Origin of the sequence: Anabaena sp. FACHB-83 (assembly GCF_014697485.1) — a bacterium.
Taxonomy (GTDB): domain Bacteria; phylum Cyanobacteriota; class Cyanobacteriia; order Cyanobacteriales; family Nostocaceae; genus Nostoc_B.
In genome coordinates, this window is record NZ_JACJRY010000045.1 from 1 (window position 1) to 48,193 (window position 48,193).

At 40.9% G+C, this 48,193-nt stretch carries 49 protein-coding genes; 29 read left to right on the plus strand and 20 right to left on the minus strand.

Features of this window, described 5'->3' with window-relative positions:
- Positions 1 to 516: 516 nt before the first annotated feature.
- Positions 517 to 717 (plus strand): hypothetical protein, encoded by a 201-nt coding sequence (locus H6G79_RS29670; RefSeq protein ID WP_190595087.1) that lies wholly within the window; start codon positions 517 to 519, stop codon positions 715 to 717.
- Positions 718 to 917: 200 nt separating this feature from the next.
- Here H6G79_RS29670 and H6G79_RS29675 read toward each other — a convergent pair whose 3' ends face one another.
- Positions 918 to 1,589: a GntR family transcriptional regulator gene (locus tag H6G79_RS29675; RefSeq protein WP_190595088.1), complete on the minus strand. Its 672-nt coding sequence runs from the start codon at positions 1,587 to 1,589 to the stop codon at positions 918 to 920.
- An 85-nt stretch (positions 1,590 to 1,674) separates the two neighbouring features.
- Between H6G79_RS29675 and H6G79_RS29680 the strand changes: the two genes are divergently transcribed.
- Positions 1,675 to 3,282, plus strand: a complete 1,608-nt coding sequence (locus tag H6G79_RS29680; protein WP_190595089.1) for a 2-isopropylmalate synthase — start codon at positions 1,675 to 1,677, stop codon at positions 3,280 to 3,282.
- Positions 3,283 to 3,372: 90 nt separating this feature from the next.
- Here the strand turns inward: H6G79_RS29680 and cobM are convergent, their stop codons facing one another.
- From cobM to H6G79_RS29700, 4 genes are all read right to left on the minus strand, one after another.
- Positions 3,373 to 4,149, minus strand: a complete 777-nt coding sequence (cobM, locus tag H6G79_RS29685; protein WP_190595090.1) for a precorrin-4 C(11)-methyltransferase — start codon at positions 4,147 to 4,149, stop codon at positions 3,373 to 3,375.
- Between the two features lie 314 nt (positions 4,150 to 4,463).
- Positions 4,464 to 5,345, minus strand: coding sequence for a prolipoprotein diacylglyceryl transferase (gene lgt, locus H6G79_RS29690; protein ID WP_190595091.1), 882 nt, complete (start codon positions 5,343 to 5,345; stop codon positions 4,464 to 4,466).
- A 268-nt stretch (positions 5,346 to 5,613) separates the two neighbouring features.
- Entirely contained in the window at positions 5,614 to 8,202 is a 2,589-nt protein-coding gene (locus tag H6G79_RS29695) for a COR domain-containing protein (protein ID WP_190595092.1), read from the minus strand.
- The gene (locus H6G79_RS29700; protein ID WP_190595093.1) at positions 8,195 to 8,368 is read right to left on the minus strand and encodes a hypothetical protein; all 174 of its coding nucleotides are present in this window, start codon (positions 8,366 to 8,368) and stop codon (positions 8,195 to 8,197) included. Before H6G79_RS29700 ends, H6G79_RS29695 begins: the two co-directional genes overlap by 8 nt.
- A gap of 319 nt (positions 8,369 to 8,687) precedes the next feature.
- Here H6G79_RS29700 and H6G79_RS29705 point away from each other — a divergent pair, with 319 nt between their 5' ends.
- The 3 genes from H6G79_RS29705 (at position 8,688) to H6G79_RS29715 (ending at position 12,940) form a co-directional block, all read left to right on the plus strand.
- Positions 8,688 to 9,155, plus strand: a complete 468-nt coding sequence (locus tag H6G79_RS29705) for a DUF2808 domain-containing protein (RefSeq protein ID WP_190595094.1) — start codon at positions 8,688 to 8,690, stop codon at positions 9,153 to 9,155.
- 696 nt (positions 9,156 to 9,851) lie between these two features.
- The gene (gene glgP, locus H6G79_RS29710) at positions 9,852 to 12,065 is read left to right on the plus strand and encodes an alpha-glucan family phosphorylase (protein WP_190595095.1); all 2,214 of its coding nucleotides are present in this window, start codon (positions 9,852 to 9,854) and stop codon (positions 12,063 to 12,065) included.
- Positions 12,066 to 12,148: 83 nt separating this feature from the next.
- Positions 12,149 to 12,940 carry a Tab2/Atab2 family RNA-binding protein gene (locus tag H6G79_RS29715; protein ID WP_190595096.1) on the plus strand — a complete coding sequence of 264 codons (792 nt, stop codon included), beginning with the start codon at positions 12,149 to 12,151 and terminating at the stop codon, positions 12,938 to 12,940.
- A gap of 90 nt (positions 12,941 to 13,030) precedes the next feature.
- On the opposite strand, the gene H6G79_RS29720 is transcribed toward H6G79_RS29715, so the two are convergent.
- A complete protein-coding gene (locus H6G79_RS29720; protein WP_190595097.1) occupies positions 13,031 to 13,312 on the minus strand; it encodes a DUF2470 domain-containing protein in 282 nt (93 codons plus the stop codon).
- A gap of 193 nt (positions 13,313 to 13,505) precedes the next feature.
- Between H6G79_RS29720 and H6G79_RS29725 the strand changes: the two genes are divergently transcribed.
- Positions 13,506 to 14,264, plus strand: coding sequence for a metallophosphoesterase family protein (locus H6G79_RS29725; RefSeq protein WP_190595098.1), 759 nt, complete (start codon positions 13,506 to 13,508; stop codon positions 14,262 to 14,264).
- Positions 14,265 to 14,296: 32 nt separating this feature from the next.
- On the opposite strand, the gene H6G79_RS29730 is transcribed toward H6G79_RS29725, so the two are convergent.
- Positions 14,297 to 15,148, minus strand: a complete 852-nt coding sequence (locus tag H6G79_RS29730; protein ID WP_190595099.1) for a M48 family metallopeptidase — start codon at positions 15,146 to 15,148, stop codon at positions 14,297 to 14,299.
- 513 nt (positions 15,149 to 15,661) lie between these two features.
- Between H6G79_RS29730 and H6G79_RS29735 the strand changes: the two genes are divergently transcribed.
- The gene (locus H6G79_RS29735) at positions 15,662 to 16,195 is read left to right on the plus strand and encodes a DUF4330 domain-containing protein (RefSeq protein WP_190594538.1); all 534 of its coding nucleotides are present in this window, start codon (positions 15,662 to 15,664) and stop codon (positions 16,193 to 16,195) included.
- Positions 16,196 to 16,332: 137 nt separating this feature from the next.
- Here the strand turns inward: H6G79_RS29735 and H6G79_RS29740 are convergent, their stop codons facing one another.
- Positions 16,333 to 17,238 carry an alpha/beta fold hydrolase gene (locus H6G79_RS29740; RefSeq protein ID WP_190594539.1) on the minus strand — a complete coding sequence of 302 codons (906 nt, stop codon included), beginning with the start codon at positions 17,236 to 17,238 and terminating at the stop codon, positions 16,333 to 16,335.
- Positions 17,239 to 17,801: 563 nt separating this feature from the next.
- Between H6G79_RS29740 and H6G79_RS29745 the strand changes: the two genes are divergently transcribed.
- Together H6G79_RS29745 and H6G79_RS29750 are read left to right on the plus strand one after the other, a co-directional pair.
- On the plus strand, positions 17,802 to 18,377 hold the full coding sequence (locus H6G79_RS29745) for a hypothetical protein (protein ID WP_396019821.1): 576 nt from the start codon (positions 17,802 to 17,804) through the stop codon (positions 18,375 to 18,377).
- A 235-nt stretch (positions 18,378 to 18,612) separates the two neighbouring features.
- Positions 18,613 to 19,404: a hypothetical protein gene (locus H6G79_RS29750; protein ID WP_190594541.1), complete on the plus strand. Its 792-nt coding sequence runs from the start codon at positions 18,613 to 18,615 to the stop codon at positions 19,402 to 19,404.
- A 147-nt stretch (positions 19,405 to 19,551) separates the two neighbouring features.
- Here H6G79_RS29750 and ftsE read toward each other — a convergent pair whose 3' ends face one another.
- Both ftsE and H6G79_RS29760 read right to left on the minus strand, forming a co-directional pair.
- Positions 19,552 to 20,289 carry a cell division ATP-binding protein FtsE gene (gene ftsE, locus H6G79_RS29755; protein ID WP_190594542.1) on the minus strand — a complete coding sequence of 246 codons (738 nt, stop codon included), beginning with the start codon at positions 20,287 to 20,289 and terminating at the stop codon, positions 19,552 to 19,554.
- A 231-nt stretch (positions 20,290 to 20,520) separates the two neighbouring features.
- Positions 20,521 to 21,273, minus strand: a complete 753-nt coding sequence (locus H6G79_RS29760) for a WecB/TagA/CpsF family glycosyltransferase (protein ID WP_190594543.1) — start codon at positions 21,271 to 21,273, stop codon at positions 20,521 to 20,523.
- Positions 21,274 to 21,814: 541 nt separating this feature from the next.
- Between H6G79_RS29760 and H6G79_RS29765 the strand changes: the two genes are divergently transcribed.
- The 5 genes from H6G79_RS29765 (at position 21,815) to fba (ending at position 26,775) form a co-directional block, all read left to right on the plus strand.
- Entirely contained in the window at positions 21,815 to 22,531 is a 717-nt protein-coding gene (locus H6G79_RS29765; protein ID WP_190594544.1) for a response regulator transcription factor, read from the plus strand.
- Between the two features lie 187 nt (positions 22,532 to 22,718).
- Positions 22,719 to 24,389 (plus strand): SpoIIE family protein phosphatase, encoded by a 1,671-nt coding sequence (locus H6G79_RS29770; protein ID WP_190594545.1) that lies wholly within the window; start codon positions 22,719 to 22,721, stop codon positions 24,387 to 24,389.
- A gap of 3 nt (positions 24,390 to 24,392) precedes the next feature.
- Complete coding sequence (locus H6G79_RS29775; protein WP_062295158.1) at positions 24,393 to 24,818, plus strand: anti-sigma regulatory factor; 426 nt, start codon at positions 24,393 to 24,395, stop codon at positions 24,816 to 24,818.
- A 60-nt stretch (positions 24,819 to 24,878) separates the two neighbouring features.
- Positions 24,879 to 25,061 (plus strand): hypothetical protein, encoded by a 183-nt coding sequence (locus H6G79_RS29780; protein ID WP_190594546.1) that lies wholly within the window; start codon positions 24,879 to 24,881, stop codon positions 25,059 to 25,061.
- 634 nt (positions 25,062 to 25,695) lie between these two features.
- Entirely contained in the window at positions 25,696 to 26,775 is a 1,080-nt protein-coding gene (fba, locus tag H6G79_RS29785; protein ID WP_190594547.1) for a class II fructose-bisphosphate aldolase, read from the plus strand.
- A gap of 468 nt (positions 26,776 to 27,243) precedes the next feature.
- Here fba and H6G79_RS29790 read toward each other — a convergent pair whose 3' ends face one another.
- Positions 27,244 to 27,522 carry a hypothetical protein gene (locus H6G79_RS29790; RefSeq protein WP_190594548.1) on the minus strand — a complete coding sequence of 93 codons (279 nt, stop codon included), beginning with the start codon at positions 27,520 to 27,522 and terminating at the stop codon, positions 27,244 to 27,246.
- A 1-nt stretch (position 27,523) separates the two neighbouring features.
- Here H6G79_RS29790 and H6G79_RS29795 point away from each other — a divergent pair, with 1 nt between their 5' ends.
- Positions 27,524 to 27,679 (plus strand): hypothetical protein, encoded by a 156-nt coding sequence (locus tag H6G79_RS29795; RefSeq protein WP_190594549.1) that lies wholly within the window; start codon positions 27,524 to 27,526, stop codon positions 27,677 to 27,679.
- 244 nt (positions 27,680 to 27,923) lie between these two features.
- On the opposite strand, the gene H6G79_RS29800 is transcribed toward H6G79_RS29795, so the two are convergent.
- The 3 genes from H6G79_RS29800 to H6G79_RS29810 all read right to left on the minus strand — a co-directional run bounded on the left by H6G79_RS29800 (position 27,924) and on the right by H6G79_RS29810 (position 29,596).
- A complete protein-coding gene (locus H6G79_RS29800) occupies positions 27,924 to 28,319 on the minus strand; it encodes a hypothetical protein (protein WP_190594550.1) in 396 nt (131 codons plus the stop codon).
- Between the two features lie 666 nt (positions 28,320 to 28,985).
- The gene (locus H6G79_RS29805; protein WP_242048616.1) at positions 28,986 to 29,336 is read right to left on the minus strand and encodes a type II toxin-antitoxin system VapC family toxin; all 351 of its coding nucleotides are present in this window, start codon (positions 29,334 to 29,336) and stop codon (positions 28,986 to 28,988) included.
- A gap of 20 nt (positions 29,337 to 29,356) precedes the next feature.
- Complete coding sequence (locus H6G79_RS29810; protein ID WP_190594551.1) at positions 29,357 to 29,596, minus strand: hypothetical protein; 240 nt, start codon at positions 29,594 to 29,596, stop codon at positions 29,357 to 29,359.
- Between the two features lie 359 nt (positions 29,597 to 29,955).
- Here H6G79_RS29810 and H6G79_RS29815 point away from each other — a divergent pair, with 359 nt between their 5' ends.
- The 8 genes from H6G79_RS29815 to H6G79_RS29850 all read left to right on the plus strand — a co-directional run bounded on the left by H6G79_RS29815 (position 29,956) and on the right by H6G79_RS29850 (position 36,123).
- Positions 29,956 to 30,354 (plus strand): hypothetical protein, encoded by a 399-nt coding sequence (locus H6G79_RS29815; protein WP_190594552.1) that lies wholly within the window; start codon positions 29,956 to 29,958, stop codon positions 30,352 to 30,354.
- 277 nt (positions 30,355 to 30,631) lie between these two features.
- On the plus strand, positions 30,632 to 33,031 hold the full coding sequence (locus H6G79_RS29820; RefSeq protein WP_191049384.1) for a tetratricopeptide repeat protein: 2,400 nt from the start codon (positions 30,632 to 30,634) through the stop codon (positions 33,029 to 33,031).
- A gap of 241 nt (positions 33,032 to 33,272) precedes the next feature.
- Positions 33,273 to 33,548 carry a hypothetical protein gene (locus tag H6G79_RS29825; RefSeq protein WP_190594554.1) on the plus strand — a complete coding sequence of 92 codons (276 nt, stop codon included), beginning with the start codon at positions 33,273 to 33,275 and terminating at the stop codon, positions 33,546 to 33,548.
- Complete coding sequence (locus H6G79_RS29830) at positions 33,548 to 33,982, plus strand: PIN domain-containing protein (protein WP_190594555.1); 435 nt, start codon at positions 33,548 to 33,550, stop codon at positions 33,980 to 33,982. The genes H6G79_RS29825 and H6G79_RS29830 overlap by 1 nt, the downstream gene beginning before the upstream one ends.
- A 123-nt stretch (positions 33,983 to 34,105) precedes the next feature.
- Positions 34,106 to 34,279 (plus strand): type II toxin-antitoxin system Phd/YefM family antitoxin, encoded by a 174-nt coding sequence (locus tag H6G79_RS29835; RefSeq protein WP_190594556.1) that lies wholly within the window; start codon positions 34,106 to 34,108, stop codon positions 34,277 to 34,279.
- A gap of 246 nt (positions 34,280 to 34,525) precedes the next feature.
- A complete protein-coding gene (locus H6G79_RS29840; RefSeq protein WP_242048618.1) occupies positions 34,526 to 34,909 on the plus strand; it encodes a DUF433 domain-containing protein in 384 nt (127 codons plus the stop codon).
- Positions 34,906 to 35,265, plus strand: a complete 360-nt coding sequence (locus H6G79_RS29845; protein WP_190594557.1) for a DUF5615 family PIN-like protein — start codon at positions 34,906 to 34,908, stop codon at positions 35,263 to 35,265. The genes H6G79_RS29840 and H6G79_RS29845 overlap by 4 nt, the downstream gene beginning before the upstream one ends.
- A 375-nt stretch (positions 35,266 to 35,640) precedes the next feature.
- On the plus strand, positions 35,641 to 36,123 hold the full coding sequence (locus H6G79_RS29850) for a hypothetical protein (RefSeq protein WP_190594558.1): 483 nt from the start codon (positions 35,641 to 35,643) through the stop codon (positions 36,121 to 36,123).
- Between the two features lie 21 nt (positions 36,124 to 36,144).
- On the opposite strand, the gene H6G79_RS37520 is transcribed toward H6G79_RS29850, so the two are convergent.
- On the minus strand, positions 36,145 to 36,267 hold the full coding sequence (locus H6G79_RS37520) for a hypothetical protein (RefSeq protein ID WP_277877377.1): 123 nt from the start codon (positions 36,265 to 36,267) through the stop codon (positions 36,145 to 36,147).
- Here H6G79_RS37520 and H6G79_RS29855 point away from each other — a divergent pair.
- The 5 genes from H6G79_RS29855 (at position 36,266) to H6G79_RS29875 (ending at position 40,794) form a co-directional block, all read left to right on the plus strand.
- Positions 36,266 to 36,466 (plus strand): hypothetical protein, encoded by a 201-nt coding sequence (locus H6G79_RS29855; RefSeq protein ID WP_190594559.1) that lies wholly within the window; start codon positions 36,266 to 36,268, stop codon positions 36,464 to 36,466. The two genes, H6G79_RS37520 and H6G79_RS29855, sit on opposite strands and share 2 nt — an antisense overlap.
- The gene (locus tag H6G79_RS29860) at positions 36,463 to 36,732 is read left to right on the plus strand and encodes a type II toxin-antitoxin system RelE/ParE family toxin (RefSeq protein ID WP_190594560.1); all 270 of its coding nucleotides are present in this window, start codon (positions 36,463 to 36,465) and stop codon (positions 36,730 to 36,732) included. The genes H6G79_RS29855 and H6G79_RS29860 overlap by 4 nt, the downstream gene beginning before the upstream one ends.
- Before the next feature lie 324 nt (positions 36,733 to 37,056).
- Positions 37,057 to 39,552, plus strand: a complete 2,496-nt coding sequence (gene ptsP, locus H6G79_RS29865) for a phosphoenolpyruvate--protein phosphotransferase (protein ID WP_190594561.1) — start codon at positions 37,057 to 37,059, stop codon at positions 39,550 to 39,552.
- A gap of 141 nt (positions 39,553 to 39,693) precedes the next feature.
- Positions 39,694 to 40,092, plus strand: coding sequence for a hypothetical protein (locus H6G79_RS29870; RefSeq protein WP_190594562.1), 399 nt, complete (start codon positions 39,694 to 39,696; stop codon positions 40,090 to 40,092).
- 33 nt (positions 40,093 to 40,125) lie between these two features.
- Positions 40,126 to 40,794 carry a polysaccharide deacetylase family protein gene (locus H6G79_RS29875; RefSeq protein ID WP_190594563.1) on the plus strand — a complete coding sequence of 223 codons (669 nt, stop codon included), beginning with the start codon at positions 40,126 to 40,128 and terminating at the stop codon, positions 40,792 to 40,794.
- 420 nt (positions 40,795 to 41,214) lie between these two features.
- Here H6G79_RS29875 and H6G79_RS29880 read toward each other — a convergent pair whose 3' ends face one another.
- The 4 genes from H6G79_RS29880 to H6G79_RS29895 form a co-directional block, all read right to left on the minus strand.
- Positions 41,215 to 41,556, minus strand: a complete 342-nt coding sequence (locus H6G79_RS29880; protein ID WP_062298591.1) for a helix-turn-helix transcriptional regulator — start codon at positions 41,554 to 41,556, stop codon at positions 41,215 to 41,217.
- A gap of 171 nt (positions 41,557 to 41,727) precedes the next feature.
- Positions 41,728 to 42,171: a hypothetical protein gene (locus H6G79_RS29885; RefSeq protein WP_190594564.1), complete on the minus strand. Its 444-nt coding sequence runs from the start codon at positions 42,169 to 42,171 to the stop codon at positions 41,728 to 41,730.
- Between the two features lie 438 nt (positions 42,172 to 42,609).
- Positions 42,610 to 43,851: a murein transglycosylase A gene (locus H6G79_RS29890; RefSeq protein ID WP_190594565.1), complete on the minus strand. Its 1,242-nt coding sequence runs from the start codon at positions 43,849 to 43,851 to the stop codon at positions 42,610 to 42,612.
- A 214-nt stretch (positions 43,852 to 44,065) separates the two neighbouring features.
- The gene (locus H6G79_RS29895) at positions 44,066 to 45,403 is read right to left on the minus strand and encodes a proton extrusion protein PcxA (RefSeq protein WP_190594566.1); all 1,338 of its coding nucleotides are present in this window, start codon (positions 45,401 to 45,403) and stop codon (positions 44,066 to 44,068) included.
- Between the two features lie 79 nt (positions 45,404 to 45,482).
- On the opposite strand from H6G79_RS29895, the gene H6G79_RS29900 reads away from it, so the two are divergent.
- A complete protein-coding gene (locus H6G79_RS29900) occupies positions 45,483 to 47,789 on the plus strand; it encodes a recombinase family protein (protein WP_190594567.1) in 2,307 nt (768 codons plus the stop codon).
- 136 nt (positions 47,790 to 47,925) lie between these two features.
- On the opposite strand, the gene H6G79_RS29905 is transcribed toward H6G79_RS29900, so the two are convergent.
- The coding region (locus tag H6G79_RS29905; protein ID WP_191049385.1) for a zinc ribbon domain-containing protein at positions 47,926 to 48,193 on the minus strand (268 nt) is incomplete at its 5' end.

Sequence of the window (48,193 nt, forward strand, 5' to 3'; positions counted from 1 at the left end):
TTTTTTGAAGATGTGCTGCAACTATTTTTTCTCGAAGATCGACAGAGTATGACTTCATTTAGAGGTATTTATATTTTAATTTATTGTACCTCATAACAGACGCAAGTGCTGTATAGTTCTTGCTTTATCTATTCTTCTACTGCTACAAATACCACACCTTCATAGATTTGTGCGATATTCAGCAGAGTCATTTTCCCAATATGCGATCGCATTCGCAATGAATGTAAAAAAACATTCCTGTTTCTCAGAAGAGGGATAATATGACCTGTCACCTTTTCTTATTTTTTTGTTATTTATATATTAACTTTGCAATATTTGTTAACCAATTATATTAATAATACTTTGTTCGTTAATTTAGAGCAGTATTGCTATTAGTTAGTTATCAGTATTAACTCTCAGACATTATTGATTAATAGTTTTGATAAAGAATTGTATTGTTGAACAAGCATATACTTATTGATATTCCTATACTGGATATTAATTTCCACACTGTGCGATTTGCACTAGGGGGTTCCAATGGTTCATACTTTTGAGGTGTTGGTTGATATTAAGGAATATGCTGATCAAGCCAACAGTACCTATCAATGCGGAACGTCAAGATACGAGATTATTGCTGAGTCCAAAGAAAAGGCGGATGGTATGGCAAGAGTTCAGGCCAGAAGTGAACATCCAAAAGGCACTGAATATGATGTTAGAGTAACCAGACTCTTGAGATAAATGACAGTCTGGATTCCACCATCAATTGATTAATTGTTCTTGTTTGCTAGTAATAATAAATAACCATTGGTTGTGCAGTTTTCCAAAAATAACATCAATGTTTTGTGCAGATATTTGTTGCCATCAGGAAAGTTACAATAAATTCATATCTGCACCATTACGGGAATATTGCATAACTTTGCTAAGAGACACTATCACTTTCAAGATTTTTGCAACAAATACATAACTAACTGTTCACCTGCGGTATCGATATGGCGTTTTAGTAATCGCACGGCAGTTTTTGGATCTCGTTGTTTGCAAGCATCTAAAAGTTGATAGTGTTCTTTTTGGGAATGTTCTTGATAGTCCATTTGTGCCATCTGCATACGCACATAGCGATCGCAATTTATATGCAGATTTTTGATCATTGCCAATAGTCGCGGACGTTCTGCGCTGGTGTAAAGTGCGGCGTGGAATTCCCAGTTAAGTTGCGCTAACAAACCTGCATCGGTGGTTTGATCAGTCGTTTCGAGAATTAACGCAGCTTTTTCTAAATCTGCTGCACTGAATTTTGGTATCGCTAACTGTATGGCTTGGACTTCCAACGCACTGCGAATCTCACAAATTTCTTGCGCTTCGGCTGCTGTGAGTACCGATACCATCGCACCACGATTCAGATGCAGAGTTACCAAACCTTCTGCTTCTAATTGACGCAAGGCTTCCCGCACAGGAATGCGACTCACACCAAATTGTGTGGCGATTTCATCTTGTCGGAGAGATTGTCCTTCTTGAAAAATGCCGCGCAAAATAGCTTCCCGCAAAGCATCGGCAATTAAATCGGGGGTGCTGCGTTGTTGTTGCAGCACATTGGCAGCTAAATCATGTAAGTTCATATTTTATATTGTATACAATTTAGAAAAGATTGTATACAATATCCAAAGTTATAAATAATTCCCTTAACCAAACGGGAGACTAGTTATGAGCATTGCATCTCAAGCAACAGACCGAGTTATCATCTTTGACACCACCTTGCGGGATGGCGAACAATCCCCTGGTGCAACCCTAAATGCAGAAGAGAAATTAGCGATCGCTCATCAACTAGCTCTTTTGGGAGTAGATGTCATAGAAGCGGGTTTTGCTGTCTCTAGTCCGGGAGATTTTCAAGCCGTCAAAACCATTGCAGAACAAGTCGGGAAAGCAGACGGGCCAATTATTTGCAGTTTAGCCAGAGCCACCCGCAAAGATATTAAAGCCGCCGCCGCAGCTTTAAAACCTGCTGCCCATCCGCGCATTCACACTATGATTTCGACATCTGATATTCATCTGCAATATCAGTTGAAAAAGTCCCGTAATGAAGTGTTGGCGATCGCTCAAGAAATGGTGGCTTATGCCAAATCCTTTGTTGATGATGTTGAGTTTTCGCCAATGGATGCTAGTCGGACAGAACCGGAGTTTTTGTATCAGGTGTTAGAAACTGCGATCGCATCTGGCGCAACCACAATCAATATTCCTGATACCGTTGGTTACTGCACCCCCAAAGAAATCGGAATTTTGATTCAAGGCATTCGGGAGAATGTGCCGAATATTGACAGAGTAACTCTGTCCATCCACACTCAAAATGATTTGGGTTTAGCAACTGCCAATGCTTTAGCCGCCATAGAACATGGTGTGCGTCAAGTAGAATGCACGATTAACGGCATTGGCGAACGTGCTGGAAATGCCGCGTTAGAAGAAATTGTGATGGCCTTGCAAGTGCGGAAACACTACTTCAATCCCTACTTTGGCCGTTCTGTAAATTCTGATGTACCCCTCACCAACATTAAAACCCAAGAGATTTATAAAACTTCTACCTTAGTTTCGCAGTTAACCGGAATGCTGATTCAACCAAATAAAGCGATCGTGGGTGCAAATGCTTTCGCCCATGAATCAGGCATTCATCAAGATGGCATTATCAAGCATCGCCAAACCTACGAAATTATGGAAGCTGCATCCATTGGCTTACCAGAAAATCGCATAGTTTTAGGCAAACACTCAGGACGAAATGCTTTCCGTACAAGGTTGAAAGAATTGGGATTTGAACTGAGTGAAGCCGACTTAAACAAAGCCTTTAACCGTTTTAAAGAAGTTGCAGACAAGAAAAAAGAAATCTCTGATTGGGATATAGAAGCACTTGTGCGGGATGAAACCCAAAATCAAGTAGAAAGCGGTTTTCAACTCGAACACGTCCAAGTAATTTGCGGTGACTGCACTTGTCCAACCGCAACCATTACAGTTGTCACACCCGATGGCAAAATCCTGACAGATGCGAGTGTCGGCACAGGGCCAGTAGATGCTGTTTATCAAGCAATAAACCATTTAATACAGATTCCCAATCAATTAATTGAGTTTTCTGTACAGTCAGTCACAGGCGGAATTGATGCCTTGGGAACAGTCACAATCCGCTTGGCATATCAAGATAGAATCTTTTCCGGGCAAGCATCCGACACCGATATTGTCGTAGCCGCAGCTTACGCCCATCTCAATGCGTTAAATCGCCTTTATCATTATTTGCAAACTCAAAAAATTCTTGCTCAGGTAAGCGAGTAGAACTGTTGGGGAATAGTGTTTAGGTAATATGGGGGCTTCGCCATGACACTATTCTCAACAGGAAATCTCTGTGGATAATTCCTGACCAAGTTAAGCACGAAATAAATGATTATATTCAGGATTGTACAAGTGCGATCGCCCATCTGTTGCTTTAAGTGCGGGACTAATTACATAAAGTGTGGTGCGAATCAGATTTTCTGTTTTGGTGCATTCCGCCATTTTGTTCAGGGGAACCACGCGAATTTTTTCATCAGGCCAACCTAGCCGAAAGCAAATCGCCACAGGTGTATCGCTGGGGTAATGTTCGAGTAATTTGGCTTGGGCATTTTCGACGTGACGCGCACTTAAATATAGGCATAAACTAGCTTGATGGGCGGCGAGGCTGGTTAACTCTTCTGTGCTTGGGACTTCAGTACGTCCACTAATGCGCGTCAAGATGATAGTTTGAACTAAACCGGGGACTGTTAACTCTACCTTGAGTTTGGCGGCGGCGGCTTGAAAGGCGCTAATTCCTGGGACGACTTCAAAGGGGATATCCGCCTCAGCCAGCATTTGCATTTGTTCGTGAATAGCACTGTAAAGACTGGGGTCGCCAGAGTGGAGACGGACAAGAGATTTTTGCTGCGATCGCACCCGTTCCACCATCAGCGATACAATTTCTTCCAAAGTCTTATCCGCAGTCGGAATAATTTCCGCATCTGGGCGGCACAGATTTAATATTTGTTCGGGAACTAAAGCATCAGCAAATAAAATTACATCTGCCCTAGAAAGGAGTTTTTGCGCTTTAACCGTTAATAAATCTGGGTCTCCCGGCCCTGCCCCCACAATGTAAACTGCTGGTTTGATTAAATTTAGTTGAGTTTCCATACAAAAAACTTCAATTACTTTTCCGTATTTACCCGTAATAAAAATCTTTTTTCAAAAATTTCTTGGCATTTTCTCAGTATCCTTCCGGATTAACCCTCTAACGATAGAAGAATGGAATGGTAGATGCACCCTGGTTAAGCCCTAGAGTCAAATCTGGGGCATTTTTTATTTTTGGTCATTAGCCATTGGCATTGCCTAAATGCGTGATGAATTTTCTCACGCAGAGACGCAGAGAGGATGAGGATTTTTAAATTGAGTCATCTTCTAATCCCCCTTGTCTCCCTTGTCTCCTTCGTCCCCCTTCAGGCCTTCTCCTAATCACTTGACGCAACCACATCCGGTAACGGGCGTTTCCGAAAATATAGCCAAGCTAAACCTGCTAAACCTGCGATGATACCCGTTAAGCTGACAATTTGGGCAATTCTCAGATTTCCTAGCAATAAACTATCTGTGCGTAAACCTTCAATCCAAAAGCGACCAGTGCTGTAGGCTGTTAAGTAAACCATAATTAACGTGCCTAGTTTCAGCTTTAGCTTGCCAGAGACACTGCGGAAAAATAAATTTAACAGCAAGGCAAACACCATTAAATCCCACAGTGATTCATACAAAAAAGTGGGATGGAAGTATTCAAAACTTTGATAATCTAAAGGACGACCAAGACAGAGGTTTTTAGCTGGATCAAATCTGCATGGAATGTAAAGTTTCCAAGGTAGATTAGTAGGACGACCAAAAGCTTCAGAATTAAAGAAATTACCCCATCTTCCAATTGCTTGTCCTAAAACTAGGGAAGGTGCAACCAAGTCTGCTAATTGCCAAAAAGAAACCCGCTTGAGTTTGGCAAAAATTAAAGCTGCTATCGTCCCACCGATAATTGCACCGTGAATAGCAATACCACCTTCCCAAATAGCGATGATTTTTTCGGGATGCTTGGCATATTCCGCCCATTCAAACAAAACATAATATAGTCGTGCGGCGGGAATTGCCCCCAACACCAGCCAAATTGACAAATCACTCAGCAATTCTGGATTCACATTACGGCGTTTTGCCAAGTACTGAGAAAGGCTGACACCAACTAACACCGCCGTAGCAATCAACAAGCCATACCAACGGATAGTTAATGGGCCGATTTTCACCAAAATCGGGCCTGGAGAAGTAAATTGAAATGCCAACGGCAAAGAAGAGATATCCAGTACCATGCAAAACTACCTAGAGAATTACAGTGTTTAGCTTGAGCAGCTGACAACCCTATCACTGGTAGGGCAGTTATGTCTATAAACCATTAGAGCAGGTTTTGTTTGTAGAGACTCACACTCAACGGATATCTATCTAGTTCAATTCCGTAGGGTGTGTTACGGCTACGTCAAGATTTGAGCGTTGGAAATATGAGAAATTAGCCGTAACGCACCGGATTTGATGGTGTGTTGTGCGTTGCTTCAACACACCCTACTAGCCTAGCCATTCATTTTAAGATATAAACGCCTGTTTAATTTTCTTGCAAATTTCGACTAACGCTTTATTCTGTTCTGATGTACTCAAGCTATCTAAAGGCTGTTTTGGTTCGTGGGCTGCGAGATATTTGGGAATTTCCGTTTCTTCGTAGGAACTATAACTTATAGGTATCCACAGAATCTTGACTCCTTCTTTTTCAGCAGCTTCTAAAAAATAAGGTAACTCAATATCAGCAATAAAATCTGAAGCTAAAAAGTTGGGACTAACTAACAATACTGCCACTTTTGCGGCTGCTAACGCATAGTCAATTTCTTTACGCCATTCTGCCCCTGCTTGAATTTTGTTATCATCCCATACCACCAATGCTTGATGATGAATTATAGGCTTTAAGTGCGTATTGAGTTTTTCAAGCCACTCCATATCTTTGCGGCTATAACTAATAAAAACTTGATTTCTAAGCATAAATTGTTTAGGCGGAAAAACATCATCAATAAGTCCTTGAATATTTACCATACCAAAACCTTCTTGACATTGTATTTCATATTGTTTTGCTTTTTGAAATTTATCCAATATTGTTAAATCATAAGCATAAGGTTTTTGGCTATCCTTACATTTCTTGCAATTACAAGGAACAAGGATTCCATACTGTAGATGTTTGTAGCAACTATGAATTTTTTCTAGTTCATGTTTAACTATTGCTAACAATTCTTTTTTATGATTGCCTGATACACGGATTTTAATTTCACGTTGATGATAGTGTTCAATTACTTCAGCACGAGTGTTATCTTTATTGAGAATAACACCTGTTTTCCAAACAAGTTTTTGCTGTTCAATTAAATTATGTGTTTCAACAATAAAGCGGCTTAACATACCCTTGGGCATAAACTCATAACTGTAGCGCAAGATAAGGTTATTAGAGTCATCCCAATCATATTCAGGTTGATTGGCGGAAAGTAACTGAGGAGCAATATAATTACCAAGAGAACTAGGAATTTCGTAGCAGAGTTTAAAATTCATCATTAACCGCAATAATTCTGGACGCATATCGGCATATTTATTCTCATGCCAAATATTTTTCAAATCATTCCGGTTAAATTGTCCTAAATTTTCAATAACCTGTGGATTATCTAAAACTTTATATACTGCATCGGTTCCCCAAGTGGGTTTAAGAATTACAGTTTTTCTAAGCAAGTCATCTTCTTGAAAGTGCAGACATACTCCTAAATCATGTAAATAACCACTAAGTTGAAGTTTATCTTCTTTATTTGTAAATCCATGCTTTTGGCAAATATTGAGATATTCTTCTAAATTTATATATTCACGGTTATCACTTTCTAAAGCTTTGCGGACTTCAACCCAAGTTTTAGGCAGTTCAGTGCCAACATGAGGGAGATTACTAATATAATGTTTAATCTTATTGAGAATTTCTGGTAAACCACGATTTGTAGCAAAATTTGTAGCTAGTGTTCCTTTAAAACTTTTAAAATTAGCTCTTAAATCTCGTTCGTTGATTTCTCGTTTACGTTCTTGCTTTTCATTTTTGATAACTAGGACAGGACTTTCGCCGCCTAGTAACTCTACTACGTTCAGCCAGTAATAAAAATCAGTATCTTCCTTACGAATATCAGCAACTAAGGCATATAGTGAACGTTTAGTGAGAAAGAATTGATGAGTCGCATGGTAAATTTCTTGTCCGCCAAAATCCCATATATTAATCTGGAAATCTCTACCATTGTCTAGTGGGAATTTCCATTGAACTATATCAATACCTTCTGTAGATTCTTCATCTTGATTTAATTGATAGTTAGCATCTTGAATTTTTTTGGCGAGTGTAGTTTTCCCTGCTCCACCTTCTCCTACTATGAGTAATTTAGCTTCGTAGAGGCGATCGCTTTTTTCCTCTAACTGTTGCCGTAGAAAGTTCAGAATTGTGCTTGAACCCTTCTGAAGTATTTCTGGCGGAGGTGATTCAAGGGGATTGTCGCGGAGGTAGAGTTGTAGATTGGGCAGTTGTCCAATTTCTGGAGGTAGACTACTCAGTTGATTACTATCGAGGTAAAGCAATTGCAGACTGATGAGTTGTCCAATTTCTGGAGGTAGACTGCTCAGTTGATTAAAGGAGAGTTTTAGGGTTTTCAGATTAGTGAGTTGTCCAATTTCTGGAGGTAGACTGCTCAGTTGATTACTATCGAGGTAGAGCGATTGCAGGTTGATGAGTTGTCCAATTTCTGGAGGCAAACTACTCAAGTGATTAAAGGGAAGGTTAAGTGTTTTCAGATTACTGAGTTGTGCAATTTCCGGAGGCAGACTGCTCAGTCTATTGAAGGATAGATTGAGTATTTTGAGATTAGTGAGTAGTTCAATTTCTGGTGCTAGACTGCTCAGTTGATTATTGTGGAGGTTGAGCAATCGCAGATTGGTGAGTTGTCTGATTTCTGGAGGCAGACTGCTTATTTGATTGTTATGGAGGTTGAATGATTGTAGGTTGTCAAGTTTCCCAATTTCCGGGGGTAAAGTTGTTAAACCTTTGCCAGCAAGATTTAATTCTGTCGCCTGATCTCTGGCAGCTTGTTCAATGATTTGCAGTAGTTCTTCGTTAGTCATAGCAAAAGGACGATCGCACCAGGAAAATCAACTTAAATAATAATTTAGCGCGTATAAACCCATCTCTGAACACGGATGCTGGAGGAGAAAGTGCGATCGCCTTAGCTAACTCATTAATGAAATACCGCCAAAAACCTAGCATCGCAGTATTTTCATTCAACTTCATTACTAGTTCACATATAAATAAAAATAGGTTTTTTCATCCGCTAATAGTATTATTTGAAATTGTTTTTTCTCTTACCTTCTTTTGTGATTATTTAATTGACAGTTCAAACCTCAGAATGATAACGATAATATCTCCTCAGTGAGAAGCAAATTTTTTTAAATATTTTTAATCTAAAAACTAATTAGACAAGATTACTTTTCTGTCGATAGAAACTTTAGGCAAGTCTAATTAAATATCTCGTAAATCCATAAAATACTTAATTTGCGATTAAGTATAGATTTTCTGTTGGCTATTCTATTCAATCATTTGGAGGTTGGTTATGAAAAAATGGATTTTATTATCTGGCTTGAGTGTTGCGATCGCAGCTACTTGTCTCCCGGCGCAAGCCCAAAGACAAGATATGTCTTACAATAGCAATGCTCCGCGAATTAGCAGTACAAGCGGTTACGATAGTACTCACACAATTACTGTGTATACAGGTATGCAGCCTTTATCTTACCTGATAGTTAGACCTTCTGATGCTCTCAAAGTTAGTAACGATATTGACGTTACTGATCAATCTGGTCGGCGCGTTGAGGCTAACATTTCTAGACAAGATGAAAGAATCATTAGAATTGATTTCTCTCAACCAGTGCCTCCTGGAACTAATCTCAATATTGCTTTTAGGAATATAGATTTTGCCAATGCCTTTCCGAATCGAAGCTTTGTTTACTACGATATTTCTGGTGGGCATATCGGTTTATCAAGAGAAGTTCCCTATGGTTTAGCCCAAGTTCAGGTATATTAATTTTTGGGTTAAAAGATAATTAAAAAAGTAGAAATATTGCACAATAATTTTTCTACTTTTCTTATCTCTCAAGCTAGATATAGATAGCACAATACGGTTCAGATAAGAAAACTAAATTACAATAAAACCAACAAATGAAAAAATGATTTTGGAGAGGGTTTGAGGGACACAACCGTCACCCAATGGGGGGCTTTGGGGATTCTCCCCCAAATCTTACTCATGTTTAATAATTTATTTATTAGGACTTACGCAAAAAAACGAAAAAATAAGGTTTTAGAACAGGGTGCAGGGGTATGAGGGTGTAAGGGTGTAAGTATTCAAAACCCTTACACCGCATACCCTTTCACCCATACACCCAATCCCCACAAACAATTTTGGTGCGTAAGTCCTGTTTATCTCTCTTTAGCTTTTCTTAAACATTACAAATTGATAGTAAATAAAACTTAATAATACGGAAATTATTGTAAACAAAAGTGATGCAAATTGATGGGCAGAAAGTATTAAATCCAGAGATAATACTAAAAACGTAATAGCAAGAAGAATCATTAATTTTGATAGAGCATAGATGAGAAAAGCTGCTGCGGCTTCAGGGGAGGATTCACGAATGAAGACTCCGGCGGAATCAACCTGAAGGTAATTTTGTGGCAGCAAATGATAGATGAAATCGCAAAAAGTTAACAGAGAGTTTAGACTTGTATGGCTAACAGCAGTGCAATAACCGCATCGGTACGTTTAAGCGAAAAGATGCCTTTCCCCCTCAAACGTTTAGCAGATTTAGCTTATAACTATTGGTGGAGTTGGAGTAGCGATCGCATATCCTTATTTCAAAGCATTGATCCCCAAGAATGGGAACTTTGTGGGCATAATCCAGTGGCAATTTTAGAGTCAGCTAGTTACGAACGTCTGACTCATTTGGCAGAAGATCCCCTTTACCTGAAGCAGATTTCTGCCTTAGTCCGCGAATTTGACCAGTACATGGCACAGAAAGATACTTGGGTGAATCGAGTTGCACCGCAAGTGTCGGCTGAACATCCCATTGCTTATTTTTGTGCCGAATTTGGTATCCATGAATCTCTGCCTGTTTACTCTGGTGGCTTGGGTATTTTAGCCGGGGATCATCTAAAATCATCATCCGATTTAGGTGTGCCGATGGTGGGTGTGGGTTTACTGTATCGCCAAGGGTACTTTCGCCAACGCTTAAACCGCCACGGTTGGCAAGAAGATTACTATTTGGATAATCCCTTCGACAAAATGCCCCTAGAGTTAATTAAAAACGAGCAAGGGGAACCACTCACCATCCAGATAGAAATTCGCCAACGCCAAGTAAAAGTACAAATTTGGCGAGTGCAAGTCGGGCGTGTAACTCTATATTTACTAGATAGCGATCGCCCAGACAACGATCCCATTGACCGTTGGTTAACAGGACACTTGTATGGCGGTAACTTAGAAACCCGCATCGCCCAAGAAGTCGTCTTAGGTATTGGTGGAGTCAGGGCTTTAACCGCCTTGGGAATCAAACCCTCCGTACATCACCTCAACGAAGGACACGCCGCCTTTTGTACCCTAGAAATTGCCCGTCAAGAAATTGAACGAACCGGGAAATCCTTCTACGATATTGAAGCCAGCGTCAAGAAAAGTTGTGTCTTTACCACCCACACACCGGTTCCCGCCGGTCATGATGTCTTCTCCCCCGACTTAATTGACTCTTATTTTGCCCAGTACTGGCCGCAATTAGGGCTATCCCGCGAACAATTTTTAGCCTTGGGTGCAAGACGACTGGGTGATCCTTGGGAACCCTTTGGGATGACAGTTTTAGCATTGCGGATGTGTCGTGCTTGCAACGGCGTAAGTGAATTACACGGCAAAGTCTCCCGCAAAATGTGGACTGTTCTCTACCCACAACATAGCGAAGATACAGTTCCAATTGGTTACATTACCAACGGTGTTCATGCACCCACCTGGACTGCACCTTTACTCGCAGACTTATATGACCAATATTTAGGTAAAGATTGGAAAACTCGCGCCATCGATCCCCAAATGTGGGCGAAAGTTGACGACATTCCCAACGAAGAACTCTGGGCAAGACATCAGATTCTTAAAGAAAGACTAATTGCCTACACTCGTTATAAAGTCAAAAAGTCACGGGAACAGCGCGGTGAAGATTATCAAAGCATTCAAGCCGTGAATAGTTTACTTGACCCGAATATATTAACCATTGGTTTTGCGCGACGCTTTAGCCCTTATAAACGTGGTGATTTGATTTTACGCGATGCCGAACGGGCTGTGAAGATTTTTGGCAATGCCCAACATCCAGTTCAGATTATCTTTGCTGGCAAAGCACACCCAGCCGATGAAGAAGGTAAACGCATTATTCAACGTTTGATGGAGTGGTGTCGTAATTCCGGCATTATTCACCGTGTTGCCTTTATTGAAGATTACGACATTTACACCGGACAAAAACTCGTCCAAGGCGTTGATGTTTGGTTAAATAACCCCCGTCGTCCTCTAGAAGCATCAGGGACAAGTGGACAGAAAGTCTGCTTTAATGGCGGGTTAAATTGTAGCGTCCTTGATGGTTGGTGGTGTGAAGGCTACCAAGCCGACGCAAATGGCAAAGGAATTAACGGTTGGGCTATTGGTGAAGATGCTCACACAAGCGACCAAGAATTGCAAGACCGCATCGATTCCCAGTCACTGTATCAGCTTTTAGAATCTGAGATTGTTCCCCTATACTACGACCAAGATGCTCAAGGTATCCCTCATCGCTGGATACAGATGATGAAAGCATCCATTAAGACCAATGCACCACTGTTTAATACAGATAGAATGATTGCTGACTACGTTTCTCAGGTGTATGTCCCAGAAATTGCAGCCCGTGTTGAACCAATTTTGGCCAAGGTTCTGTTTTAAAGTCTTAAAAGAATTGTAATTTTCCTGGTTCAATAGAGGGGTGGGTTATCCACCCCTTTTTTTATGAAAAAATGTTTTAAATCATGAAAATTTGGCAAGCTGATTTTTATCGGAGTTCGCAACAAGATATATCTGGACAAATTTTATGGGAATTGTTGATTTGTGATGCAAATCGCAGTTTTGAGTATACAGCTACTTGTTTGCAGTCAGAAGCAAATTCCCATTGGCTGACTACTCAAATTCAACAAGCCGCAGGTGCAAAGTTACCAGATGTGATTCAAGTTTTCCGTCCCCAGTCGTTGAGTTTAATCGAAACAGCCGGACGCAATTTAGGTATTGCAGTAGAAGCAACCCGCCGGACTTTAGCATTAAAACAGTGGTTAAAAGACAAACATTCTGATTTTAGTTTAGAAAAACCCGCACCCTTACCATTACCGGAAAATCTCTGGGGTGAACAGTGGCGCTTTGCAAATTTAGCGGCTGGGGATTTAGAAATAGAATTTAGCGATCGCCCCATTCCGATTTTATCTATGCCAGAATTTCTTAAACCCATAAATCTGGGTTTAGCTTCCACAGTAACCGTTCCTGGTGTAGTCATTTATGGTGGCAGACAATCTATGCGTTTAGCACGTTGGTTAGCCACAACACATCCTGTAGCCTTAAACTACATCCCCGGTGCGCCCGATGGTTTAATTTTAGAAGCGGGTTTAGTTGATAGATGGGTATTAGCCACCTTTGAAGATGCAGAAGTCACCGCCGCCGCTAAAACTTATGAACAACGTAAACAACAAAGCCAGGGATTACACTTTTTATTAATTCAACCCGATGATTCTGGTATGACTTACAGTGGTTTTTGGTTATTACAAACCGAGTAGGAACTTATTTTTATGCTTCAAACAATAAAAGCTACCCCCTCTCCCTTGTCTCCCTTATCTCCCTTCTAAATAACTGAAAACTCTAACCCCTCACCCCTTCACCCGCGCCTGCTTAATCATCGCAATCAAAGTTTGATGAGCATCTTCCGCATCCGCTAAAATATGGTCAAATTGGATACGCACTGGAATGGATTCTTCATTGACTTGCGTGGTTAAATCCATTCCCTGTGAATCAATTGCTAACATTTGGGCTGATGTAGCTTCAGTAATATTACCAAAAACTTTGGCATATAAAAGTACAGCATCAGCATGATCTTCATTCATGTGATTACAGATGCGTGTGCTGATTTCAGGAGAAAATTGTTCAGACATTGGGCAAACTAAAATTAGAATTACAGCCTAAATTTTAAGTTAGGGTGTGTAAGCAAATTGATAATTTTTGGTGCAGATAAAACTTTAAATAAAATTTAAATTTACGCAAGTAATATTTATCTTTATTTACGGAATAACCTGCGGTTATAGTGTAGCAAAAATATTAAACTAATTTCATTTCAGCTAAATGCAGATGAGTAGAACAAGGAAACGTCGCATAGTTATTGGGGATGTGCATGGTCATTATGAAGGCTTGATGACTTTGTTAGAGGCGATCGCACCCACATCAGAAGATCAAGTTTATTTTCTCGGTGACTTAATTGATCGTGGCCCCCACAGCTACAATGTTGTGAATTTTGTCCGGCAGAACAATTATCCCTGTCTGTTGGGTAATCACGAGCAGATGCTATTGAATATTCTCACCCAAACAAATATTCCCGCCCCAGCTATGCAAGCTTGGTTGTATAGCGGTGGACAAGCCACTCTCAGCAGTTACCAAGCATCCACTATTCCCCAAGAGCATTTAGAGTGGTTTCAATCCCTACCCACTTATTTAGATTTGGGCGATATTTGGTTAACTCATGCCGGATTAGACCCAAATCTGCCTCTCGCCGAACAAACTGCCGAGCAGTTCTGCTGGATTAGAGATGAATTTCACAGCATAGAAAAGCCTTATTTTCCTGATAAGCTCATTATAGTTGGGCATACTATAACTTTTACTTTACCAAACGTTCCTCCGGGTAAACTAGCCGAAGGTAGAGGATGGCTAGATATCGATACTGGAGCTTATCATCCTCGTAGTGGTTGGTTAACTGGATTTGATGTTACCAATCATTTAATTTATCAAGTAAATGTATTTCAAAATACCCAGCGTATCTTACCGCTAGAAGATGGCGTGGTAACAGTGGAACCTTCCCAAATCAAAGCTCGCCGCCAGCCGCAGCGAGCATAGGTTTTGGTTGTAAATTCGGCACAGTGAAAAAACTAAAGTAATGGTCGAATTCTAGCTCGATAAGCAGCGTTATCTAAACCGTCACGCCCACTACTGGGTTGAGAATTAATTGCACGTTTAAGATTATTGATGCGATCGCTAGTAGCAGGGTGCGTACTCAAGAAAGTTGGACCAGAACCACTTTTGAGTAGCTTTTGCATAAAGGAAACCATACCAGATTGAGCATAACCGGCTCTTGTTAGAGTTCTTAAACCTCTTTTATCGGCATCAAACTCATCTTGACGACTGCGAGGACGGTTAAGGGCTAAGTCTACACCAATAGCCACAGCTTGATTACGGTCTAAACCGGCTACTGTAGCTAAACCACTCGCCACAGCCCTTTGCTGCATTTGTTTAACCAAGTGTTTCCCCCCAATGTGACCAATTTCATGAGCTATCACACTAGCTAGTTCCGCTTCATTTTCTGCGGTTTTGAGTAAACCTGTGTTGAGATAAACAAAACCCCCAGTAGTAGCAAAAGCATTCACAGCATTATCTTCTACCACCTGAAAGGTAAAAGGAAGACTGGGGCGATCGCTATTGGCGGCTAATCTTTGACCAATTTCCTGCACATAACGATTCACTTCTGCATTGCGATACAGACGAACTTCACCAAGTAATTCATCATTCATCTGTTTGCCAAGCTCTACTTCTTGGCGAGAGGATATATTAGAAAGCTGAAGTATTTGCGCTCCTTGGAACAACAGTGGTAATAAATCTACAGCCCGTCCAGGTAAAGGTGTACTCAAACACAAACTGAGGGCGACTACCACCGACATTATTGGATATAACCAACTACGCCGCCAGCGACGATAATTTGCTGTAAAACCTTTCCAAGCCATCATAAGCATTTCTGATAATAATTTCGAGACAAGCAACAATCACAAGACAAAATACAAGACGGAGTTACTGCGCTTGAAGTTGCATTTTAATCTTATGACTACGGATGCGATCGCCCAAATTATCTCTAGAAGGATTTATCTACACCCTTACACCCCTATACCCGCATTTCTCACAAGCTTCAGGCGTTTGATGGGGCAGAGGGGCAGAGGTGCGGAGGGGCAGGGGAGAGAGTACCTTCATTCTCCCCTGCTCCCCTGCTCCCCTGCACAGGCTTTGAAAGGTGTGGTGAGAAATGCAGGCTATACCCCTTCACCCTCACCCAAACCTTGATTTTTTTAAGTCCTAATGTAAAGGATGTGCCGACTTCACGCCGATTTTTTCAACTCGTGATACACTGTCGCCAGACTCAAAGACCTAGCCATCTTTCAGTCATACCTCTGTCGGGAAATTGTCATGTTCCTGATTAACTTTGTTGCTACAATCAAATACTTTGTTTGTATTTAGGAAAAGTTTTTATGGCTATTTTTGATTCCAAAGGTCGCTTGTTCGGTAAAGTCAATATTCTTGATGTAGGCGCTGCACTTGTAATTCTGCTAGTTATAGTTGGTATCTTCTTTTTTCCAGGAACCTCTGGTTCTGTGGCTCAAGTTGGTTCAAAAACCGTACCCATTGAGGTAGATTTAGCCGTGCGGGGTTTGAATGTCCGCGACCCAGAACGCTTATTTGAAAGTGGATTTAAGAAAGGCGGTAAAACAAACGTCATTATCCGTAATCAGCCTTACGGTCAAATTGGGATTAAATCTATTGAAGTACTAGAGAGAACAATCACCGCTACCCAACCAGATGGTTCAGTTAAGGAAGTCAAAGATCCTCGAAAGAACAATTACAGTACAGATATGCTGTTAACTTTGGAAGGTAAGGCGCAAGTCACGGAAAATGGCCCAGTTTTAGGTAACAGCAAAGTCAAAATTGGTATGCCTTTTGAATTAGAAGGTTATAACTACAACTTCAATGCCACTGTAATTGATGTCCGCGTAGAGAATAAGTAATTGAAGTGTGAAATTATTTCCAGTGCTGAGTGCTTTACACTGAGCGGAGTCGAAGTGTGAGTGGTTAGTAGTGAAACGCATCTCCACATTATTAGCGCCACAGGCGCTATCCTAACTCAGCACTCAGCACTTTCAACTCAGCACTCTTCACTGACTAAAGGCAAAAACTGGCGAATTAATCCAATAGTGACGGCGGGTAGTTCCAACTGGGGTGTTAATCCCACATCTTCTAGTTGTTGAAACACGCGAATTGCTTGGGGGTTTTTCTCTGCTAAACGACGACCAATTTCGGGGCCAGTAAATTGGGATTTCTCCCCCCAAATAATCGCAGTCGGAGTGGTCAGCTTTTCAATGTCAAGGGATAAATCAAAACACAAATCACCACGCACAAAAGAAAGTGCAGCATATTCCGCGTTGGGCTGTTGAGCAGATTGAAGATAAGCCTGGACAATTTCTTGATAAACTCGATTAGCTTGGGCAAATTGTCTTTGCTCTAAAAAACTGCGAATGCCTGCTTCGGTCGCAATACCAGTACTGTAAAGCAAGCGGTCAATTATGGGTACGCTGACTAACTGAGCAAAAAAACTGCGGGAGTAGTCTCCGCCAAAATCAGATAGTCCGGCTGGTGTGGTGAGAATTAAAGATTTGAATAATTCAGGATGAGCGATCGCAACTCGAATTGTCAACGCCGCAGTCAAAGAAGAAGCAATCACCGTGACTGCTTCTGTACAAGTTTGCTGCAAAAATTCCCGAATCGTCGTTAAATAATCGTCAATTTGGTAATTTCGCGCTGGATGTTCTGATTTACCCCATCCAATCAAATCTGGTGCCAGAATGCGATATTCACTAGCAAAAGCTGGGTAAACCTTCGACCACTCATAAGCCGAAGATCCACCACCAAAACCATGTAGGAATACTAAAGTTTCCTTTGTCGGTTCAGCGATCGCACTCCCTTGCCAAAACGACCCTACGCTAGTGTAATATACTATTCTCCCTAAAGAAGTTGTAATTGAGCGTTGTTCAAATCCCTGTGGTTGAAACATATATATGCCGTTCATTTAGTATGTGTTCAAGTTGCAAATTCTCTGGTTGAGAATGTCATGAGTAATTTGTATTCACATAAGACCAATGACCAAAAACCTATTTTACGTATACTTCGGCAAAGTAGATGTGTGTTAGCTGAGTAATTGCTGGTAGCAATCGTTTCACACCAAACACGCCGTACTTTTAGGGAATTTCCCGGAGTTTATTCATTGCTATTTTTAGCAAACCCGCAATTTTTCCACCTCTAGCCTCCGCTAGATTAAGGGGATGTAAAATCACTGGCTTACGTGTGAAGATTCAGTGATTTTTTTGTCTCTGATTCGCAGGGTATTTGCCTGTAAATACTGTTATACAAGGCTTTTGTGAAGTAGCCTGTATTACTTTGGTGATATAAAAGACATTGGTTTTTTATGGTAATCTATCAGAAAACTCACGTAAAGTTTTGAGCTTCCAGAATAGTTGAAATACCTAAGATTAGCAACGATTCTGGATTTAAGAAAAACACCTTTAGATATAATTACTTATCTAAATCGTTCTCTAGGTAATGGTAAGGCGGGGCGTTGTGGTAAAGCAGGCTACTCTTCAATCGGATAAAGCACCAGCGTTGGCAGATTTTAAAGACGTATTAGAAAACTGTGACGTGCATATAGCTTCTGCTTGGCGGGGACAGTTGGCAGAAACTTTAGAAACAGCCAAAGTGGGTGTTCCTATTTGTGTATGTTTAAATTTAGAAGATTTAAAGTGTTTTGAATCGGTCGAAACACAATATGAACGCTGGGGTGTCGTTTTCCGTAATTCAATTGCCATACAACCTTCTAACCCTGCATTTCCGAGCCATTCTGGCCTCATAGTATTAATGGGTTCGCCAAAAGGCGGGTTTCTGGAAGCGAGTTTTGTACAGCCAGTCAATTATGTTAGTGCCTATGTGACTAGTTCGCAAAGGCTGGTTATGTCTGCTTATGATAGCGATCGCCAACTGCTCAGTCAAACCGTACTTCCTGGCGCGAATCTTGCTAACTCTGATTCAGCAGTACCCCCCAACATTTTATTATCTGTAACAGGCAGAAATATTCACTCTGTTACCTTCTGTGCCTTTGACGGTCAATTCACCATTGACGACTTTCGTTTTTGTATGTAAGACCATTCCCAAACCTGGATTTCTCACAAGAGAGAAAGCCAGGTGCTGGGGAGTGTGGGAGGATGGTGAAGAAATCTTTCCCCCCACACTTCCCTCTCTCCCCACACTCCCCACCAATACGGGGAGAAATTCGGGACAAAGACTATCCAGAATGAGTAATATTAGCTTCAACATGCACCTAATCCCTGGTAAAAGATATATTAGAAAATCTCGTCAACACAATTAGGTAAATACTGTGGCAAAGGCTTCGTTTTCTTTGCAGCAACTAATTAACCAGATACCCAACTGGTCACTTCCAGCTTTGTCGCCAGGAAGTTCCAAGCAGCAAAATTTCAAGCCTTTTTCCGGTTCTGGAGGTGTTCTCGGCTTCCTAACAATAGTCGTAGCAATGCTGTTATGGAACTGGAAACTGCTATTAGCTTTGATAGTTGGTGTGGGAGTAATGTTAATCACCTACTCAAACCAACAATGGAACTGGCAACAACGTTGGGTAGAAATTCAAAAAATCCTCAACGGGCCAAATCGTCGGTTAGTTTTAGCTGTTGCTATTGGTGGTCTGGCAACTATTAGCACTTATATGGCTGCTGCTATCTGGGTTGACTCTCATAGCCCTTGGTTAGCAACTGGCACAATTTTGCAAGGTTTGGGAACTTTATTAACTTTAGTTTTGTTACTTTGGCAAATTTTCAGCCGTTATCGCCATCAAGACCAAGATGTATTTGAGCAATTGTTACTCAATTTAACAGAAGCAGATCCCTTAAAGCGGTTGCTGGCTATACGTCGAATTACCAAATTTATCACCCGCCAGCCAGTGAATGAGTCGTTACAGCAAGAAGTTAGCCAATGTTTGCAACTGCTTTTGACTAAAGAAGAAGAAGTCATCATTCGAGAGGCAGCTTTTGAGAGTTTACAAATCTTAGACAAACTCTCAAATCTCCCATCTAGCAAAGCCACTCCTTTGAAACCAGTCAAGTTAAAAGTCAAAACTCAAAAATCTCAAGACAAAGTGCTGAGTGCTGAGTACTGAGTAACTTCTTAGGAAAAATATCTCTTTGTTTGGAAGGGGGATAAGGGAGACAAGGGGGACAAGGAAGACAAGGGAGATAGTGGCTTTGTTGAGTAAACAAATTGGATAATTTCTTTTTTGGAATTTTCTGTGACTCTTGATTGTTAACTATTTCCGAGATAATCTACCGTTACGGACTTGGACTACAGGATGATTGCAGCGCCGTACAAGTTGTTCGTCGTGGGTAGTCACAATTACTGTAGCCCCAAAAGAATTTAACTTTTGCAAAATTTGGATGACTTGCCAAGAATTATCGGGGTCGAGGTTTCCTGTGGGTTCATCAGCTAAAATTAATGGCGGTGTTCCCACAATGGCGCGTGCAACACTTACCCGTTGTTGTTCGCCTCCCGAAAGTTGATCAGGAAAACAGTTAGCTTTGGAAAGTAAACCCACTAACTTTAACGTTGGTTCTAAACGTCTTTGAATTTCTTTGCGAGTGAAACCTTGTGCTTGCAGTACAAAGGTTACATTCTCGGCTACTGTTCTTTGGGGAATCAGTTTGTAATCTTGAAAAACAATGCCAATGCGTCGCCGCAACAGTGATAAGCGATCGCCCCGCAAATCTGTTACATTGCAATCATTGACAATCACCTCTCCCTGAGTAGCCGATTCTTCGCCATACAAAAGCTTTAACAGTGTTGATTTACCAGAACCGCTAGGGCCTGTAATAAACAAAAATTCTTTCTGTTTCACCTCTAAACTCACATCCAACAACCCGTGACAGCCATTGTTGTATGTTTTTGTTACAGAGCGTAACTGCACAATGGGAGCATTACTACTACTTTGTGGGGAAGATGTACTATCCTTTGCAGGAATATGCTGATCAGTTTTAACAACGGTTCTCATTGGCAGAATATATACACTTGCTTAGAACTAAAAGCTCGAAAAACTTCAATTTAAGATTCTCTTAAAAAAAGGATTCCCAGGATATCCCTAAGAATCTCAAGTTCAAAAGCAAAAATTAAATTTTTTGGAAATTTCAGTAATCACCGCAAGTCATATATTAGTAAGTCAGGAGTGGTGGATGTTTATTGTCGCCCTACTCCCTACTCCCAATTCCCTACTCCCTACTCTTCTCTAGAAGGCGCTTTTGGCTGTCAAGCGGTAAACAAATGCTTTCACGGCAAATTCTGGCAAAGCTAACATCCGTCGCCAACGCCAAGGTTCTTTATATAAGCGATACAGCCATTCCAAATTATTATTGCCTAACCAAGCAGGAGCGCGGGTTTTGCTTCCTGACCAAATATCAAAACTACCGCCAACACCAATCCAAATTGCTTGGGGACATAAATGACGATTTTGGGCAATCCATAATTCTTGACGTGGTACTCCCAACCCAACCAAAATAACTTGAGGCTGTAATTGAGTTAGTGTTTGGTGTAATATCTCTTCTTCTTCGGGAGAATGATAGCCAGAATGAGTCCCGACTATGTTTAAATCTGGGGCTTGCTGCTTCCAGAAATCTGCGGCTTTGGTTGCTATTCCTGGTGCGCCGCCGTAAAAAAAGACTTTTGTACCTTTTTGCTTTTGTCCTAGTTCTCGCAGTAATGTTTCTGCTAGTTCAATTCCTGGACAACGTTGAACCTTTTGCCAAAATAGCCACTGCAAATACAAAACCACACCAGCACCATCAGGTATCACCAACTCAGCATCGTGAATTACCTTGGCTAGTGCGCTGTCTCGTTCTGCTTGCATGGTCATTTCTGCATTCAGCGTCACTACATGAGTACCTCTGCTGTGTTGCAGGCATTCTAGCAACCAGCCTGGATAGTTACTCATAACATGAACTGGTATTCCCAGCACCGAAAATACTTTAGGCGGTTTAGACATAGCCTATTCTAATTAGCCTCACATCACACCAGATTGTCTCGAACGATAGTTTATCAAATATTTTAATCAATCGCCTGGGCAATTTTAGGCAACTAGTAGTGAGAAAGTTACAGGGTTAAAAGTCTTTCAGGGCTTGATGTGGGCGGATATTTACGCAAGCAGGTTGTAATGTATACCAAAATTTTTTATGATTAAAATTTCTAATGAATATAAATGTATTAATTTGTCATATTTCATAACGAACCATCATTGGAATGCAATTGTTAGGAGCGATCGCATTTTCGTCATCGTAATCAGTGGTTGACAAAGATGAATCTGTCGTAAATCAGCCAGTATACTCATAAAAAAGGAGGTTAGCTTTTCTCTAACCAAAAATTTAAGTTTGCTTACCAGTGAAAATATCCAACACAATAAAACTAATAACTTACTAGGCAAAAATTCTATATTTATTTTTTATCAGTGTATTTCCATCACAATCCACTAATATTTTTGCATCAACTCGGTTTCACAGTTTAGTTAGTTTAACGGGCAGAAGTTGACAATGAGTAAAATCCGTATTGTTTTGATCGAAGATCATGACCTTACCCGTGTTGGTATTCGCACAGCACTACAGCAAAGAGATGAAATTGAAGTGCTAGGTGAAGCTGGCAATGCGGCGGAAGGCTTAAAGCTGTTAAGAATCTTACAGCCAGATATTGCGATCGTCGATATTGGTTTACCTGATAAAGATGGAATTGCACTGACCAGAGAAATTAAAGCAATTGCTACAGGCGAAGATGCTACCAAGGTGTTAATCTTAACCCTTCGAGATAATAAAGAAGCCGTTTTGGCTGCTTTTGCAGCTGGGGCTGACTCTTACTGTATGAAAGATATCAAATTTGATAATTTGCTAGAAGCCGTTAGAGTTACGTACAATGGCAACGCCTGGATTGATCCAGCGATCGCCAGAATTGTGTTACAACAGGCACAAGAGAATTCTCCTAAACAGGAAACTGTTGCCCAAGAAAATAAAAATATCCCCCAAAATCAAGACTTTGGGGAAAGTGAGGAAATAATTGACCCCTATACCCTGACAGAACGCGAGTTAGAAGTGTTACAGTTAATTGTCGAAGGTTGTAGCAATGCTGTTATAGCTGAACGACTTTATATTACAGTTGGGACTGTAAAAACGCATGTCCGTAATATTCTGAATAAGCTATGCGCTGATGACCGTACCCAAGCAGCAGTTAGAGCTTTACGTTCTGGGTTGGTTGGCTAAGGTAATTCCAGGGTTGAACAACCTTGGCATAAATTGAGGAAGAAGCTAACTTTGAGTCAATTTCTCAGTTCAAAGCAGGTAACTTCTATGATGAGAGCGATAGCTTTTTGATTTGTTTGCAGGTGGTCACTGGGTGGGATAAAAATTGTATTGTCTCGCCACACAAGTATCGGAAATAAAGTCAAATATGACTGAGACAGAGGTAGAAAAACTCAAGCTCATGATTGTCGATGATGAGCTAGATAATTTGGATTTACTCTACCGCACTTTTAGGCGAGATTTTCAAGTATTTAAAGCCAATCATGCCCTAAGTGCGCTGGACATATTGGAAAAAGAAGGTGAGATGGCCGTGATCATCTCAGATCAAAGAATGCCAGAAATGAATGGCACGGAATTTCTCAGTCGCACAGTAGAAAGGTTTCCTGATACCATTAGGATTCTTTTAACTGGCTTTACTGATGTGGAAGATTTGGTCGATGCTATCAACTCCGGTCAAGTATTCAAATATATCACAAAGCCTTGGAATCCTGAACGGCTCAAGTTACTAGTTGAACAAGCTACTGAGACATATCGTTTAGTCAAACAACGCACTCAAGAGTTGCGTCGGGCGCTACGCCGAGAATCTTTGTTTAATGAGGTGACAACAGCAATTCGAGAATCTCTCGATTATGGCAATATGTTGCAGAAAATTGTTGCCACCATCGGACAAACCTTTGATGCTACTTGTTGTTTGCTGATTCCGGTAGAAGGCGATCGCTTAACCAATGATAAATTTTCTTATCAAGATGCCAATTCTTCTATATTAAATTTTGCCTTTGACCATAGTTTGTTTGAGAAGGTTGTCGAAACTCGTCATTATCAACTCAATCAAGAAACCTTTGATGGCAACCCTTGTAACTATCTGGTAGTTCCTCTTACCTATCAGCAGCAACTATTAGCCGTACTTGCACTGTATCAGGTAGGACGTGATGAGCTTTGGCCAGATGAAGATATTAAATTGATTACAGGTGTCGCCGACCAAGCCGCTTTAGCTCTTTTTCAGGCGAAACTTTATCAACGCCTACAAGAAAAACAAGAGCAAATTCACGCTGAATTGGAAGTAGCACGCCAAATTCAACATAATTTGCTCCGCCAAAGCTTACCTGATATCAAAGAGGCAAAACTACAAGCCTGCTGCTATCCAGCGCGAGAAGTAGGAGGCGATTTTTTTGAAGTATTTGTCCACCCCAAAGGCGATTTATGGTTAGCAGTAGGTGATGTTTCCGGGAAAGGTGTACCTGCGGCTTTATTCATGGCTAGTGCCATTTCTGTACTGCGGCGCGAATTATCTCAAGAAACACCAGCCGAACCTCATATCATCGTCCAAAATCTCAATCATGCTTTGTGCAATGACTTAATTAGTAACAATTGTTTTATTACTCTCGTATTAGCTTGTTATACACCTAGTACAAAAGAACTAGTATATGCTAATGCTGGACATATCTACCCTCTACTATGGTCTCGCCAAACTGACTCAACCCAGCAGCCCAACTATCTTAAAGTACGTGGCATTCCTTTAGGGATCTTACCTACTTGGAAAGCACTCTCAGGAAGAGTAAATCTTTCCACTGGAGATACTTTATTGTTAGCTAGTGATGGGATTACTGAAGCATCAGTATCCAGTGAGTTACTAAAATGCGAACAAACAGATGCTAATCTTTCGCCAAGTAGCCACTCTATGCTGAACCAAGAAGGTCTTTGGCAACTTCTCCAAACAGAGCCACAACCACTTTCTCTGAACCATTTACTAGCTCGTATCCAAGCAAATAACCAAGTTCAAGAAGACGATCAAACTATACTTTCACTAGAGGTTTTATAAGTAATGAAAAGTGAGCTTCATGTACCAAGTGATTTGAATTATTTAAATATCGTCGAAAGCTGGTTGCTGGGATGCTTGAAAGTCAAGCTAGGAGATTCTGTAGATTGGTCTCGGCAGTCCAGTCGTTTACGATTGGCTTTGGTAGAAGCCTACTCTAATGTGGTGCGTCATGCCCACAAAGAGCAGCCAAATTTACCAGTACTACTGCGTTTAGAACTCAAAGACCGAGACATTTCCCTAGAAATATGGGACTATGGCGAAGGCTACGATATGTCTACTTACCTAGCACCTAATCCTGTAGATAAACAAGAAGGGGGTTATGGGTGGCTAATTATGAATCGGTTAATGGATAAGGTAGAGTACCAATTACAAGTTAATGGCGCTAATTGCTTGAAATTAGAAGCTACAATTCCTGAATTGGTGAAATAACCCAGGAGTCCTTGATGAATTTGGTTTTATAAATAAAATTATGTAGTCAGGGAGTAAGCAATGGTGATTAGTCTCCCCTCACAAACCTACGGTGTACACACAAGTCCAAGTAAAGTAATAAGAGCAGGAGTTGTGGCAGGGCTGTTTCCTTCCCTAAAAGTCTCTAATTTACAAGCGTATCAAGCAAAAAAATCAGGTGATTCAACAATTTTATTTACTCATGAGCCTGGCGATCGCACTTAAATTTACTGGTTAAAGCAGTAATTTGTCGATTACCAACTCCCTAAAATTTTTGGATGATACTCTTGACAAAATCCTGATCAAAGCGAATGAAACAGCCCTGGGAGTTGTGGGGAGTAAAAGAGGGTGAAAAATCCAATCAGAATACACGCGAAAGCAGTTGAGGGAAAAGCATTGTTACACTTCCCCGACTGCTTAAACCTCGCTTCGCTCGTTTCAGCAAAAAGTCGGGGGATTCTCTAAGAAGGCTACATAAACCAAGCCTGCGTAAGCAGGCTAAATCTAAATATTGCATAAAAACACACTTCAACAAATTTTAGTGACCGCCTACGCAGAATATTTTAAAACCTGCGTAGGCGGGTTTAGTTTGTGTAGCCCCAGACTTCAGTCTGAGGGCTATGCTGATGCGCCTTTTGGAATCACCAACTACTAAATCTCTTAAATGTAACGTAGCATACTTGACAGTCGCCTAAGTCAAGCATGAGGCATCTTGGTGAGAGATGACGTAAACTTTTTCAACATAAACACCCGACTCTAGTTATAATTTCCTATAAGTTGAAAAAACTCTTAAGAATTAGCGTAACTAATACGCTGCTCTCACACCGACTAGCTGACAACCACATTAGGAGGACTATCTATGGCGCTTGTACCATTGCGGCTGCTCTTGGATCACGCAGCTGAGAACGGTTACGGCATCCCAGCTTTTAACGTTAACAATTTGGAGCAGATTCAGGCAATCCTGAAGGCTGCTGCCGAGACAGATAGCCCCGTAATTTTGCAAGCTTCCCGTGGCGCTCGTAACTATGCAGGTGAAAACTTCCTGCGCCACCTGATTTTGGCTGCTGTAGAGACCTATCCTCACATTCCCATTGTCATGCACCAAGATCATGGTAATGCTCCTTCTACCTGCTACTCAGCTATCAAGAACAACTTCACTAGCGTGATGATGGACGGTTCTTTAGAAGCTGATGCTAAAACCCCTGCCAGCTTCGAGTACAACGTTAGTGTTACCCGCGAAGTTGTGAATGTAGCTCATGCTTTGGGCGTAAGTGTAGAAGGTGAACTCGGTTGCTTGGGTTCTTTGGAAACCGGCGCGGGTGAAGCTGAAGATGGACATGGTTTTGAAGGTACTCTTGACCATTCTCAACTGCTAACTGACCCCGATGAAGCTGTTAGCTTTGTAGAAGCAACCCAAGTAGATGCTTTGGCTGTAGCTATTGGTACTAGCCACGGTGCTTACAAGTTTACCCGCAAACCAACTGGCGAAATTTTGGCTATCAGCCGCATTGAAGAAATTCACCGTCGTCTACCTAACACCCACTTGGTAATGCACGGTTCTTCTTCTGTACCTGAAGATTTAATCGCTTTGATTAATGAGTACGGTGGTGCTATTCCTGAAACCTACGGCGTACCTGTAGAAGAAATTCAAAAAGGTATCAAGAGTGGTGTTCGTAAGGTGAACATCGACACCGACAACCGTTTGGCTATCACCGCAGCTGTGCGCGAAGCTTTATCAAAAAATCCCAAGGAATTTGACCCCCGTCACTTCCTCAAGCCTTCTATTACATATATGCAGAAGGTTTGTGCTGAACGCTATCAGCAATTTGGTACTGCTGGTAACGCAAGCAAGATTAAACAAGTTTCTCTGGAAGAGTTTGCTGCTAAGTATGCTAAAGGTGAATTAAACGCTGTCACCAAGGCTGCTGCTAAAGTTTAATTTAGCTAAAGAATTATAGGGGACACTTTTGTGTTTCCTTAAACTGAGGGTTTTAATATTAAAAATAAACCGGGAAACATAACAGTTTCTCGGTTTTTTGTTGAAATGAGAACAGGTGATAGGGGACAGGTGACAGGTGACAGTACGTAGTAGTGGCGTGGCAAGGCTACAATAGGGCATAAAAATAACTCTTGTGGTGTGGGTATCCTGCCCGCACCGGACGGGCTAGAAGCCCATCCCACAAGAAATTTATCATGCAACATTTAAGGCTTGCCACGCCACTACACATACTCAGTAACCAGAGGTCATGACTGCACTCAACCTGAAAAAGCTGCATTACTGCTGATGCCGTCTTGGCTATCATTAAACCAGAAAAGCTACCGTTAATTGGCTTGCATCCCCATTGGCTACCTTAAAGATGAGTGCTGAGTTAAAAAGACGTTGCAATGCAACGTCTTTAAATTTAAATTACTGTATCGAGATTTGACGAGTTAAAATGCTCATCACTTCATCGGGATTACCTGTTGGTTGCAGTGGACTCCAATCTCCCACACTGGCGTAACCGATAACTTGCAAATAGTGAATTGTACTAGTCACAGCTTTGGGTGAACCGATTAGCAAATGTTTAATTGGTTCCCGGAAAGGAAATGGTTGTTGGGGAATTTGCTTGGGTGTGGGGAAGTGAAAGTTTTGTTTTAAGAACAGGGCGATTTGAGATTGGGCGAAGTTGAGTAATTGTGCCATCATTGTGTTGAAACTCCTGTATTTGAGTTTTATAAAAGCGATCGCTCTCTTCTTGCCAGAACCAGACGATCGCTTTTATCCTGTATTGAGTTTAGATAATGGCGATCGTTTTGTTCTTTGGAGAATTGAGCGATCGCCTTTATCATGTCTTTTATACTAAAGTATAAATTTATACTTGTCAACTACTAATGCAAAAATTTTTGTTAGTAATTTTAGGTTTTTAACAGAGATAAATTATGTTGACTAGGCGTGATATTTGTCATATCAATTAACAGAATTATTGGCGAGTTTGTGCTTGAATAAAAGTTATATCCCCGACTTCTTAAAGAAATCGGGGATATTTTTGTGAACAGAAATTTTGGCTGGGTTATTACTTACGTTTAAAACAATCTATAGTCGGAAATTTAGGCGTTTTCAGTTGTAGTGTTAGAAGTTTCTTGTGTGCTGGCTTTTAAGCGACTGACAGAACTCCTGCGAACACGTTCACTTTTGCGAACACCGCCAGCCATTTCGTATTCAACACTGTCTTTACCGTATTTAAAAGCAACGCCAATCAGCATTCTATCATTTAATTCACCTAAACTTTTTTCCAATTGTTCCATTTCAAGTTTAGTTGAATCTATGACAACAAGAGCCGTATTATAAGCATTAAGTTTAGCGCGATATTGCTCAATTAATTGAATCATATTTTGTAGATTGCGATTATCGCCAAAATCCATATTTGGGTCAATCGCCTTAAGTCCAGATACTCTCAACTCAGCTTTTTCGACAATGCGAGATGTGCGTCTTTTTTGAGACATAATTATTTGCTTAATAAATTTTGCTAAAGCTAGTTTGTCTTAATTGCACTAAATTTTGCGTCAGTATATTTGACAAAATCTGGTTGTGTTTAGATTTTGTGCATCAGTAATATCTCTGCTAAAAATAAGTGCGGGAGTAGAGAGAATAAAAGCTAGAAATATATATTTTGTTTAGATGTCAAGGACTGGATTTATTGTCCTAACGACGGAATCTTTTGTCCTAACGACGGAATCTTTTGTCCTAACGACAGAACCTTTTGTCCTAACGACGGAATCTTTTGTCCTAACGACAGAACCTTTTGTCCTAACGACAGCAACTTTAAATATTAGTTGGTAAAACAACTTAACGCGCGGGTGCATCCCAGTTTTTAGTTTTCACATAGAGGATAATTGTCATTGCGTACTCCTTCGGAGAAACAAGCTACGCGTAGCGTCTCGCTCCAGAGGAACGACGTAGGCGTAAGACTTCCCGCAGGGTAGCAATCTCATGCACTCGTTCAAAATAGTAAGATTTTGCGATTGCTTTGTTCCTCGCAATAACACATAAAAAAGTGGGATGCTCCCTTAACGCGCAGCTTTCCCAAAGAATTATTCAACTAAATGAACCCAAGGCAAAACAGAATGAACTTTGTTAAATAAACGTTTATCACCTGTGTAGAAATTTGCCTAAAATCTTTGGGCTAACGCCAAATAATGAGCATCATAAGTAGCTGGAAGGTTGAGTTGTTGTGCGATTTCCCACGCTTGTTGATGAAGTTGCTGATCACTGTAAAATTGAATAGATAAATTTAAAACATTATTGAGACATTCTTGAGCTTCTGTCTGCAATAATTGTTTTGCCAGTTGCATTCTATGAAATACATTTGTGACTTCGTAGCATAAAAGAGTTGGAGCAATAATCTGAGCTTGGTTCTGCTCCCAATTATCCCACAAAGCTAAATAAGGGGATGTTTTTGAGGTATAAGTAACTAATTTAATTAAAAAATTAGCATCTACACAAATAAATATTGTATTCATAGTTATTTTTGACTGAGTAACTAATCTGCTAACAATTGTTGGTCTCGTTCTTCTCGCATTTGATAAATTATTTGGTCAATATCTGGCTCAAAGGGTTGACCATTATATCTTTGTTGGATAGCTTGAGCATTAGTTAAAATTTTGGTACGTAAATCTTGCCAATTAGATTTATGCGCTAACTTTTGCTTCAATAGTTCTTGTTCTTCAACAGATAAAGCTTTGATGGCATTAACTAAAGATTCAACAAGCTGAATGTTCATAGATTTAAAATCTTGATTACCATTTTTTGCTAATAGATAATTAAAATATAGCCGAATTTTTGTTGGGTTACGCTTTGTTTTATCAAACCTATCAAGCTAAGATAGGGTTTAATATCATGTCCGGTTAATTAGTTATGATTCCCACAGTCATTGCACCCCACCCCCTAACCCCTCCCCGTTCACGGGGAGGGGAGACAAAACATAGTTTTGGCGGGGTGGGGTTCTTCGGTTTTTATAAGTAATCAAGCGGACATGATATAATTTGTCTGAATCTAAATTATTTCAGTTAAATTGCGTAATTTAACTCTAAAACTGTGTATTTCTAAATAAATTAAGATGCACCTAAATTAAAGTAGCACATGGAACCTTTGACTACTGCGGCGATCGCTCTTGGCTCTGTAGTCGCCACCAAAGCCTTAGAAAGAACAGGCGAAATGGTTGGCGAAACCCTGTGGAATAAAACTGGTGAGTTGCTTGTCAAGCTGAGAAAACACTCACCGAATGTTGTAGCGGCGATTGAAAAAGCACCAACCACACCGTTAGATTATGGCAATGCTGTAATTGAAATAGAAGCTGCGGCGAAGGCTGATCCTGAAGTGGCGCAAGCTGTACAAGAAGTGGTGACAGCAGCACAAGCGGAGACGAATCCCAAGTTTGTAGACATCATGACAGCACCTAATTTAACAAAATTGGCAGACAAAATTGGTCAAGTTGTGATGTCAGGTGGGACAGGTAATATTGGAACAATGTCTTTTTAATCTCATTTAATATAGGACTTACGCAAAAACCCTCTCGAATCCTCTTAACTTCGTGTCCTTTGCGCCCTTTGTGGTTTGTTTTTTCATGATTCTGCGTAATTCCTGTAATATTCTAAATTATTTCCCCAACCCGCCCAGAAATAAATTTCCGGGCTAATAGCGCAAGTCTACTCAAGTAGACTGAAACCTTTCTTCCTAGTCTTCTTCAGAAGACTTTAGCTATTAGCCTTAGAATTAATTCTGAGGCGGGTGTGACAACCGATGCACTTAACCATATATGCCTGAAGACTTTAAAAAGTTAAGCGATAAAATTGGTCAGGTTATTTTTCCTGGTGGGAAAGGAGTCATTAAAAATTTAGTTATAGAAGGACAAAAACAATTAACTCCCACAAAACATATACCACGCAGTTCTGTTCACTTTGTCGGGCGAGAAACAGAACTGACACAAGCACATGAAGACTTGCAGTGTGGTAAATATGTCGCAATCTCAGGGATGGGAGGTGTAGGTAAAACAGAACTTGCTACCCAATACGCGAGACAATATCAAGATGATTATGGCGGGATAATTTGGTTTAATGACAGAGCCAGTAATCTCGCGGCGGAAGTATTAAGTTTTTTTGTTCAGCTTGGTTTGGAGATACCCCAAGAACAAAGCGGAAGACTGTTAACCCTACAAGAACAAGTTGCTTGGTGTTGGTTGCAATATCCCCAAACTGACTTACCTATATTAATCGTCTTTGATGATGTCACCAGCTTAGACAACCTGGGCGGAGTTGTCCCCAGCGATAACCGCTTTCGGGTTTTGGTGACAACTCGCCTGCGAAATTTAGATCCTAACTTTATTCAAGAAATTCCCTTAGATGTTCTCTCGCCAGAGAAAGCATTAGAACTGTTAAAAAAATTGTTGAGGAAAGACAAGCGAGTAGACAACCAACAACAAGCCGCCAACGCAATATGTGAATTTTTAGAATATTTACCTTTGGGGATAGAGTTAGTCGGTGCTTATTTAGCACAAGACCCAGATTTACATCTATATATAATGTGGGAGCGACTGCAACAACGCAAGTTAGCCGAAGCAGCATTACAAGACAGGGAAACTCTCAACTCAACACAACTGGGAGTGAAAGCCGCCTTTGCTTTAACTTGGGAAGAACTCGAACCACTAACGCAACAACTAGGCAGGTTTTTGAGTTTATTTGCGCCCCAGTCTATTTTATGGGATTTGGTAGTGTGGGTGGCGACTGGTGGAGATGATGAAGATGAGCCTCCTGCAAGTGATGATGTAAACACTAGTCAAATTACCCCCCTTAATCCCCCCTTGGAAAGGGGGGAAACTAGAGAGTCTAATTCTCTCCCTGTAGAAACGGAGGAAAGTTCCCTCCCCTTTACAAGGGGAGGGTTAGGGTGGGGTAATTCAACTGAAATCAACGAAGCCAAAAAACAACTCTACAAACGTCACTTGCTGCAACAGGTAGAAAACAGCGAAGGATATTATAAAATTCATGCCTTAGTGCGGTGGTTTTTACAAGAACAGTTAGCAAATGCTGGCGAGATGAAGCCAATTTTAGAAACCACTTTTGCCACTGCGATGATAACCAAAGCTCAAAGCCTTCCCTACTCAGCAACGTCTAAAGATATCGAACGTGTTAAAGATGTTATTCCCCACATTGAAGATTTGGGAGAACGGATAATTGCAGAAGTAAACCAAGCAAAAGAACAACAGATAAATTCCCCCGCATCAGTACCTAATGATGTATTAATTTGGGTATTTGTGGGAGTAGCAAGATTTTATGCAGGACAAGGACTATATCAATTAGCAGAAAATTGCTATAAGAAATGCGTCAACGTTTGCCAAGCTTTATTTACAGGCGATCATCCCGATGTCGCCACTAGCTTGAACAATTTAGCCTTACTTTACTTTAGCCAAGGCAGGTATGGTGAAGCCGAACCTTTGTACATTGATGCCTTGGCGATGAGACAGCGCCTATTTGTTGATGATCATCCCAATGTCGCTACAAGCTTGAACAATTTAGCTGGACTTTACTTTAGCCAAGGCAGGTATGGTGAAGCCGAACCTTTGTACATTGATGCCTTGGCGATTAGACAGCGCCTATTTGTTGATGATCATCCCGATGTCGCTTCTAGCTTGAACAATTTAGCCTTACTTTACTTTAGCCAAGGCAGGTATGGTGAAGCCGAACCTTTGTACATTGATGCCTTAGCGATGAGACAGCGCCTATTTGTTGATGATCATCCCAATGTCGCTACAAGCTTGAACAATTTAGCTGGACTTTACTTTAGCCAAGGCAGGTATGGTGAAGCCGAACCTTTGTACATTGATGCCTTGGCGATGAGACAGCGCCTATTTGTTGATGATCATCCCAATGTCGCTACAAGCTTGAACAATTTAGCTGGACTTTACCGTAGCCAAAGCAGGTATAGTGAAGCCGAACCTTTGTACATTGATGCCTTGGCAATGTTTCAACGGGTGTTAGGGGATAATCATCCCAATACAGTGACAGTGAGAGAAAATTTGGCAATTCTGCAACGCCAGTTAACTCCCGTTCCTATTTGGCAAGGTTGGTTAAGTAGGTTTTTCCAATTATTATTAGTTATATTAATTTTACCGTTTTATTTATTGTGGCAACTGGCTAAAAAATTAATTCGTAATTCATAATTCGTAATTATGCGAGAGGTTCAGATCCCCCCTAGCCCCCCTTAAAAAGGGGGGAATTTTTCTTCAAGTCCCCCTTTTTAAGGGGGATTTAGGGGGATCTTCAATGTTCAAACTGTACTAACTGAACCGTATTGGTTTATGAAGCGATCGCTCTCATCAATCATCAAGATACGATGGTTTTGCGGTAGGCGAATCGTAATGCTAACCTAGTTCATATCATGACAAAATCAGAACAATATTTATGAACCTTCCACCCCAATTACAAGAAAAGATTGAAAAATGGGCAAGCAGTCAGGGAATATCAACTGAGCAATTTATTTTGCAAGCCATTACAGAAAAAATTGCAACTCTCAGCCAGCAAAAACTAGCAGAAGATACTCAACCCAACCCCAACCAAGCAAACCTCTATCGCAAAGATGGAATCTTAGTTGTAGACGCAGAATTACCAGCCAACTTTGATATCAATACTTTTATAGATGAATTGAGAGAAGAACGCATTCAAGAACAAATAGTTTAATGAAAGTTTTGTTTGATACTTCAGCCTTAGTTCCTGCAATAATTGTCAATCATCCACAACATTCGGTTTGTTTTCCCAAGATTCAATCTGCAAAGTCTGGGGAAATTCAAGGGTTTATTTCAACACACAGTTTAGCTGAAACATATTCTGTTATCACACGCTTACCTGTTCAGCCACGTATCAGTCCTCAACAAGCTCAAAGCATAGTTGTAGATATACTACAGTATTTAGAAGGAGTTCCACTAGTTGTTCAAGATTATCAAAATGCGATCGCTCAAATGTCAACTTTAAACCTTCCTGGTGGCGCTATTTTCGATGCTTTAATTGCTCAAGCTGCATTAAAAGCCCAAGTAGATATTTTACTAACATTAAATCCAAATCATTTTACTCGTTTGGGAAGTGCGATCGCTTCAATTGTACAAGTCCCTACGTAGCAAAAAATGGTTTTGCGCTTGGCGATCGCTCTCATCAACAATCAAGATACGATGGTTTTGCGGTAGGCGATCGCTATTTGTAGATAGAATAAAATAAAGTAATTATCAGTCAAAAACATCATCATGTCTTCGCTTCCCGTCAACGAAGCTCAAAAGCAGTTACAACAGCTAATCGACCAAGTTGCAGAACAAGGTAAACCTGTAATTATTCAAGGCGATCGCGGTAATGCTATTCTACTGTCAGAAAAAGATTGGTCTGCAATTCAAGAGACTCTCTACTTGCTATCTGCAAAATAATAATCCTGTCATTGCGTTCGCGTAGCGTCTCGCAGAGAGGAGGCACGACGTAGGCGTAAGACTTCCCGCAGGGTAGCAATCGCATGGACTCGTTCTTAGTGAGGGATTTTGCGATTGCTTCACTCCACTTCGTTGCGCTCGCAATGACGTATTAGTTTCATCAAAAATCAAGATACGATGGTTTTGCGGTAGGCGATCGCTGTTTGTAGATAGAATAAAATAAAGGTATATGTTGGTTGGAATTAAATGGAACCCAACATCATCAAGGCTACCATTTCTTTAATCACTCGTAAACAAATGCAACTAGAAGATTATTTTGAATTTCTAAATCCAGATGACATCCGAATTAAAGGACATCGCATTGGCATTGATCATGTAATTCAATATTACCTGCAAGGATATTCGTCAGAGGAGATTCTAGAAGAATTGCCTTCTCTTAATTTGGAAAAAATTTACGCGACGCTTACCTATTACCTGCAAAATCGTACAGAAATAGATGCTTATATGTTGCGGTTATCTAAGTGGCAAGAACAACGCTATCAAGAATCTTTAGCTAATCCTTCTCCTTTAATGCAACGTTTAAAAGCATTTAAAGCACAACGTGAACAGGAGTTACTCAACCGCGCGTGAAGATACGTTTTCTTTTAGATGAAAATTTGCCACCTAAGCTAAAGACTGCCGTTTTGCGCTTTGATCCAACAATAGATATTTTACGTGTAGGCGAGGCCAATGCACCACCATTAGGTACACTTGATCCAGATATATTAAAGTATCTAGAATTATCCGAAAGGTTATTAATTACAGACAATCGTAAAAGTATGCCTGGACATTTAGAAAAACACTGGAGTGATGGAGGGCATATTTGGGGGCTAGTTTGGTTACGTTCTAGTGGTAATCTTAGTAGCTGGGCAGAGACAATTTATATCATCTGGCAAGTGACAGAAGCAGAAGAGTGGATTGATAAACTAGACTGGATTCCCATCTAAAAAATTAATTTTCTATGGACGAGGCGGCGTTGATAATAGTTCAAATCTCCGACTTCTTTAAGAAATCGGTGTTTTAGTTGTAGACGCAGAATTACCAGCCAACTTTGATATTAATGCCTGTATAAATGAATTGAGAGAAGAACGTTTTACTCGTTTGGTAAGTGCGATCGCTTCAATTGTAAAAGTTCCTACGTAGAGAGAGGTTCAGATGTGTAGGTTGGGTGGAATGAAATGAAACCCAACATAATCAAAATTTTGTTGGGTTACGCTGTCGCTTCACCCAACCTACCATTTCTTTTGAAGTGACAATTGAAGATTTGATAAAAGTGGTGGAAGAATAAGTGAAGAAAAACCTGTATTTTAGCTAATTTATGTATGGCATCGTTTAATTTAAGTGTTGCTCTAAAATTCTTAAAAATTTATGCCACAGTCGGACTGATTAGTAGTTTGATAATACATATATTGTCTTTGTTGCTCTCAGTCATTGATTTAAACTCCTTTGGAGTTGTACTAAGTTGCTTACAGTTAGGAATAATATTGCTGTCACTTTTCATTTGGTATATCAACCGTCAGATGAAATATGGTAATTCTGACAGAGACACATATCTTGAACAAAGGGAAAGCGATAGCACTTGGAAAATCACTTCATCACAATGTCCTAAATGGATGAAATTCATTGTCCAGGCTAGTAATATATATACATTGCTCTTTTGGTGGTTAGGTTTTATTTTAGTAGCCATTCACCAAATGCCTTTTGAGACATGGGCAGTACGCTGTTTTTCCGCAATATTAATGTTGATGTATCTAAGATGTTTAGCTTTAGTCATCGCTTGCTATCGAAGATACCAGATTTTGTAAGGCTAAGAATCAGACTGTAGTTTATATAACTACTATTTTCAGTGCGATCGCAACTAGATATTCTAAATCTATTGGTAAACTAGAGAAAGACCATAATAATGGTGTAAATATCAGCGATAAAAAGCAAGTAATGAGGTATATCATGCAACCGACAAAAACTAGACAAGCATTACTCAAAGCTATTTATGAAGAATTAGAACAAGCTTATGACGACACTTTAGAAGATGTTTTAGAGTTACTAAAAATTCGTAAAAATGAAGATGAAGAGGATATTCAAGATATTTATGCTGCGAAAAATGATACTACTATCTCTTGGGAGCAATATAAGCAAGAGAGTGCATGATTTATCAAATAGAAATTACAACCAGGGCAGCTAAACAATTAAAAAAGCTACCTGAAGATATTAAAGTTAAAATTGAAGAAAAAATTCAAGAGTTATCCAACAATCCTCGTCCTAATGGCGTGGTTAAGTTAGAGGGTGAAGAAGATACCTATCGTGTTCGCGTGGGTAAGTATCGTATATTATACGAGATTAAAGATGATTTATTAATAGTTAAAGTCGTTAAAATTAGTCATCGTAAAGATGTTTATCACCGCAAAAAGAGCTAATTAAATTTAATCTTAGCCATGCTATTGATACTTTAGTTTGTTTCTGAATATAAACAGGGCTTACGCAAAAGTATAAAAAAATGAACCGCAAAGGACGCATAGACACGAAGTGGCTTCCCGAAGGGTAGGACACGAAGTTATAAGAGTTTGAGAGAGTTATTGCGTAAGTTTTAATCAACTCTGCTCGCATCCCTCCTCCAGATACAACGCCTCATTCTAAAGATTTCTGGACAATTGTAATGAGAATGAAATATTGATGTTATTTTGGACTGCAACGAGTAGCTTGCTCAATCTCAGACTCTCAACAAGGTTGATGGTGTTGCAGTGGTCGGAATAGTTATCGTTTCTCATAGTAAACAATTGGCTCTGGGTGTGCAGGAACTCGCTGCACAAATGGTTCAGGGCAAAGTTGCGATTGCGGTGGCGGCTGGTATTGATGATGCAGAAAATCCACTTGGTACGGATGCGCTGAAGATTTATGAGGCGATCGCATCTGTATTTAGCGATGATGGTGTATTAGTATTGATGGATCTTGGTAGTGCGGTCATGAATGCAGAAATGGCTGTGGAGTTTTTGCCAGAAGCCCATCAAGAAAAAGTATACCTCTGTGAAGCACCATTGGTAGAAGGTGCGATCGCCGCTACCGTTGCAGCCGCTATAGGTAAAAATATCCAGCAGGTAATAGCAGAAGCCAGAGGAGCATTAAACGCCAAAGCCACACAATTAGGCATTACTAATACAACAATTGCTGACAGTATTAATACACAACCAATAACGAGTGCAACTTATCCAAATCGAGAAATTCGGCTGACTGTTAATAATCGTTTAGGCTTACACGCGCGTCCGGCGGCGCAGTTTGTCGCCACAGCCGCAAAATTTCAATCTCGCATTCATGTGCAGAATTTAACCAGAAATACTGCCGTTGTTCGGGGTGACAGTATTAACCAAGTGACAACTTTGGGAGTGCGTCAAGGACATGAAGTATTAATTACTGCGACTGGTATTGATGCAGATGCAGCACTCGCCGCATTACAAACTTTATTTGCAAATAACTTTGGTGAAGATGATAAGGCTGTAGTATTGCCGCCAGCAGTCCAGCCGGAAACAACAGCAGCAACTCATGGCGAACTTTCAGGAATTGCGGCTTCTCCCGGAGTTGCGATCGCACCTGTAATTCATTATCAACCTGCTCCGGTGACAGTAACACAATACCACGTCAACGACCCAGAAGCAGAATTACAGCGTTTACAAGCCGCTATTCACACCGCGCAACAAGAAATTCAGACAATTTTTTCCCAAGCAACTTTGCAAATCGGTGACACGGAAGCTGCCATTTTTGATGCTCATTTACTATTTTTAGAAGACCCTGTGTTGTTGGAAACTGTACAGCAACGCATCATGGAACATCACCTCAATGCCGAAGCAGCTTGGCAAGCCGCAGTGGATGAAGTTGCAACTTCCTACCGTACTTTAGATGATGCGTATTTAAAAGAACGTGTCGAAGATGTGGTGGATGTGGGACAAAGAGTGCTGCGACTGTTAGCCGGAAGTGCTGCTAGTAGTTTGTATCTGTCTGAACCAGCAATTTTACTAGCCACAGATTTGACACCTTCCGATACAGCCGGGTTAGACCCCAGTAAAGTACTCGGTATTTGTACTGTGTCAGGAAGTGCTACATCCCACAGCGCGATCATTGCGCGGACATTGGGGATTCCCGCCGTTTTGGGTGTCAATCCTGAAGTGTTGCGGCTGCAAGATGGTACTTTGATGGCGTTGGATGGTGAAAGCGGTAAAGCTTGGGTAGAACCAGAAGCAGATATTCTCGGTGCATTGGAGGCTAAACGAGAAGCTTGGCAAACTGCTAAACAAGAAGCACTCGCCAAGGCGCATCAACCAGCAATTACCCGTGATGGCAAACAAATCAATATCCTCGCCAATATTGGCGGTATTGCAGATGTCCAAGCGGCTGTGGCTGGTGGTGCGGAAGGTGTGGGACTGTTGCGGACAGAGTTTTTGTATTTAGGGAGAAACACCGCACCCACAGAAGAAGAACAACTAGCAGTGTATCAGGCGATCGCTCAAGTTTTAGATAACCGTCCGCTAATTATCCGCACCCTCGATGTTGGTGGTGACAAGCCATTACCTTATTTGCGATTCAACTTTTCTGAAGCTAACCCCTTCTTAGGCTGGCGGGGGATTCGTTTTTGTTTAGATCATCCAGATTTATTTAAAACTCAGTTAAGAGCCATTTTACGCGCCAGTGCGGAACACAAAATTAAGGTGATGTTCCCGATGATTGCTAGTGTCACAGAAGTACGAGCAGCTAAGGCAATCTTAGGGGAAGTACAGGCACAATTGCGGCAAGCTGGTATTTCTTTTGATAAAAATCTCCCAGTGGGTGTCATGATTGAAGTCCCGGCGGCTGTCGCCATCGCTGATAACTTAGCGGCGGAAGTTAACTTTTTCAGTATTGGGACAAATGATTTAAGTCAGTATGTCATGGCAGGCGATCGCACTAACCCCAGAGTAGCGTATTTAGCCGATGCCTTACACCCTGCTGTATTGCGAATGATTCAACGAACTGTTAAAGCAGCCCACGCCGCCGGAATTTGGGTAGGATTATGTGGAGAATTAGCCGCAGATCCCACCGCCGCAGGTATTTTATTAGGTTTGGGGTTAGATGAATTGAGTGTCAATCCCCAAGCTATCGGGATCATTAAACAAGCGATCGCAAAATTAACTGTAGCTCAAGCCGAGGCGATCGTTGCTACCGCATTACAATTAGATTCGGCAAATGATGTTAGAGCTTTGGTGCAGTGAAATGCTCACGCAAAGGCAAGGCAGCGCGTTGGGCGGCTTTGCCGACTTGAAGCGACTGCCGCGCAAAGGCGCAAAGGTTTTTTCTCTGTGTCTGTCCACTACTTAAGATTTAATGTATAAATTGTCTCTAAAGTCTCAAATATGAATTGGAAGTACTACATCCCTCATATCTGGGAGCAAGAACGTCAAATCTGGGAAGATGTTTACTTACTTCCAGATGATGGTAGTTACAATGGCGAAGCTCTCTGGTTAACTATAGATGCTTTAGGTAATCCAAATAATCTAGAAGATGAATCTGATTTTGATGAGTTTGAAAAGAAGTTGTTGAAAAAACTTGGTGATAATTCTTATCTTATTGATGGAACAGAAATTGTAGTCAGGACAGAGGATTTTTCCAAAGCAGAACTTTTAGAGTGGGTGCGATTATGGTTGCAGCAGCAAGGATTTTCTGTTTCAGGGTTATTTGAAGCATCAGCAGAAGATTTTCAAGGTAAGGCTTTTCATGTAGATTTCTTGGCTCACCTTAAATCGTTAAATTGAGACTAGACTGGGGAAAGCTACAAAAAATTAGTAATGCAGTTTGCTTTCTCTTTTCCTTTAATATATCGGATTCTTCAACCGAGCTTTCCTGATTGTCTTTGGAGTGGCGATCGCAAGTGTAAGGCGATCGCACTTACTTTTGATGATGGCCCCCATCCCCAATACACACCCCAAGTTTTACAAGTTTTAGACCGCTATAATATCACAGCTAGTTTTTTTTGGTTGGGTGCTTGTGTGAATCGTTCACCAGATGTTGCTAAAGCCATCAGCGACAGAGGCCATTGGATTGGTTTACACGGTTATGATCATCGTTCTTTCCCTTTACTGACTCCCAAGGAACTCAAGGAAAGTTTAGAAACAACCCAAGCCGCTATTTACAACGCTTGTAACTTGAACCCCTCACAAGTGCTTGATGTTCGTCCTCCCAACGGTTTATTTACACCCAAAACTTTAAAATTTTTCCGTCAATGGAATTACCGTCCAGTCATGTGGAGTGTTGTCCCAGAAGACTGGGTAAGGCCAGGAATTACCACGGTAGTGCGGCGAGTTCTACAACAAGTACAAAATGGTTCACTCATCGTCTTGCATGACGGCGTTTGTGGCGGACAAGATGTAGCCGCAACAATAGAAATCCTAATTCCGCAATTGCTACAACAAGGCTATCAGTTTGTGACAGTAGACAATTTATGGCAACACAAATAGGACTTACGTACCAAGATTGGGTGTAGGGGTGAAAGGGTATGGGGTGAAAGGGTTTTGAATACTTATACCATTTTGGATTTTAGATTTTGGATTTTGGATTGGGAAATTGCTTACTGGTGAGCTTTTCAGTAACCTATTTGTTGTAATCATTTTTCAAATTGGTATTACACCCTTACACTCTCATACCCCTGTACCCTGTTCTAAAACCTTATTTTTTCGTTTTTTGCGTAAGTCCTCACAAATAATGACGAAAAATCACCGATAGATCATCTCTCGCCAAAACTCTTTGACAGATGACCCATCGGTTTATCTAAGAAATTTATAGTAGTTAGGAATGAGATTAGAAAAAACTAATCATCAAACATAGAAAATTACAGACTTTTTAGCCTGTTCCCTGTTGCCTTTTAGAAAAAGAATATGTTAGCTACTCGTAGCTTTGTGCTTTGGAGCAACTTCACTTTCAGAATTTAAGGTTGAGGTGGTAGCCTCAGTACCTAAAATCTGATGTATTTCATTTATTGAACTTGGTTTGGCTACAGGTTCTTCTAATGGTTCGTTCACATATTCTATTAGGTCGTCTACTTGACAATCTAATGCCTTGCAGAACCTAATGATTCTTTCAATGTGGTCTGTCCCAGTTCTGCCGCTTTCCCAGTTTTGAATAGTGCTTTCAGTTACGCCTACAAGACGCGATAGTTCAAGCTGGGTAAGCCCTGCTCTTTCACGAAGCAAAGCAATCCTCGGTTTTGGCTTTTGTTTCACAGCTACAGCACTTTTATCTCGATATATAGTGCTAGATCCTAGCACCAAAAAAAACCTGCGCCTAGAAAATCCCTAAAAAAACTTTATTTTAAACTATCTTTCTTAAAAATCTCGCCCTAACGCCTTTTTTTATAAGCACTATTAAGCATTTGACGACTCCTCATAGGCACATCAAAGACATTTTTGTAACTGTCTTTCTAAATTAGCCCGTAACCATAAATCAGCCGCAGACCAAACCCACAGTTGATTCGGTGCTTCTACAAAATCCTCCGGTTTATGTGTGACAATTGCATCTAAAAGTTGGTCATCAACACAAACAAATTCGACAGCCGATTCAAAATCTCTTAATGGTGATGAACGTGCTATTTGGAGAATTTGTTGGTCAACAATACAAATGTTGATTTTTTCTCGTAACCAGTCAATTACTATTTCCGCAATTTGACTGTTTTGCAAGCGGCTAGTATAAGCAGCTATTTTTTGCCAGCCAATATCTGTTAAATACAGCTTGATGGATGGATGCACTCCATCGAGTAATTCTCTGACATCTTCTGTCAATTTGTTGCGATTTATCAAAGCATCTAAGATTAAATCGGCATCAACTAAAATCCTGAACACTTGCGACTCCCATGATCGACTGAATAAATACAGCTAAAATTTGGTTAATATCCATGACGTATGCGCCCCTGACAGTGAAGTGTAGTCAGCACTAAGTTTTTCTGTAGATAACCTGCGATCGCTTAAAGTACGAAGATAAGGTGCTGCTAATATAAACGAACATTAGTTGTAGTGATTAAAAGTTAAACTTACATAATCAACTACACGGGAATTAATCATTATTTCAGATTTGATTTTCCACATTTTTTTGCCAAATATTAAGGCAAGTAAATTATTTGTGATAAAACTATAAACTCAGAAAACACACTCCACTTCAAACAACCATCAAATACACGCAATAAAAGCAGGCTCTAACATAGCTCTGTCTTATACTGACTATTAGCCAAAATGACGGCAGATAATTGCTTGAGTTCCTGGTGCAGAATTTTTAGGAATTTTTTATGGTTTGAGTAACAGGTAATACAACTGCCCATTGCTAACGGTAACACCAGCACGCTCTCCAGCGATTTTACCCGTCCCCAAAAAATAATCTACTCTACCCGCACCTTTAATTGCTCCACCTGTATCTTGATCAAGCACATAACGGCTCACAATCTGATGTTCCATCTCGCCGTTAGCTTGGACAAAGGGAAAAGGAGCGCGAATCAAAGCTAAAGCCCCAGGTGGCATGAGAGACTTATCTGTAGCGATGGAACGTTCTGCGGTGAGTGGGACATTGATTGAACCTTGAGGTGGTGCGCCGTGGTTTTCTTGAAAAAACACAAAACTGGGATCACGGGGGATATAGATATTTAATTCTGGGGGATGCTGTTGAAAATAGTCGAGGATAATGGGCATTGTCATTCCCTGTAAGGGCAATTTGCCATCGTTGGCTAGTTCTCGACCAATACTTTTATAGTTATAAGCTGTATTACCTGCATAACCGATTGTTGTATCATTACCATCGGTTAATTGTAGTCGCGCTGAACCCTGAATTTGAATCATATATGGTTCTAAGCGATCGCGGAACCAAAATAACTCTAATCCCCGTAATTTGCCTTTTGTTCCTTGTAAACCATCAGCACCTTCCAATTCTAAACGGGTAGGATGGGGCTGCGGCCAAGAATTGATATCGGGAGGTAATCGATAAACGGGATAACGAAATTCATTTGTAGGGACGCGACTAGCCAGATACAGTGGTTCATAATAAGCGGTAAATAAAACTGTACCTTTTTGGTCTTTGCCGACAGATTGATAATACACAAACTCTTTTTCGATGGCTTGATGTAATTCTTTGGCAGATTTTGATTTTAAAAGGAGTTCGCGGAATCTGGTTAAACTTTTGATGACGCGATCGCGTGTAATTCCGGTGACGGGATATTTTTGATAAGCTGCGATCGCCCGTGATGTTTGCAAGTATTGTAAACTGCGATCAACAGAAGTAATTAAAGCTTGTTTATCTGCTAATTCATCAAAACAAGATAGGTCATCTTGACAACACCCCACAGGCGATCGTTCAATCAAAACTGATTGCTGGTTTTCTAAAGCATCTGGTACATGCCATTTTTTGATGCGACATACCGCCGAACTCAGTTCTCGAAATCCTAATGGTTGCGTCCCCACCAAAAAACTCAAAATAATGATTGGTGGGGTGATGAAAGTGGCTAGTCTGTATAGCAATCCTAAATGATTGACAAACATTTCTCCCTCGTCTCCCTTCTCCCCCTACTCCCTTCGGTGTACACACAAGTCTTATAAAGTTCCCTAGTAGTGTTTCGATCCCCCCTTCAAAAGGGGGGAAAATATCTCAAAGTCCCCCTTTTTAAGGGGGATTTAGGGGGATCAGAGGATTTGTGTGTACACCGCAGCCCCCTACCTCCTACTCCCCACTCCCGACTCCCTACTCCCAATTCTATTACTCATTCATATTGCGATAAGTCGCCACAGCAGAAGGCGAAATCCGGTTGAGATAACGGAATATCCAGTATTTAAAAATCGTGTCTAAAATCACTGGAAATGTGGCAATAAACAAAAAGATAAAATCGCGGTTGGCTGGTAAACCCCAATGGCGCGATACACCTTCTAAAATTACTTCCCAACCGTGGGGAGAGTGGAATCCCACAAACACATCAGTAAACAAAATGATAATAAATGCCTTGGCACTATCACTCAAACCATAAACAAGATTATCAAAGAAATCTTTCAGCACGGCAATAGATTGCTTACTCACCAGCAGCAACCAAACAAAAGCAATTACCGAGAAAATATCGGCAAACACATTTTTAATCGCATTTGCACTTTCATCCCGAAATTCTTCTGCGATTTCTGCGGCTTTTTCTTTGAGTTTCTCTTCTATTGCTTCTGGATTCAGAGGCGGTGCAATGCCAATTAAATTTTCAAATCTTATTCTTTCTTCAAATCTTTGTAACTCTGATAAAGCTTCTTCTTCCATTTCAAAGTTTAGGAAGACATTGGCTGTTTCGGCTGGTCTAAAATTGGGAATTAATGGCCCAACAATCAAAGCTTTTGATAGTTGATGTGCTAAAAGAGGTACAATAATTAGTAATAATATAAATCTGATAGATATGATAGTTCTTCTTTGAGCTTGCCGAAAGCTTTTAACAACATCCTGCTCAGAATTTGGGTCTAACTCGACTTGTAAACGACTAATAGTTCCTAAAATTGAGCGAGGCAATACACCTGTTGTATCAGCTTTCCGCCGTGGTTTTTGTTTGGTTTCTAGGTTTTTATTTGGTAATTGTGGAGCTAATGGGGCGGGTGATTTTTGCGGAGTAACATCAGCAACTTTGACTATTTGTGGTTGATTAACTATGACAGAATTAGTTTCAATATCAGATACGGTATATTTTGATATGACTTCATCAATAAATCTTAATTTTTCTAAAATTATCTCCGCACTAGGATATTCTATACCTGTTTTTCGTGCCGCTTTTTGATTAGATTCGTTGGAAAACCAACGGCTGGCGCGAAATTCTGTGAGGCGCATCCGCGCAATTTTTAATTGTTTTTTAAGGTCTGACTCAAAATAATCCATCATGCTGTTGCTGTATTGGCTTGAGTCAGCATCTATTTTTTTACCGTTGAAATGCTCATCTTCGATGGATTTAATTTGTAATGCTGCTTGATAAGCCTCATCAAGAGAACGCTGTGGCGTTAATAAGTACCAACGGTAAGCAGCTAGTAAGTAAGAGTAAATTTTTTGGGTAAAAGCGAAATTATTCATTGTAGGCAATTATCCAGCCTTTTCTAGTGATTCTTAACCCTAAGTTAACGCACAAGATATACTAACCAAATCTAGAAGGAGAAAGTTTGTGGTTTCACATTCTGTTTGGATTGTCGGCAATAGCCGCAGTGGTAAGACAACTCGTTTGGTAGAACATTTTTGTCGTTGGCTACAAATAGAAAATCACAACTTGGGATTATTTTATACTAAAAAAGCTGGAAAAAAATCTGACAATTCCTTTTCAAAACCTTTTGTTTTAAAACAAACAGAACCTGGAGTTTTGGTATTAGCAGCAAATGATGACAATCGTCGGGAATTGTCTGACAAAATTGTTACAAAAACTTTAGGAAAATATCCCATTCGTGCTAAAACTCCCTTGGGTTTTTTTCAAGATGAAGTTATTTTATTTTGGCCTTTACTCATTGAGTTACTGCATCTTAAGGCACAATTTCCAGTAAGATTGCGCCCAGAAACTGAACAGGAATTAGCTACAAAACTCTGGCGTGAGCAAATCGATGCAGAGATTCTGCGGCGTGCTGGAGTGAATGAATACCGTTTAGTCCGACGAATTTTGGACTTGTTGCAACTAGCCGCCTACAGTGGTACGGCTTGTGAAGGAATTGCTGAAGTTTTACAAAGCGGTTTAGAGGACAACGGCGTAAATCTAGAGCCGGAATTTTTAGCATCTTTGCTGCTAGATTGGCGTAACTGGTGTTTAGAGCGAGGCTTGCTCACTTATGGGATTATAACTGAACTCTACACGCAACACTTGTTAAGCGATCGCCATTATCAAGAACGTCTCAGGCAACGGTATCAAGCCATACTAGCTGATGATGTTGATGATTATCCAGCCGCAACCCGACAGTTATTTGAAACACTTTTACAACAGGGTGCTGTTGGTGCATTTACTTACAACCCTGATGGCGCTGTACGCTTGGGTTTGGGGGCTGATCCCAACTATTTGGAAGGGTTGGCGAGGCATTGTCGCTTAGAAACTTTATTTACACCAGTCGCCCCATCCTTAGCCGATAACCTAGCTAGACCAATGGTAGAATTTATTACTCAACCAATGGTGATGTTAGAGTTACCTGCAACAGTCCAATCAATTCAAACTACCTCCCGTGCTGAACTATTGCGAACCACAGCCGAGGTGATTGGCAAAGCGATTAAGTCAGAAAGAATACAACCAGAAGAAATTGCCATCATCGCACCTGGTTTAGATGCGATCGCCCGTTACACCATCACCGAAATTCTCACCAAGCAAAACATCCCCGTCGAATCACTCAACGACCAACGCCCCTTAATTAGTTCACCCATGATTCGGGCATTATTAACCATGCTGGCACTCGTTTATCCCGGCTTGGGACGCTTGGTAGATAGAGATGCAGTGGCGGAGATGTTGGTGGTGTTGAGTAGGAGGCAGGAGGTAGGGGGCAGGGGGCAGGGAGAGAGGGGAGACAAGGGAGACGAGGGAGAAATATTAACTCAGCACTCAGTACTCAGCACTCACATCGACCCGGTACGTGCTGGTTTAATTGCTGATTATTGTTTTGTACCTCATCCCGACAAACCTAATTTATTACCCGTCACCTCTTTTGAACGCTGGGATAGAATTGGCTATGCTGCGACCACAGCTTACACTCAGATATTACAGTGGATTGAAAAACAGCGATCGCAACAAGAACAGCGTTTAATTCCTAGCCCCATTTCCCTGTTGTATCTCGCAATTCAAGACTTTTTGTGTAAAGACAGTAACCCACCTTATGACCAAATGGCAGCCTTACGGGAATTGCTAGAAACTGCCCAACATTACTGGGAAATTGATACTAGGTTGAGGCAGGAGGTAGGGGGACAAGGGAGACAAGGCGGACAAGGCGGACAAGGCGGACAAGGGAGCAATCTTTCTACCTTGTCTACCCCCTCTACCTTGTCTACCCCCTCTCAGCACTCAGCACTCAGCACTACCTTGGCTGAATTTATTCAACTACTGCGACGTGGTACGATTACTGCCAATCCTTATCCGTTGCGTCCTATTGGCTTGTCGAGAAAAGCCGTCACCTTAGCAACTATTTTCCAATATCGTTCGAGTCGGCGATCGCATCGTTGGCATTTTTGGCTAGATGCTGGTTCACCATTGTGGGCAAAAGGTGGTGCAGCTACATTATTTGGTGCGCCGTTATTCTTGCGCGATAGGTTAGGCGAATCTTGGACAGCCGAAGATGAAAAAATTAGCGAACAAGAAAGATTACAGCGAATTTTGGCAGACTTACTCTCCCGTGTATCCGAGAAAGTTTATTTATGTCATAGTGATTTAGCCGTCAACGGACAAGAACAACTAGGGCCACTCCTACCCTTAGTACATACCTGTGTATCCGTGATTTCCAAAGTGGCTTGAAGCTGAATCAAAATTTTCCCAAAGATCAACAGGATTTACACAATGATAGGCAAGGTCATTGAAGCGGTAAACCTGGATTTGCTAAGATTTCCAGTGCTTGACACTCCCCGGCATGAACGCACGGGGATTCTTGGATCTAAGACATAACTTGCTCATACAGGCTTTCACCAACAAGAGTAGAGGTTCTATCTCCCCAAGCGTTGCTTGCGTCTAGCGCAAAGGTTCCGGTATGCCCTACCGTACCCAATCCTCGACTAAGGATGATCCTGGCTGCGTTTTCATCCCTATCCCTCACAAAACCACATTTACAAACGTGTGTCCTAGTGGATAGTGTTTTCTTCACAATTTCACCACATTTAGAGCATTCTTGGCTTGTGTATTGCGGATTAACTGCAACCGTGACA

Bases quoted from the DNA above. Each gene is read 5' to 3' on its own strand.
- H6G79_RS29670 (WP_190595087.1), top strand. From the start codon at position 517: ATGGTTCATACTTTTGAGGTGTTGGTTGATATTAAGGAATATGCTGAT.
- H6G79_RS29675 (WP_190595088.1), bottom strand. From the start codon at position 1,589: ATGAACTTACATGATTTAGCTGCCAATGTGCTGCAACAACAACGCAGC.
- H6G79_RS29680 (WP_190595089.1), top strand. From the start codon at position 1,675: ATGAGCATTGCATCTCAAGCAACAGACCGAGTTATCATCTTTGACACC.
- cobM (WP_190595090.1), bottom strand. From the start codon at position 4,149: ATGGAAACTCAACTAAATTTAATCAAACCAGCAGTTTACATTGTGGGG.
- lgt (WP_190595091.1), bottom strand. From the start codon at position 5,345: ATGGTACTGGATATCTCTTCTTTGCCGTTGGCATTTCAATTTACTTCT.
- H6G79_RS29695 (WP_190595092.1), bottom strand. From the start codon at position 8,202: ATGACTAACGAAGAACTACTGCAAATCATTGAACAAGCTGCCAGAGAT.
- H6G79_RS29700 (WP_190595093.1), bottom strand. From the start codon at position 8,368: ATGAAGTTGAATGAAAATACTGCGATGCTAGGTTTTTGGCGGTATTTC.
- H6G79_RS29705 (WP_190595094.1), top strand. From the start codon at position 8,688: ATGAAAAAATGGATTTTATTATCTGGCTTGAGTGTTGCGATCGCAGCT.
- glgP (WP_190595095.1), top strand. From the start codon at position 9,852: ATGGCTAACAGCAGTGCAATAACCGCATCGGTACGTTTAAGCGAAAAG.
- H6G79_RS29715 (WP_190595096.1), top strand. From the start codon at position 12,149: ATGAAAATTTGGCAAGCTGATTTTTATCGGAGTTCGCAACAAGATATA.
- H6G79_RS29720 (WP_190595097.1), bottom strand. From the start codon at position 13,312: ATGTCTGAACAATTTTCTCCTGAAATCAGCACACGCATCTGTAATCAC.
- H6G79_RS29725 (WP_190595098.1), top strand. From the start codon at position 13,506: ATGAGTAGAACAAGGAAACGTCGCATAGTTATTGGGGATGTGCATGGT.
- H6G79_RS29730 (WP_190595099.1), bottom strand. From the start codon at position 15,148: ATGATGGCTTGGAAAGGTTTTACAGCAAATTATCGTCGCTGGCGGCGT.
- H6G79_RS29735 (WP_190594538.1), top strand. From the start codon at position 15,662: ATGGCTATTTTTGATTCCAAAGGTCGCTTGTTCGGTAAAGTCAATATT.
- H6G79_RS29740 (WP_190594539.1), bottom strand. From the start codon at position 17,238: ATGTTTCAACCACAGGGATTTGAACAACGCTCAATTACAACTTCTTTA.
- ftsE (WP_190594542.1), bottom strand. From the start codon at position 20,289: ATGAGAACCGTTGTTAAAACTGATCAGCATATTCCTGCAAAGGATAGT.
- H6G79_RS29760 (WP_190594543.1), bottom strand. From the start codon at position 21,273: ATGTCTAAACCGCCTAAAGTATTTTCGGTGCTGGGAATACCAGTTCAT.
- H6G79_RS29765 (WP_190594544.1), top strand. From the start codon at position 21,815: ATGAGTAAAATCCGTATTGTTTTGATCGAAGATCATGACCTTACCCGT.
- H6G79_RS29770 (WP_190594545.1), top strand. From the start codon at position 22,719: ATGACTGAGACAGAGGTAGAAAAACTCAAGCTCATGATTGTCGATGAT.
- H6G79_RS29775 (WP_062295158.1), top strand. From the start codon at position 24,393: ATGAAAAGTGAGCTTCATGTACCAAGTGATTTGAATTATTTAAATATC.
- H6G79_RS29780 (WP_190594546.1), top strand. From the start codon at position 24,879: ATGGTGATTAGTCTCCCCTCACAAACCTACGGTGTACACACAAGTCCA.
- fba (WP_190594547.1), top strand. From the start codon at position 25,696: ATGGCGCTTGTACCATTGCGGCTGCTCTTGGATCACGCAGCTGAGAAC.
- H6G79_RS29790 (WP_190594548.1), bottom strand. From the start codon at position 27,522: ATGATGGCACAATTACTCAACTTCGCCCAATCTCAAATCGCCCTGTTC.
- H6G79_RS29800 (WP_190594550.1), bottom strand. From the start codon at position 28,319: ATGTCTCAAAAAAGACGCACATCTCGCATTGTCGAAAAAGCTGAGTTG.
- H6G79_RS29805 (WP_242048616.1), bottom strand. From the start codon at position 29,336: ATGAATACAATATTTATTTGTGTAGATGCTAATTTTTTAATTAAATTA.
- H6G79_RS29810 (WP_190594551.1), bottom strand. From the start codon at position 29,596: ATGAACATTCAGCTTGTTGAATCTTTAGTTAATGCCATCAAAGCTTTA.
- H6G79_RS29815 (WP_190594552.1), top strand. From the start codon at position 29,956: ATGGAACCTTTGACTACTGCGGCGATCGCTCTTGGCTCTGTAGTCGCC.
- H6G79_RS29820 (WP_191049384.1), top strand. From the start codon at position 30,632: ATGCCTGAAGACTTTAAAAAGTTAAGCGATAAAATTGGTCAGGTTATT.
- H6G79_RS29825 (WP_190594554.1), top strand. From the start codon at position 33,273: ATGAACCTTCCACCCCAATTACAAGAAAAGATTGAAAAATGGGCAAGC.
- H6G79_RS29830 (WP_190594555.1), top strand. From the start codon at position 33,548: ATGAAAGTTTTGTTTGATACTTCAGCCTTAGTTCCTGCAATAATTGTC.
- H6G79_RS29835 (WP_190594556.1), top strand. From the start codon at position 34,106: ATGTCTTCGCTTCCCGTCAACGAAGCTCAAAAGCAGTTACAACAGCTA.
- H6G79_RS29840 (WP_242048618.1), top strand. From the start codon at position 34,526: ATGGAACCCAACATCATCAAGGCTACCATTTCTTTAATCACTCGTAAA.
- H6G79_RS29850 (WP_190594558.1), top strand. From the start codon at position 35,641: ATGGCATCGTTTAATTTAAGTGTTGCTCTAAAATTCTTAAAAATTTAT.
- H6G79_RS29855 (WP_190594559.1), top strand. From the start codon at position 36,266: ATGCAACCGACAAAAACTAGACAAGCATTACTCAAAGCTATTTATGAA.
- H6G79_RS37520 (WP_277877377.1), bottom strand. From the start codon at position 36,267: ATGATATACCTCATTACTTGCTTTTTATCGCTGATATTTACACCATTA.
- H6G79_RS29860 (WP_190594560.1), top strand. From the start codon at position 36,463: ATGATTTATCAAATAGAAATTACAACCAGGGCAGCTAAACAATTAAAA.
- H6G79_RS29870 (WP_190594562.1), top strand. From the start codon at position 39,694: ATGAATTGGAAGTACTACATCCCTCATATCTGGGAGCAAGAACGTCAA.
- H6G79_RS29875 (WP_190594563.1), top strand. From the start codon at position 40,126: ATGCAGTTTGCTTTCTCTTTTCCTTTAATATATCGGATTCTTCAACCG.
- H6G79_RS29890 (WP_190594565.1), bottom strand. From the start codon at position 43,851: ATGTTTGTCAATCATTTAGGATTGCTATACAGACTAGCCACTTTCATC.